Annotated in this window: 52 protein-coding genes (2 of these 52 only partly in view); 29 read left to right on the top strand and 23 right to left on the bottom strand. The window is 71.7% G+C overall.

Going from position 1 to position 57,671, the window contains the following annotated elements:
- Positions 1-1,233 carry the 3' portion of a serine/threonine protein kinase gene (locus D0T12_RS13320; protein WP_233526037.1) on the top strand. It extends 546 nt beyond the left edge of the window, so the window shows 1,233 of its 1,779 coding nt (coding positions 547-1,779); its start codon lies beyond the left edge, outside the window; it ends in the stop codon at positions 1,231-1,233.
- A 220-nt stretch (positions 1,234-1,453) separates the two neighbouring features.
- Here D0T12_RS13320 and D0T12_RS13315 read toward each other — a convergent pair whose 3' ends face one another.
- Complete coding sequence (locus D0T12_RS13315; RefSeq protein ID WP_407642083.1) at positions 1,454-1,708, bottom strand: DUF397 domain-containing protein; 255 nt, start codon at positions 1,706-1,708, stop codon at positions 1,454-1,456.
- The gene (locus tag D0T12_RS13310; RefSeq protein WP_407642086.1) at positions 1,705-2,526 is read right to left on the bottom strand and encodes a helix-turn-helix domain-containing protein; all 822 of its coding nucleotides are present in this window, start codon (positions 2,524-2,526) and stop codon (positions 1,705-1,707) included. The genes D0T12_RS13315 and D0T12_RS13310 overlap by 4 nt, the downstream gene beginning before the upstream one ends.
- A gap of 271 nt (positions 2,527-2,797) precedes the next feature.
- On the opposite strand from D0T12_RS13310, the gene D0T12_RS13305 reads away from it, so the two are divergent.
- The 6 genes from D0T12_RS13305 to D0T12_RS13280 all read left to right on the top strand — a co-directional run bounded on the left by D0T12_RS13305 (position 2,798) and on the right by D0T12_RS13280 (position 9,701).
- Positions 2,798-3,412, top strand: a complete 615-nt coding sequence (locus tag D0T12_RS13305; RefSeq protein WP_233526036.1) for an ATP-binding protein — start codon at positions 2,798-2,800, stop codon at positions 3,410-3,412.
- An 84-nt stretch (positions 3,413-3,496) separates the two neighbouring features.
- Complete coding sequence (locus D0T12_RS13300; protein ID WP_117399880.1) at positions 3,497-3,850, top strand: STAS domain-containing protein; 354 nt, start codon at positions 3,497-3,499, stop codon at positions 3,848-3,850.
- A gap of 236 nt (positions 3,851-4,086) precedes the next feature.
- The gene (locus D0T12_RS13295) at positions 4,087-5,343 is read left to right on the top strand and encodes a M16 family metallopeptidase (RefSeq protein ID WP_117399879.1); all 1,257 of its coding nucleotides are present in this window, start codon (positions 4,087-4,089) and stop codon (positions 5,341-5,343) included.
- A complete protein-coding gene (locus D0T12_RS13290) occupies positions 5,340-6,698 on the top strand; it encodes a M16 family metallopeptidase (RefSeq protein ID WP_117399878.1) in 1,359 nt (452 codons plus the stop codon). The genes D0T12_RS13295 and D0T12_RS13290 overlap by 4 nt, the downstream gene beginning before the upstream one ends.
- Positions 6,699-7,085: 387 nt before the next feature.
- Positions 7,086-8,702 carry a sporulation protein gene (locus tag D0T12_RS37155; RefSeq protein WP_117399877.1) on the top strand — a complete coding sequence of 539 codons (1,617 nt, stop codon included), beginning with the start codon at positions 7,086-7,088 and terminating at the stop codon, positions 8,700-8,702.
- A 117-nt stretch (positions 8,703-8,819) separates the two neighbouring features.
- Entirely contained in the window at positions 8,820-9,701 is an 882-nt protein-coding gene (locus D0T12_RS13280; RefSeq protein WP_117400409.1) for a hypothetical protein, read from the top strand.
- On the opposite strand, the gene D0T12_RS13275 is transcribed toward D0T12_RS13280, so the two are convergent.
- The 3 genes from D0T12_RS13275 to D0T12_RS13265 all read right to left on the bottom strand — a co-directional run bounded on the left by D0T12_RS13275 (position 9,702) and on the right by D0T12_RS13265 (position 15,779).
- Positions 9,702-10,637, bottom strand: a complete 936-nt coding sequence (locus D0T12_RS13275; protein WP_117399876.1) for a hypothetical protein — start codon at positions 10,635-10,637, stop codon at positions 9,702-9,704. It abuts the gene before it with no gap.
- Positions 10,638-12,322: 1,685 nt separating this feature from the next.
- Positions 12,323-13,195 carry a hypothetical protein gene (locus D0T12_RS13270; RefSeq protein WP_233526035.1) on the bottom strand — a complete coding sequence of 291 codons (873 nt, stop codon included), beginning with the start codon at positions 13,193-13,195 and terminating at the stop codon, positions 12,323-12,325.
- A 115-nt stretch (positions 13,196-13,310) separates the two neighbouring features.
- Positions 13,311-15,779, bottom strand: a complete 2,469-nt coding sequence (locus D0T12_RS13265) for an ATP-binding SpoIIE family protein phosphatase (RefSeq protein ID WP_117399875.1) — start codon at positions 15,777-15,779, stop codon at positions 13,311-13,313.
- A gap of 337 nt (positions 15,780-16,116) precedes the next feature.
- On the opposite strand from D0T12_RS13265, the gene D0T12_RS13260 reads away from it, so the two are divergent.
- From D0T12_RS13260 to D0T12_RS13230, 6 genes are all read left to right on the top strand, one after another.
- Positions 16,117-19,260 (top strand): M14 family metallopeptidase, encoded by a 3,144-nt coding sequence (locus D0T12_RS13260; RefSeq protein ID WP_117399874.1) that lies wholly within the window; start codon positions 16,117-16,119, stop codon positions 19,258-19,260.
- A gap of 414 nt (positions 19,261-19,674) precedes the next feature.
- Positions 19,675-20,274 (top strand): sigma-70 family RNA polymerase sigma factor, encoded by a 600-nt coding sequence (locus tag D0T12_RS13255; RefSeq protein ID WP_117399873.1) that lies wholly within the window; start codon positions 19,675-19,677, stop codon positions 20,272-20,274.
- Positions 20,275-20,546: 272 nt separating this feature from the next.
- On the top strand, positions 20,547-20,966 hold the full coding sequence (locus D0T12_RS13250) for a CBS domain-containing protein (RefSeq protein ID WP_117399872.1): 420 nt from the start codon (positions 20,547-20,549) through the stop codon (positions 20,964-20,966).
- A 26-nt stretch (positions 20,967-20,992) separates the two neighbouring features.
- Positions 20,993-21,838 carry an ANTAR domain-containing response regulator gene (locus D0T12_RS13240; protein ID WP_233526034.1) on the top strand — a complete coding sequence of 282 codons (846 nt, stop codon included), beginning with the start codon at positions 20,993-20,995 and terminating at the stop codon, positions 21,836-21,838.
- 139 nt (positions 21,839-21,977) lie between these two features.
- Complete coding sequence (locus D0T12_RS13235; RefSeq protein ID WP_117399871.1) at positions 21,978-23,972, top strand: SpoIIE family protein phosphatase; 1,995 nt, start codon at positions 21,978-21,980, stop codon at positions 23,970-23,972.
- A 33-nt stretch (positions 23,973-24,005) separates the two neighbouring features.
- Entirely contained in the window at positions 24,006-24,512 is a 507-nt protein-coding gene (locus tag D0T12_RS13230) for a DUF6328 family protein (protein WP_117399870.1), read from the top strand.
- Positions 24,513-24,610: 98 nt separating this feature from the next.
- Here D0T12_RS13230 and proS read toward each other — a convergent pair whose 3' ends face one another.
- A complete protein-coding gene (proS, locus tag D0T12_RS13225; RefSeq protein WP_233526033.1) occupies positions 24,611-26,059 on the bottom strand; it encodes a proline--tRNA ligase in 1,449 nt (482 codons plus the stop codon).
- A 76-nt stretch (positions 26,060-26,135) separates the two neighbouring features.
- Between proS and D0T12_RS13220 the strand changes: the two genes are divergently transcribed.
- Positions 26,136-27,830, top strand: a complete 1,695-nt coding sequence (locus tag D0T12_RS13220; protein WP_117399868.1) for a proline--tRNA ligase — start codon at positions 26,136-26,138, stop codon at positions 27,828-27,830.
- Here the strand turns inward: D0T12_RS13220 and D0T12_RS13215 are convergent.
- Positions 27,820-29,286, bottom strand: coding sequence for an MFS transporter (locus D0T12_RS13215; protein WP_233526032.1), 1,467 nt, complete (start codon positions 29,284-29,286; stop codon positions 27,820-27,822). The genes D0T12_RS13220 and D0T12_RS13215 overlap by 11 nt on opposite strands.
- Complete coding sequence (locus D0T12_RS13210; protein ID WP_117399866.1) at positions 29,283-30,047, bottom strand: SDR family oxidoreductase; 765 nt, start codon at positions 30,045-30,047, stop codon at positions 29,283-29,285. The genes D0T12_RS13215 and D0T12_RS13210 overlap by 4 nt, the downstream gene beginning before the upstream one ends.
- 95 nt (positions 30,048-30,142) lie before the next feature.
- On the opposite strand from D0T12_RS13210, the gene D0T12_RS13205 reads away from it, so the two are divergent.
- The 8 genes from D0T12_RS13205 to D0T12_RS13170 all read left to right on the top strand — a co-directional run bounded on the left by D0T12_RS13205 (position 30,143) and on the right by D0T12_RS13170 (position 37,799).
- Positions 30,143-30,856 carry a TetR/AcrR family transcriptional regulator gene (locus tag D0T12_RS13205; RefSeq protein WP_199487439.1) on the top strand — a complete coding sequence of 238 codons (714 nt, stop codon included), beginning with the start codon at positions 30,143-30,145 and terminating at the stop codon, positions 30,854-30,856.
- Positions 30,857-30,912: 56 nt separating this feature from the next.
- A complete protein-coding gene (locus D0T12_RS13200) occupies positions 30,913-32,556 on the top strand; it encodes an ABC-F family ATP-binding cassette domain-containing protein (RefSeq protein WP_117399865.1) in 1,644 nt (547 codons plus the stop codon).
- A 122-nt stretch (positions 32,557-32,678) separates the two neighbouring features.
- Complete coding sequence (locus D0T12_RS13195; protein ID WP_117399864.1) at positions 32,679-33,527, top strand: SAM-dependent methyltransferase; 849 nt, start codon at positions 32,679-32,681, stop codon at positions 33,525-33,527.
- A 74-nt stretch (positions 33,528-33,601) separates the two neighbouring features.
- The gene (locus tag D0T12_RS13190) at positions 33,602-34,786 is read left to right on the top strand and encodes a glycosyltransferase (protein WP_233526031.1); all 1,185 of its coding nucleotides are present in this window, start codon (positions 33,602-33,604) and stop codon (positions 34,784-34,786) included.
- Between the two features lie 10 nt (positions 34,787-34,796).
- Entirely contained in the window at positions 34,797-35,522 is a 726-nt protein-coding gene (locus D0T12_RS13185; protein ID WP_117399863.1) for a hypothetical protein, read from the top strand.
- On the top strand, positions 35,483-35,878 hold the full coding sequence (locus D0T12_RS13180) for a hypothetical protein (protein ID WP_233526030.1): 396 nt from the start codon (positions 35,483-35,485) through the stop codon (positions 35,876-35,878). Before D0T12_RS13185 ends, D0T12_RS13180 begins: the two co-directional genes overlap by 40 nt.
- Complete coding sequence (locus tag D0T12_RS13175) at positions 35,878-36,999, top strand: glycosyltransferase family 4 protein (RefSeq protein ID WP_117399862.1); 1,122 nt, start codon at positions 35,878-35,880, stop codon at positions 36,997-36,999. The genes D0T12_RS13180 and D0T12_RS13175 overlap by 1 nt, the downstream gene beginning before the upstream one ends.
- The gene (locus D0T12_RS13170) at positions 36,996-37,799 is read left to right on the top strand and encodes a hypothetical protein (protein WP_117399861.1); all 804 of its coding nucleotides are present in this window, start codon (positions 36,996-36,998) and stop codon (positions 37,797-37,799) included. The genes D0T12_RS13175 and D0T12_RS13170 overlap by 4 nt, the downstream gene beginning before the upstream one ends.
- On the opposite strand, the gene D0T12_RS13165 is transcribed toward D0T12_RS13170, so the two are convergent.
- The 4 genes from D0T12_RS13165 to D0T12_RS13145 form a co-directional block, all read right to left on the bottom strand.
- A complete protein-coding gene (locus D0T12_RS13165; protein WP_117399860.1) occupies positions 37,747-38,277 on the bottom strand; it encodes a YceI family protein in 531 nt (176 codons plus the stop codon). The two genes, D0T12_RS13170 and D0T12_RS13165, sit on opposite strands and share 53 nt — an antisense overlap.
- Positions 38,278-38,312: 35 nt before the next feature.
- A complete protein-coding gene (locus D0T12_RS13160) occupies positions 38,313-39,155 on the bottom strand; it encodes a VanW family protein (RefSeq protein WP_147339491.1) in 843 nt (280 codons plus the stop codon).
- 240 nt (positions 39,156-39,395) lie between these two features.
- A complete protein-coding gene (locus D0T12_RS13150; RefSeq protein WP_117399857.1) occupies positions 39,396-39,632 on the bottom strand; it encodes a DUF6158 family protein in 237 nt (78 codons plus the stop codon).
- A 33-nt stretch (positions 39,633-39,665) separates the two neighbouring features.
- Complete coding sequence (locus tag D0T12_RS13145) at positions 39,666-41,156, bottom strand: bifunctional phosphatase PAP2/diacylglycerol kinase family protein (protein ID WP_233526029.1); 1,491 nt, start codon at positions 41,154-41,156, stop codon at positions 39,666-39,668.
- Positions 41,157-41,458: 302 nt separating this feature from the next.
- Between D0T12_RS13145 and D0T12_RS13140 the strand changes: the two genes are divergently transcribed.
- The 3 genes from D0T12_RS13140 (at position 41,459) to D0T12_RS13130 (ending at position 43,738) form a co-directional block, all read left to right on the top strand.
- Positions 41,459-42,358, top strand: coding sequence for an ABC transporter permease (locus D0T12_RS13140; RefSeq protein WP_233526028.1), 900 nt, complete (start codon positions 41,459-41,461; stop codon positions 42,356-42,358).
- The gene (locus tag D0T12_RS13135; RefSeq protein WP_233526027.1) at positions 42,351-43,145 is read left to right on the top strand and encodes an ABC transporter ATP-binding protein; all 795 of its coding nucleotides are present in this window, start codon (positions 42,351-42,353) and stop codon (positions 43,143-43,145) included. Before D0T12_RS13140 ends, D0T12_RS13135 begins: the two co-directional genes overlap by 8 nt.
- 86 nt (positions 43,146-43,231) lie before the next feature.
- On the top strand, positions 43,232-43,738 hold the full coding sequence (locus D0T12_RS13130; RefSeq protein WP_117399855.1) for a YbhB/YbcL family Raf kinase inhibitor-like protein: 507 nt from the start codon (positions 43,232-43,234) through the stop codon (positions 43,736-43,738).
- Between the two features lies 1 nt (position 43,739).
- Here the strand turns inward: D0T12_RS13130 and D0T12_RS13125 are convergent, their stop codons facing one another.
- From D0T12_RS13125 to D0T12_RS13105, 5 genes are read right to left on the bottom strand one after another with little or no spacing between them, the layout of a single operon-like run.
- Complete coding sequence (locus tag D0T12_RS13125) at positions 43,740-44,528, bottom strand: ABC transporter ATP-binding protein (protein WP_117399854.1); 789 nt, start codon at positions 44,526-44,528, stop codon at positions 43,740-43,742.
- Positions 44,525-45,544: a FecCD family ABC transporter permease gene (locus D0T12_RS13120; protein WP_117399853.1), complete on the bottom strand. Its 1,020-nt coding sequence runs from the start codon at positions 45,542-45,544 to the stop codon at positions 44,525-44,527. Before D0T12_RS13120 ends, D0T12_RS13125 begins: the two co-directional genes overlap by 4 nt.
- A complete protein-coding gene (locus tag D0T12_RS13115) occupies positions 45,541-46,530 on the bottom strand; it encodes a FecCD family ABC transporter permease (RefSeq protein ID WP_233526026.1) in 990 nt (329 codons plus the stop codon). The genes D0T12_RS13120 and D0T12_RS13115 overlap by 4 nt, the downstream gene beginning before the upstream one ends.
- Complete coding sequence (locus tag D0T12_RS13110) at positions 46,520-47,329, bottom strand: siderophore-interacting protein (protein ID WP_233526025.1); 810 nt, start codon at positions 47,327-47,329, stop codon at positions 46,520-46,522. The genes D0T12_RS13115 and D0T12_RS13110 overlap by 11 nt, the downstream gene beginning before the upstream one ends.
- 2 nt (positions 47,330-47,331) lie before the next feature.
- Positions 47,332-48,339, bottom strand: coding sequence for an ABC transporter substrate-binding protein (locus D0T12_RS13105; RefSeq protein WP_233526024.1), 1,008 nt, complete (start codon positions 48,337-48,339; stop codon positions 47,332-47,334).
- Positions 48,340-48,399: 60 nt separating this feature from the next.
- Between D0T12_RS13105 and D0T12_RS13100 the strand changes: the two genes are divergently transcribed.
- Entirely contained in the window at positions 48,400-49,182 is a 783-nt protein-coding gene (locus D0T12_RS13100) for a helix-turn-helix transcriptional regulator (RefSeq protein ID WP_117399850.1), read from the top strand.
- Between the two features lie 75 nt (positions 49,183-49,257).
- On the opposite strand, the gene D0T12_RS13095 is transcribed toward D0T12_RS13100, so the two are convergent.
- A complete protein-coding gene (locus D0T12_RS13095; RefSeq protein ID WP_117399849.1) occupies positions 49,258-50,574 on the bottom strand; it encodes a KamA family radical SAM protein in 1,317 nt (438 codons plus the stop codon).
- Positions 50,575-50,985: 411 nt separating this feature from the next.
- Between D0T12_RS13095 and D0T12_RS13090 the strand changes: the two genes are divergently transcribed.
- From D0T12_RS13090 to argS, 3 genes are all read left to right on the top strand, one after another.
- Entirely contained in the window at positions 50,986-51,405 is a 420-nt protein-coding gene (locus D0T12_RS13090) for a hypothetical protein (RefSeq protein ID WP_117400400.1), read from the top strand.
- A gap of 111 nt (positions 51,406-51,516) precedes the next feature.
- Positions 51,517-52,626, top strand: coding sequence for a phosphate acyltransferase PlsX (plsX, locus tag D0T12_RS13085; RefSeq protein WP_233526023.1), 1,110 nt, complete (start codon positions 51,517-51,519; stop codon positions 52,624-52,626).
- A gap of 166 nt (positions 52,627-52,792) precedes the next feature.
- Positions 52,793-54,538 (top strand): arginine--tRNA ligase, encoded by a 1,746-nt coding sequence (gene argS / locus D0T12_RS13080; protein WP_117399848.1) that lies wholly within the window; start codon positions 52,793-52,795, stop codon positions 54,536-54,538.
- 35 nt (positions 54,539-54,573) lie between these two features.
- Here the strand turns inward: argS and D0T12_RS13075 are convergent, their stop codons facing one another.
- The 5 genes from D0T12_RS13075 to D0T12_RS13055 form a co-directional block, all read right to left on the bottom strand.
- The gene (locus D0T12_RS13075; protein ID WP_117399847.1) at positions 54,574-55,497 is read right to left on the bottom strand and encodes an LLM class flavin-dependent oxidoreductase; all 924 of its coding nucleotides are present in this window, start codon (positions 55,495-55,497) and stop codon (positions 54,574-54,576) included.
- Positions 55,494-55,739 carry a DUF2630 family protein gene (locus D0T12_RS13070; protein WP_117399846.1) on the bottom strand — a complete coding sequence of 82 codons (246 nt, stop codon included), beginning with the start codon at positions 55,737-55,739 and terminating at the stop codon, positions 55,494-55,496. The genes D0T12_RS13075 and D0T12_RS13070 overlap by 4 nt, the downstream gene beginning before the upstream one ends.
- Before the next feature lie 6 nt (positions 55,740-55,745).
- Positions 55,746-56,534 (bottom strand): hypothetical protein, encoded by a 789-nt coding sequence (locus D0T12_RS13065; RefSeq protein ID WP_117399845.1) that lies wholly within the window; start codon positions 56,532-56,534, stop codon positions 55,746-55,748.
- A gap of 82 nt (positions 56,535-56,616) precedes the next feature.
- Positions 56,617-57,471 (bottom strand): aldehyde dehydrogenase family protein, encoded by an 855-nt coding sequence (locus D0T12_RS13060; RefSeq protein WP_117399844.1) that lies wholly within the window; start codon positions 57,469-57,471, stop codon positions 56,617-56,619.
- A gap of 4 nt (positions 57,472-57,475) precedes the next feature.
- Positions 57,476-57,671: the final stretch of an aldehyde dehydrogenase family protein gene (locus tag D0T12_RS13055; protein ID WP_117399843.1), read on the bottom strand. Its footprint extends 1,235 nt past the window's final position; only the last 196 of its 1,431 coding nucleotides appear in the window; the start codon falls outside the window, past its right edge; the stop codon is at positions 57,476-57,478.

Below are 57,671 nucleotides of genomic sequence, written 5' to 3'. Positions count from 1 at the left end.
GCCGGCGAGACGCAGAACGTCGGCACGCCCGCCTACATGGCGCCCGAGCATTTCACCGGCGGCCAGGTCAGCACGGCGTCGGACATGTTCGCCTGGGGCTCGACCATGACCTTCGCCGCCACGGGACGTCCCGCCTTCGGCAACGACGAGATGGCCATGGTCATGCACCGGATCCTGACCGGTGAACCGGATCTCGGCGACCTGTCGGGGCCGATGCGCGACCTGGTCGCGGCGTGCCTGGCGAAGGATCCCGCGCTCCGTCCGACGGCGCGGGAGGCCCAGGAGCGTCTCGTCGGCGCGGCCAGCGGCATGTCCGCGTCCGCGACCCCCGTGTCCGCTCCGCCCGTGCAGCCGCTGCCCGCCTTCCCGGCGATGTCCCAGCACACCCCTCCGGCTTCGACGGGCCCGCGGGCCGATTCGGTCCTGCCGTCCGACCGCGTCACGGACCCCACGGGCCCCCGGCACAGGACGGCACCGCACCCCCATCCCTTCGCCGAGCAGCCGCCGCCCCAGGGACCCGGCGGGTACGCGCAGGGCACGCCGTCCCCTGGTCCTGGGAGGGGCGACGGGAGGCGCGGACGGCTCATCCCGGTCGCGGCGGCCGCGGCGGTGGCGGCCGTCATCGCGGGCGGTGCCGTCTGGGCGGCGACGAGCGCCGGTGCCGGCGACGGCAAGGACCAGCGGGCGGCGTCCGGCGACGACCAGGGGGCCCGGGGCGGCCCCGGGACCGTGGCGAGCCCCGGCGGCGAGGCCCGGAACCCGGCGGACACCAAGCCCGGACAACCGAACGGCACCCGGAGCCGGAACCCCGCGAACCCGAACTCGTCCAAGAAGCCGGGCACGCCACAGGACGGCGGCTCCACACCGTCGAGAGGCGGCGGAGGCGGCGGCACGGCCCCCAAGGAGCCGGCGAACAAGTACAGCCCGCAGCAGGTCTGCAACAGCGGCGGCCATGGGAGCGGCTACTACGTGCAACGTTCGCTGGGCGTTCCCGGCGGCACCGCCTATCTGCTCTACAACAGCTCCACCTACAACTGCGCGGTCACGATCAAGACGCTGAAGGTGGGCACGAAATCACCGGTGTCGACGTGGATCCAGAAGAAGGGCGGCAGCAAGATCGCCGACAGCGGTTCGTTCGCCTGGTACGCGGGGCCGGTGTACGTGCAGGCGCCCGGCACGTGCGTCCGGTTCGGCGGTAACGGCGGTACCGCGCCCTACGGCAATTGCGGCTAGACACAGAAGGCGCACGCGCGGCGCGTGCCCTGAAACGAGAAGGCCACCCTCATTGCGGGTGGCCCTTGTTCGTCGGCGGACGGGTCGACATTCGGTTCACCGGGTCGACCCGTCGCCGTTCGGCTGACCGTCGGGCCGCTCGCCGAGGTAAGAACCTCGTTCTCCTGTAGCACGCTCGGGCGGCGGCCGTTCGCCGGTCATCGGCTTTCGTTGGCGGTCTTCAGTTACTGGATGCGATGAGATGGTCGAAGTCGCCGTCCTTGGCTCCAAGGATGAGCGCCTCGATCTCAGGGCGGGTGTAGATCAGAGCGGGACCGTCGGGATGACGGGAGTTTCGCATCGCCACCTGCCCGTCGGGCAGTTCGGCGATCTCAACACAGTTCCCCTGGGAATTGCTTCGCCGGGACTTCAGCCACCGGGCCCCGTGAAGGTTGGCGGCCGGCATCCCGTTGTCGTAGTCGGTTCGGAGCATCATGTCTCTCTGAGAAAATCACCGAGAAGCTCGACGGTGCTCTCCGGGGTCGCACTGTCGACGCACAGACGTTCCATCGCCTGCAGATAGGTGTCGACGTCGTCGCGCCTGTCCAGGTACATCGCGCCGGTGAGGTTCTCGACGTAAACCACGTCCGGCAGGTCCTGCTCGGGAAAGCGCAGGATCGTGAACGCGCCTCCCTCGGCGGCGTGGCCCCCGAACTTGAACGGCATGATCTGGATGGTGACGTTCGGCAGTTTCGACATCTCGATGAGGTGTTCGAACTGTCCCCGCATCACCTCCGGGCCTCCGATGGGACGCTTCAGCGCCCCCTCGTCCACCACCGCCCACAGGCGCGGTGCTTCCGGGCCCGTGAGTCGTTCCTGCCGTCGCAGGCGAAGTTCCACGCGTTGTTCGATCTGTTGTGCCGTGGCTCCGGCGTTGCCCAGGCGGATCACCGCTCGCGCATACCCCTCCGACTGCAGCAGTCCCGGGACGAACTGCAGTTCATACGTGCGGATCATCGCCGCCGACTCCTCCAGACCGACATAGGTCTGGAACCAGTTCGGCAACACGTCGTTGTACCGGTGCCACCATCCGGGGGTGTTGGCCTCCCGCGCAAGCTGTAGCAGCGCCTCGCGTTCAGTCGCGTCGCTGACGCCGTACAGCGAGAGCAGGTCGTCCACGTCTCGTTCTTTGAAGCTGACTCGCCCCAGCTCCAGGCGGCTGATCTTCGACTCCGACGCGCGGATGACGTAGCCGGCGTCCTGACGGGTCACGCCCTTCTGCTCACGCAGACGGCGAAGTTGTGACCCGAGCAGGATCCGGCGAACCGTCGACCCGCTTCCCGGCGTCTCTGGAGTCACGCCCAACCTCCCGGCTATTCGGCGGACAGCGAACCTAGTGTGTCACTGGCGTCTGTGTCCTGCGGCTACCTCCGATCACTTCCGTGGCGTCCGCGCCTCCCCGCACCCTCCCGGCGCAGATGCACGTGCATTGGGCCTTGCATTCGCACGCTACGATGCGCAGGATAACGCACGAGACTTCCGAGCACGGCTGCACAACGAGATCACTCTGCGGGGTCCGGTTGGAATGACGTCACGCCATGCGCACGACGACACGCGGTGGGAGCTCGGCCCCGTAGCGGGGCCGGCCGACCCGTACGACCGCGCCGCGCCGTCGGCCCCCGTCCCGGAGGCCTCCGACCTGCCGCCACGCCTGGACGCGGCCGTCAGGGAGCTGACCGAGCTGCGGGGCGCCACGGTCTCCTACACCGTCGAACCGGACCCGGAATCGGTCACCGCCGCCCGTCACTTCGCGGTGTCCCGCCTGCTCGAATGGCGGCTGCCGAACCTGGTCGACGACGTGGGCCTCGTCGTGTCCGAACTCGTCACGAACGCCCTGCGCCACAGCGGGGGGACGAGCGGTCGGCCGGGCGACGCCGTACACCACGAGGGCGTGTACGGCGACCCGGCCGACCCACTCGGCTCCGCGCCGTCGGCGATCAGGCTGCGGCTCGGCCTCGACACCCACTGGCTGCTCTGCGGAATCTTGGACGCGAGCCGTGCCGCGCCCCGCCGAAGGGAACCGGACTACATCGCCGAAACCGGGCGCGGCCTGCATCTCGTGGAGTCGTTCAGCGCCCGATGGGGGTGGCGCACGCTGCCGCGAGGCAAGGTGGTGTGGGCACTGTTCCACACCGCCTGAACCGGGGCGTAACGGCGGGCCACACGGGTAACAAGAAGTTCCCCACCCGGGTCATGAGGAGATGACCGGCAGAGAGGAGCATCGGTGGAGTTCGCCGTCGAGCACCGTGTCGAAAAGGGCCTCACGATCGTGAAGATCAACGGTGAGATCGACGTCTTCACCAGTCCTCGCCTGCGGGAAGCCCTGCTCGACATCATCGACAACGGCGGCTCCCACCTGGTCATCGACCTCGGCGAGGTCACCTTCCTCGACTCCACCGGCCTCGGCGTGCTGGTCGGCGTCTACCACCGGCTCCGCGCACGCGACGGCTCCATGTCGTTCATGGGCGTCAACGACCGGGTGCGCCGCGTCTTCCATGTCACCCAGCTCACCAAGATCTTCGTCCTGTACCGGTCACTGGACGACGCCATCGCCGCCCACGAGTCCGCCACCTCGTGAACGCCGGCCGCGCGGCCTCCTGACGCCACCTCCGTCGCGGCGTCTCCACTCGTCCGACCGTGGCCGCTCCGGTCACGCCGTCGCAGCCGGTCGCCGAAGTCATCCACAGTTCACGCGGACGCGCCCACGGCCGCGCCCACCCGGTACGGTGAAACCGAGATCAAGCCCGCCGCCTGGGCATGTCCCGCCGAGCGCGCGGTGCTGCAGCCGACCCATCGAACGGACGGGAGCGCTCCGTGGCAGAACAGCCGCTGCATGAGCACACGCTCGGCAATGGCCTCCGGGTGGTGGTCTGCGAAGACCATGTCGTACCACTGGCCGCCGTGAACATCTGGTACGGGGTGGGCTCGCGGCACGAGCGGGCCGGCCGCACCGGCCTCGCCCACCTCTTCGAACACCTGATGTTCCAGGGCTCGGCGAACGTCGCGGAAGGCGAACACGCGGCGCTGCTGGAGAGCGCGGGCGCCGCGTTCAACGCCAGCACGTCCTTTGAACGCACCAATTACTACGAGACGGTCCCGGTCAGCCATCTGGAGCTGGCGCTGTGGCTGGAGGCCGACCGGATGGGCACGCTGCCCGCCGCGCTCACCCAGGCCAACCTCGACAACCAGCGCGACGTGGTGAAGAACGAACGGCGCCAGCGCTACGACAACCAGCCCTACGGGACGGCGTTCGAGCGGCTGTGCGCGCTGACGTTCCCCGAGCGGCACCCGTACGCGCACACCCCGATCGGCTCCATGGAAGACCTGGACGCCACGACGCTCGACGACTGCGCCGACTTCTTCGCCACCTGGTACGCGCCGGGCAACGCCGTCCTGTCCGTCGTCGGCGACGTCGACCCGGAGAAGACCATCGCGGCGGTGGAGCGCTACTTCGGCGGCATTCCCACGGGCCCGGAGAAGCCTCCCGCCCGGTCCGGTGAGCTCGGCCCGCTGACCGGGGTCCGCGAGGAGCTGCTGGACGAGGACGTCCCGTCCCCCGCCTACTTCGCGATGTTCACCCTGCCCACCGACGGCGGCGACGACGTGGAGGCCGCCGAGCTGGCGGTCGAGATCCTCGGCGGCGGCTCCGGCTCCCGCCTGTACGACCGGATGGTGCGGCGCGACGAGATCGCCACCGAGGTGTGGGCGGGCGTGACCCGGTTGGCGTCCGGCCCGTCCCTCGCGATCGTGGACGCCGTCGGGCCGGAACCGGACAAGATCGCCGCCGTGCTGGACGAGGAACTCGAACGGTTCGCCGCCGAGGGCCCGGACGCCGACGAGACCGCCCGCGCCACCGCACAGGCCGAGCGCGGCTTCCTGGAGCAGACCGAGACCGTCACGGGGCTCGCCAACGCCCTGTCGCAGAACGCCACGCAGTTCGACGACCCGGCCCGCGTCTTCACCGCCCCCGGCCGCGCCGCCGCGGTAACCGCGGACGCGATCAAGGAGATGGCGGGCCGGTGGCTCGGGCCGGGCGCCCGCACCGCCCTGACCTACGGAGGCGCCTCGTGAGCACCGGACTGAACCTCCAGCCCCGTCCCGTCCCGGGGCCCGTCCCCGCGTGGGCGTTCCCGGCCGCCACCGCGGGCCGTGTTCCCGCCGGTCCCGGCACGCTTCGCTGCGACCTGCCCGGACGGCGCCTGGCCGCCGTCCGGCTCGTCCTGCACGCGGGCGCGGGCCGGGAACCGAACGACCTCGACGGCGTCGCCACCCTCGCGGCGCGCGCACTGCTGGAGGGCACCGAGCCCGGCGGCGGCACCGCCCTGACCGCCGCGTTCGAACGGCTCGGCGCCAGCCTGTACGCGTCCGCCGACCTGACCGCGCTGCGGATCGCGCTGGACGTCCCGGTGACGCGGCTCAACGAGGCCCTCGACCTGTTCTCCTCCGTGGTCCGGCGCCCCGCGCTGGACGACGCCGACGTCCGCCGTCTCGTCCGCGAGCGCCTGGAGGAGATCGCGCAGGAGGACGCCGACCCCGGCACCCGAGCCATGCGCGAGGTGCGCGCCGTGATGTTCCCGGCGCGGGCCCGCGCGTCCCGTCCCACCGGCGGCTCCCGCGCCTCGGTCGACGCGCTCCAGGGCTCCGACGTCCGCGACTTCTACGCCTCCGTGGTGCCCGCCGAGGCCACCGCGGTCGTCGCGGGCGATCTTTCAGGGGCGGACGCCGACGCGGCGCTCACGGCCGCCCTGACGGGCTGGGCGGGCACCGGTGGGCTGCCCACCGCCGACCGGATCATGCCCGAGTCGGCCGCCAGGATCGTCGTCGTCGACCGTCCCGGTTCCGTGCAGACCTACCTCGCCTTCGGGCACGGCGTCCCCGACCGTTCCCACCACGACTGGCCGTCACTGACGGTCGCCTCGCACGTCCTCGGCGGCGGCCTCACGTCCAGGCTCAACGCGGTGCTGCGCGAGGAGAAGGGCTACACCTACGGAATGCGGGCGGGCCTGCTGCGCATGCGGCACTGCGGGGTGTTCATCGCCCAGGGCGCCGTCCACACCGAGGTCACCGCCGACGCCGTCACGGACGCTCTGACCGAACTGCGCGGCATCGTCTCCCGGGGCATCGACGCCGACGAGCACGGCGCGTCCGTCCGCGCCCTCGCCGACCGCGCCCCGGCCGAGTACGAGACGGCCCGCGCCGTCGCCGCCGAACTCGCCGACGTGTCCGCCAGCGGCCTCGGCGCCGACTACCCCAGCGCCTACCTGGCCGCCGTCCGCGCCTCCACCCCCGACGGCGTCGTCCACGCCTACCGCGAACACATCGACCCGGAGGCCCTGACCGTCATCGCCGTCGGCGACGCCGCCCAAATCCGCGAACCCTTGGAAAAACTCGGCTACGCCCCGGTGACCATAACCGCCAAGGAGTAACTTCCCCCGCACCCTAAGAACGCTGCGACCACCCACACCGTCGCACAACCGCGAAAACCATTAGGCACCCCACGCAGCTCAGCTGCACACTTCGAGACGCGGTGAGCAGCCGAAACGTCGTGCGGTACACCCGCCCCGGCGACTTGAGCGTCGCCGGGGCGGGGACGGAAGACGGGCGTAGGCGGGGGGCGTTGCGCTGGGTGGGCGGGTGGCGAGTTGGGATGTCCTCGGGTGAAATGGGTGCGGGATCCGCTCGCGGGGTGAACCAGTGGCATGGTGGAGTGAGTCCCATATGTATGGGCCGGAATCCGTGACCGGGTGTCGCGGAAAGCCGTGCGCACGACTGGTGCGAGGAACGTCCTCGCCGTCGGGAGAAGGGAACGGCCGGTGTCCTACGGACAGATGGCAGGCGGCGGGCCGTCCGTCGACACGATCCTGTCGGAGCCGAACTGCAAACCCGGCGGCGTCGTGGCGGGCAAGGTGCACCTGCGCGGCGGTGCCGGACCGGTGGAGATCCGCCATGTGACGCTCGCGCTCATGCCGCGCATGCAGAACGGCTACGGCGGTGAGACGGCCGGACCCGAGGTGTACCGGGGCGCCCTTACTCGGGGGTTCCGCTTGGACGCCGCGCAGCAGCGCGACCTGTCGTTCTCCATTCCGCTGCCGTACGAGCTGCCGTTCACGACCGTGCTCGGCCACGAACTGCCCGGCTTCACCATCGGCATGTGCACGGAGGTCGACGCCAAGGGGCAGCCCGACCCGGGCGACATCGACCCGATCTCCGTGGAGCCGCTGGAGTCGCAGCAGTGGGTGCTCGCCGCGATCGCCCGGCTCGGCTTCCAGATCACCAACGTCACGTTCGAGTCGTCCAAGCTGAGGGGCGTCTCCCAGCAGCTTCCGTTCCACCAGGAGATCCATCTCAACCCGCCGTCCGCGTACGCGGGGCGGATCGAGAAGGTCGGGCTGAGCTTCGTCGCCAGCCCGCGCAGCATGGCCTTCGTGCTCCGCGCCGAGGACCGCAAGACCCCGACGGACGAGTCGTTCGGCGTCTTCCAGGTGTCGCACGCGGAGGCCGCCGAGACCGACTGGAACGCCAAGATCAACCAGTGGCTTAAGGCGGCGGTCGCGCTGCCGCGCTCGTCCCGTTCCGGCTCGGCCGGCGGCGCCGCCCATGGGAGCCCGCTGCCGCCTCCGGGTGGCGGGTCGCCGTTCCCGCCGCCACCACCGGCGGCACGGCCCGCCGCGTCCTACGGCGGGCCCGGAGACTACGGTCACCCGGGAGGCGCGCACGTCCCGCCGCCCGCGCCCGCTCCGGGCCACGCGCCCGCGGCCATGCATTCCCCAGGCCACGCGCCGCCGCCCGGACCGGCCCGTCCACCGGGTCACCACCCAGGGCAGGCGTTTCCGCCGCCGCCTCCGGGCGGCCTCCCCGGCCACGCCCCCATGCCGGGTCATGGCGGCCCGCCGCTTCCCCCGCCGCCCGGTCACGCCCCACCTCCCCCTCACCACCCGCCCGGCCACGCGCCGCCCGGCGGCCCACCGCCGCCCCCGATGCCCGGGCAGGGAGGCGCCTACCCGCCGCCGCACGCCGCGCCACTCCCGGCGGGCCCCATGCCCTACCCGCCCGCGGCGCACGGGCACCCGGGGCAGCCGCCCGCGCACGTCCACCACCACGGTCCGCCCGGCCACCACGGGCACCGCGGGTACGGCGCCGCCGCCGGTGTGGTCGGTGGTGCCGCCGCGGCCGGGATCGCGGGCGGCATGGCGATCGGCGCGATGGGCGACGCGGCCGGATACGCGCAGAACGCGGCGGGTTACGTCGCGGGCCATCCCGTGGACGCGTTCGGCAACGCGATCGCCGGATACGCGGGCCAGGCCGCCGGCCAGATCGCCGGGAACGTCGCCGCCGACGTCGCCGGAGGGGTCGCGGGCGATGTGGCCGGGGAGATCGCGGGTGGCGCCGCGGAGATCCTCGGCGGCCTTCTGGGCGGCCTTTTCGGCTGACCGGCAACGCGCCCGATGGTTTCCGGTGGCGACACGCCACCGGATATTGCCGGGCCATTCGGACGAGATCCGCCGCGCTCTCGGTTAATCGGGCCGCGGATGGTTATCGTCGTGACCATGACCACCGTGATCCTGGTGCTGCTCTGCCTCGCGATCGCCGGACGCGAACTGTACCTGGCGTCCGACAAGCGGCTGCCCCGCGCCCAGGCGGAACTGCGTGAGCTGCGTGGCCAGGTGTCGGAGCTGGCGCGCCGCCACGACACGCTGAAGGCGGTGGTGGACGAGGCGACCGAACCCGCCGGCATCCCGATCCCGCCGCAGCACCCCGAGGACCCGCCCACCGATCTTCTCGACCGGCTCGACTCCATCACCGGCCGGGTGGAGCGGCTGGAGAAGCAGTTCGGCGACCTGTCCGGCGAAGTCGCGGGTCTCGACCTCGACCGCGAGGCGCAGCGCGCGCTGGCCCGCTCGCTGGACGCGGTGGAGCGGGACGTCGTGGAACTCCACCGGGAGATGCTCGACCGCCTGGACCGCGAGGAGGGCGTCGTCACCGGCGTCCTGCTCAGCGAGGAGGGCGAGGCGGAGACGCTGCTCGCCGGCGCCTACGAGCGCTGCGCCGCCGAGTACGGGCTCCGGGTCCGGGTCCGCGACCAGCGCGCCGCGCAGGCCACCGGCACCTACCGCGGAACGGTGTACCACCTCTCGGGTCGCCGCCCCGAGGCGCTCGCCGAAGACCTCCTCGCCCACGTCCGCGGCATGGACTCGCCGGACGATCCGACCGCCCTCAACGCGCTGCTCGCCGAGCTGGCGGCGTTGCGCGGCGGCGGCGTCGTCCAGTTCGGCCCGTTCACCGCCGCTGGAACGGCGGACGCGCTCGTCTGCGGCGTCGTCCCGGACGGTGACGCGCCGCCCGCGCCACCGCGGCAACTCGTGGACCTCATCCGCGCCCTTCCCACGGACCGGCAGAGCGACCTGTCCTGGCTGCGCCCCGACGAGTGATCAAGGCCGGACGAAGCGCGACAGGCCCTCCGTCCGGTCCACGCCGAACGCCAGCAGGCACCGCGGCACACGCGCCACGTCGACCTGGAGGCACAGCCCGAGCCCGAGGTCCGGGTCGACGACGACGACATGCCGCAACGCCCGCAGCGCCCTGCGCGCCCGAACCCGTGTCTCCGGACGCGCCGCCTCATGCAACGTGTCCGTGATCATCTGGCTCGCGTACCGCCACAGCGCCGCCGAGTCCAGCACCCGCACCCCCGCCGACCGCAGGTTCGCGACGATCACGACACCGGTGTCGTCGTCCTCGACGTCGTCCGGCACCGGCAGCACATGGTCACCCGCCAGGGCACGCGGCGCCCGCGGCCCGCCCACGGCCCGGTGGTACCGCAGCGGATCGAGCGTGTCGATGACGAACGCCCCCGCGTACGGCCTGGACGCCCGCGGCGGCGCCGTCCGCCCCGCCAGCGGCGCCCGGACGGCGCGCACACCGAGGTGGGCGCTGAGGTCGAACACCATGCCCGCGTCGTCCAGCCACAGCGGGACACCGAGCCTGACCGCGGCCCTCCGGTCGGCGGCGTCCACCATCCGCCACAGTTCATCGGTCCGGCGTGACAGCGTCGCCGCAAGGCCGAGCCCCGGGAACGCTCCGTCCAGCACCGCGAGCGTCGCCCGCCAGGTCGCACCGCCGACGAACTCGGCGACGAACGCGTCCGCCTGTGCCCGGCGCCGCCCCGGATCCACGATCGCCCGCGGACGCGGCAGCGGATCAGGCTCCGTCACCGAGGGCGGCGCGACCGCCAACCCCTTCCCGGGCAGGAACGGCTCGTCGACCCGCTCGTGACGTCCCCCGGTCCGCCCCCATGACGGCGGCGCCTCCGACGCCCCGGCACCCGCCTCCCGCGACGCGCTCCCCGCGTCGCGCAGCCCCCAGGACAACGGATCCTCCTCCGCCCCATGGGGCCTCCACCCCGACGACGCCCGTCCACCCGACCCTGAAGACCCCGAAGCCCCACCGGCCAACGGCTCAGCCGCCGATGACCCGCCCAATGATGAACGCCGCCCTCCCCCACCGGACGACGCCCCGGCCGCCCCATGCGGCACCCAACCCGACGATGCCCCACCGCCCGACGACGGTCGCGCGTCCGAAGCCAAGGACTCCGAAGCCTCACCGCTCGACGGCTCACCTGACCCGAACGACGCAGCCGCCGGCTGCTCCCCCGACGCTGAAGGCCGCGCTCCCTCGCCACCCGTCGATCCGGTCGCGCCACGCGGCGCCCACCCCAACGCCCCACCGGCGGATGAGTTCCGCACATTCGAAGCCGAAGCCCCCGTGCCCTCATCGGTCGGCGTTTCAGCAGGCGCCCGAGCCGCCGGTGACTCCCCCACCGGCACCGAAGGCTCGCCCGATACTGGACGCCGCCCTCCCCCACCGGTCGACGACTCGGCCGTCCCATGCGGCACCCAACTCGAAGCTGACCCACCACCCGCAGACGGACGCGTCTCCGAAGCCTCACCGCTTGACGGCCCAGTTACCCCGAACGGCGCAGCCGCCGGGCGTTCACCTGACGCTGGACGCCCTGCCTCGGCAGTCGGTGGTTCGGGCGGGCGGGGCGGCGCCCAACCCGACGGTGACTCACCCGCCGACGACGGGCGCGGGTCTGCGGACGCGGGCCGCCAAGCCTCACCGGTCGACGGCTCAGCTGACCCGAACGGCGGAGGCGCCGGTCGTCCTCCCGACTCTGGAGGCCGCGGTCCTTCGACGGGCGGCTCGGGCGGGCGGGGCGGCGCCCAACCCGACGGTGACCCACCCGCCGACGACGGGCGCGGGTCTGCGGACACAGGCCGCCAAGCCTCACCGCTTGACGACTCAGCTGACCCGAACGGCGGAGGCGCCGGTCGTCCTCCCGACTCTGGAGGCCGCGGTCCTTCGACGGGCGGCTCGGGCGGGCGGGGCGGCGCCCAACCCGACGGTGACCCACCCGCCGACGACGGGCGCGGGTCTGCGGACACAGGCCGCCAAGCCTCACCGCTTGACGACTCAGCTGACCCGAACGGCGGAGGCGCCGGTCGTCCTCCCGACTCTGGAGGCCGCGGTCCTTCGACGGGCGGCTCGGGCGGGCGGGGCGGCGTCCACCCCGACGGTGAGCCACCGGCCGAGGACGGGCGCACGTTGGGGGGCGCGGGTTGCGACGCCTCACCGGTCGACGGCTCAGGTGACCCGAACGGCGGCGGCGTCTGGCGTTCGCCCGATGTCGGGCGCCCTGTCTCGGCAGTTGGTGGTTCGGGTGGGCGGGGTGGCGCCCAACTTGACGGTGAGCCACCGGGCGATGGGGGGCGGGTGTGGGGGGTCCACGGTTGGGAGGCCAGGGGGTGGTCGGGCGGGGTCGGGTCGGACGGTGTGGGCGGTTGCGGTGGGGGCTGGACGGGTTGCCAGTCCGTGACGGTCGGTTCGGGTCTGGGGGTGGAGCTTCTGCCCGCCACGTGGACGTCCTCCGGGTAGGGGCCGGGAGGTGGCGTCGGGTCGGGGTCCGGGGTGCCGGGGTCCTCGGGGTCGGGGCTACGGTCACGCGGGCCGAATCTCACGTGTCGATCCTGCGCTCAGATCAAGATCATGGGCAAGGTCATCGGTGGCTTTGTGATGGGCCGAAGAGGGTGGCGCACAGGGATTCGAGGTCGTCCTCGGCCGGGAGGACGACGAGCGCGAGGTCCGGGGAGCGGTCGAGGCGGAGTCGGACGGCCACCTCGCGGGGGGACGGGTCGTCGGCACCCTCGGCCGCGGCGATGTCGCGGAGGCCCACGGACACGATCTCGGGGAGGTCGATGACGGACGGCTGGTCGACGCGCAGTTCGTCCAGCCAGAGTTCGAGGACGCGGAGCGCGAGGCCGTTGAGGAGGCGGCCCCACTCCACCACGAGGGCGGGTGGGACGTCCTCGGTCTGGAGTTCGGGGAGGCCGTATCGGGCGAGGCCCCTGGTGCTGAAGAAGAAGCCGCGTGGGCCGGACCTGTGCGGGAGGAGCATCCAATCGGTGAGCCGGACGGTGCCGTCCGGGCCGGGCAGGGAGCGTTCGAGGTGGCTTAAGACGAGGACCTGGGGGGTGAACACGTCGATGACCGGGGTGGCCAGGGCGGCCGCGACGGCGCCGGCGACCGCGCGGGCCGACCATTCGTGCGCGGGGGGATGGCCCGGACGGTAGGCGGCGCGGACGGCGAGGAGGTGGGCGGCGGTGTCGATGGCCGCCAGGTCGGAGGTGGCGGTGCCGTAGGCGGCGAGGAGGTCGCGGGGCAGCGGTGGGAAGTCCGCCGTCGGGCGCTGGTCCAGGGTGAGCATGGGGCTGTCGAGCATGGCGAGGACACGGTCGCGGAGCGGGGGGGCAGTGCGTCGGGCCACCTCGTCGCGGGCCAACTGGGCGGGGTCGGTGATGGGCTCGGGAAGCGCCACGGCGTAGGTGCCGTAGAGCGTTTCCGGAACGGGCAGCGTAAGTTTCTCACCCAACTGTTCCCCCGTGGGGCCTCGGCGCATGTCAACGATATCGATGAGACCGGACGGGCCCGGAGAAAACTAACTGGCGCGAATGGGACAATTGGCTCGCATGGCCGACATGCGGTCGCTATCCCGGCGGGCGCGGTCTGGGGAAGTCGTGTTCGAACCAGACGACCTTGCCCCGTTCGGCGCGGTGCGTTCCCCAGCGGGACGACAGGTGGCTGACCAGCTGGAGCCCGCGGCCGGACTCGTCGGTGGCGTCGGCGTGGCGGAGTCTCGGCAGGTCGGCGCCGTCGTCGTAGACCTCGCAGAGCAGGTTCAGGCCCTTGATCAGGCGGAGATCGATGGCGCCCGCGCCGTGGACGAGCGCGTTGGTGACGAGTTCGCTGACGAGCAGCTGGACGGTGTCGGTGAGCGTTTCGAGGTTCCACTCGGCGAGCTTCCCGGCGACCTGCGAGCGCACCCACGGAACGGTGCTCGGCTCCGGGTCGAGGGACCAGGTGCCGACGTCGTCCTTGGGGATCCCGTCGAAGCCGACCGCCACGATGGCGATGTCGTCGGCGGGCGTGGACGCGGCGAGGCCGTCGAGGAGGGAGTCGCAGGTCAGGTCGAGGTCGGTCGTCGCGTCGACGAGGCGTTCCCGCAGTTCGGCGAGGCCCTGTTCGATGTCGCGGTCGCGGCGTTCCAGCAGGCCGTCCGTGCACAGGACGAGCTGTGCCCCGTCCTCCACCTCGATCTCCATCGCCTCGAACGGCTCGCCGCCGACACCGATCGGCACACCGGACGGGAGCGGCAGGACGCGGCTGTCGCCGAGCGCCGACACCAGGACGGGCGGCACGTGCCCGGCGTTGGCGAGCGTGCAGCGCCGCTCGACCGGGTCGTACACCGCGTACAGGCAGGTGGCGAGGTAGCCCTCGCCGAGGCGGCGGGCGAGGCCGTCGAGCTGGCGCAGCAGCCGGGCGGGCCGCATGTCCTCGGCGGCGAGGGTCCGGACGGCGGTGCGCAGCTGGCCCATGATCGCGGCGGAGGTGAGGCCGTGGCCCATCACGTCGCCGACGACGATGCCGAGCCGGCAGCCGGGCAGGGGGATGGCGTCGAACCAGTCGCCGCCGACGTTGACGGCCTGCTCGGCGGGACGGTAGCGGTATCGGACGCGGGCGCCCGCGACGTCCGGCGGGTCGTCGGGCAGCATGCTGCGCTGGAGTTCCTCGGCGACCTGGACCTCGCGCCGGTACAGGCGGCCGTTGTCGATGCACAGCGCGGCGCGGCGGGCCAGCTCGTCCACCATGGCGAGGTCGAGGTCGCCGAACGCGGGCCGGTCGGGTTTGCGGAGCAGTTTCAACGTGCCGAGCACCCGTCCCCGCGCGATCAGCGGGACGACCAGCAGCGCCCGGCCGGTGAACAGCGGACGCAGGTCGCGGTCGCCCAGCAGGGCGGACAGCTCGGCGGCCCGTTTGGCCCCGACGCGCGGGATGTGGACGGGACGTCCCGTCCGCATGGCCTGGACGAACGGGTTGGCGGGCGGCAGCAGCAGGGGCTCGCCCGCGGGGACGGCGTCGTCCCAGCGTCCGGGCTCGTCGTTGTGGACGACCGCGACGCGGCGCATCTGCGTGGTCTCGTCGATCTGGGCGGCGGGCGGCGCCGAGTCGGTGGCGACGCATTCGAGCAGTTCGACGGCGGCGTAGTCGGCGAGGCGCGGCACGAGCACCTCGGCCAGGGTCCGGGCGGTCTGCAGGTGGTCGAGCGAGCTGCCGATCTGCTGTCCGGCCTCGCCGAGATAGGTCAGGGGTTCCCGCACGGCCATCGTCTCCAATCCCTTCTCAGGGCACGGACTCGGGTCGGGGGGCGGGCGCGTCGCGTCCGGGCGTGAACTTTGGGACGGCTGCGGACGTGACGTGGCGGAGCCGGGGTTCGGAACGGGCGTCGCACGTCCCGTGTAGGGGACGATCGGCAGCGGGACGGTCACCCCGAGCGAGACGGCGGGGCAGCCGAGGCCGAGCACCCGCGAGGCGAGCCATTCGGACATGGCGGCCCCGACGCCCGGCATCAGTTCGGCCAGGCGGGCGGCGAACGGCCCGGCGTAGGGAGCGGAGGCGGGCTCCACGGACGGTGTGGCCAGCACGGGTTCGACACGCAGGAGCCGCGCCCCGGACGCGCGCCGGGCGCACCCGTCGGGCGCTTCGACGGGCTGGTCGCCGATGGTGACGCCGGGACCGTCCGTGCGAAGCCTGCGCAGGTCGGCCGCCAGGGCGAGGACGCGGACGTCCCGGTTCCCGTCGCCCGGCGCGTTCCGGCCGCCGCACGGGGCGCCCGCCTCGATCGGGTACACCCACCAGGCGACCTCGACGGGCTCGCCGTTGTCGACGCGGGGAACGGTGCAGGCGCCGCACCACACATGTCCGAAGATCTCCGGCTCGAAGACGCCGCGGACCTCGGGCGGCAGCCGCAGCAGCAGACCGAGTGGGCGGCTCACGGCCTCGCGCCGTCCGACGCCGAACAGGTCGGTCGCGGTGTCGTCCCAGTGGGCGATCCGGCCGTCGTCGTCGAGGGTGATGGCCGCCATCCGGGCGACACCCAGCAGGTCGGCGATGACCACGCGGTCTCCCTCCTCCAGAGTGAGGGCAAAGGCGCTCCCGGCAACTCTTGGTAAAGGAGACGTTACCTCGTGTAAGCGGATCGTCGCTGGGAGTCCGCGGAACTCGTCCGGCCGGAGGTGGCCGCTCCGTCATGGACCGGGCGCGCGAGGGGCCAGGAGTGGCCAGGGCGGAAAGGCGGTTTCGGCGGTTCGCCTGCTCGTGACCGGCGCCGAGCCCCCGTGGCCGACCCCGGCAATGACCGAATGCGGCATAAGGCACTAAAGGCCCATTGACACCCTTCTTTCCTCGGCAGAAGATCACGCGACCCCCCGTTGTGATCGCCGTCAGGGAGGCGCCATGTCGCGCACGCTGTTCCGACATCGAAGACTCACCCCCCTCCTCGCCGCCGCCGCGCTCCTGCTCGGAACGCTGGCGGCGACTCCCGCCGAGGCGGCCCCGAGACCCCCGGGCGCGGGCGCCGCGGTCGACGTCTACGCGGCCGACCTCGACGCGGCCCAGGTGAAGCTGTTCAACGCCGCCGGTCTCGATCGCGAGGACGTCCGGTTCTCCAAGAGCAAGAAGAAGGGCGGCGTCCACGTCGAGGCCGTCATGAGCGCCGCCCAGGCCGCCGCGCTCAACCGGCACGGCCTCGGCCTCACCGTGAAGAAGGTCGGCGGCAAGGACGCCAGGCAGCGCGCCAAGGCGGCCGCGCCCAAGGTGTTCCGCCCCTACACCGGCCCCGGCAACCTCCGCGAGGAGCTGCTGAAGGTCGCGGCCGACCACTCGTCCATCGCGTCCGCCGTGGACATCGGCGAGACCGTCCAGGGCAAGCCGATCACCGCCGTCCGGGTCACCAAGGACGTGGCACGGCACAAGCGGACCGACAGGCCGGTCGTGGTCTACCAGGCCGCGCAGCACGCCCGCGAGTGGATCACGCCGGAGATGGTGCGCCGGCTGCTGCACCACTATGTCGAGGGCTACGGCGAGAACGCCGAGATCACCAAGATCATCGACTCGACCGAGCTGTGGTTCGTCCCGGTCGTGAACGTCGACGGCTACGACCTGACGTTCACGGAGGGGTTCCGGCTCTGGCGCAAGAACGTCCGCGACAACGACGGCGACGGCCAGATCACCGGCGCGGACGGCATCGACCTCAACCGCAACTTCCCCCACAAGTGGGGCTATGACAACGAGGGCTCCTCGCCGCAGCCCGCCAGCCAGACCTACCGCGGCAAGTCGCCGGCGTCCGAGCCCGAGACCCGGGCGCAGATGAACCTCTACAAGCGGCTCCGCCCGGCCTACCTGATCAACTACCACTCGGCCGCGGAGCTGCTGCTGCACGGGGTCGGCTGGCAGGCGCTGACCCGCAGCCCCGACGACGTGATCCACGACGCGCTGCTCGGCGACATCGACCACCCGGCCGTCCCCGGCTACACCCCGGAGCTCGGCGCGCAGCTGTACACCACCAACGGCGACACCGACGGGCAGGCCGACAACCACTACGGCGCCCTGTCGATCACGCCGGAGATGGCGACCTGCGTGACGGCCTCGCGGTCCGACCCGGACGACGAGTGGGAGCCCGAGAACTGCGGCAGCGTCTTCGAGTTCCCGGACGACGAGACGCTCGTCCAGAAGGAGTTCCAGAAGAACCTGGCGTTCGCCCTCGCGGTCGGCAAGTCCGCGCAGAACCCGGACGAGCCCGTCTCCCCCGTCGGCCGGACCACGCCCGACTTCGAGACCGACGCGTTCACCACGTCGTACGGCGGCTCGCAGGAGGTCGCCTCGGTGATCCGCAGGTCGTTGAGCCACAAGCAGCTGCACTACCGGATCAACGGCGGCCGCGAGCAGACCACCCGCGTGCACGAGTGGGACGGCGGCGAGCGGTACGGCGACGAGAACGACCTCTACTACGGCGAGTTCCGCGGCCAGGTCAGACGGCAGAAGCCCGGCGACAAGGTCGAGGTGTGGTTCAGCGGCAGGAAGGACGGCATCCGCGTCGTCGAGAGCAAGCACTTCACCTACACCGTCCGTGACCAGCAGAAGGCCGATGTCCTGATCATCGCGGACGAGGACTACACCGGAATCAATCCGAAGTACCCGGCCGGGACGAACAAGCCCCGCTACGCCCAGCAGTACGCCGACCTCGTCAAGTCCGCCAAGCACAAGCCGCTCGTCTGGGACATCGACAAGGACGGCGTCCCGCATGACCTCGGCGTTCTGGGCCACTTCGACGCGGCCGTCTGGTACCTGGGCGACAACCGTCTCACCCAGGACCCCGCCGACGACCCGGTGAAGACCTACCTCGGAGACCAGCCCGACTCGCAGGTGGCCGACCGCGCGAAGGACCTCGTCCTGTCGGTCCGCTCTTACCTGAACGAGGGCGGGAAGCTCCTGCACGCCGGTGAGACGACCGGATACTACGGCCCGGTCAGCCGTCTCAACGGCGGAGGCATCTTCTACGGCCTGAAGGGGCACCCCGAGAAGCCGTGCGTGGTCACCAGCAATTTCCGTGACGACTGCGAGCTGCTGTCGGACGACTTCTTCCAGTACTACCTAGGCGCCTATGACAGGCAACTCGTCGGCGCACCGACCGCGTTCACCGGTACCGACACCCCGTACAAGAACCTCACCTCGAAACTGACCGGGACCCCGTCCAACCCCCTGAACGAGGCGGGCGGATTCCAGGTCACCTCCACCGTCCTGCCCAAGGACGACTTCCCGCAGTTCAAGAGCTGGAAGGCGGGCGACTACACCGGCGCGGCCGCGCCCACCGAACCCATCGAGGGCCAGTGGTACGTGGCCGGGGCGCACGAGGACGCCAGCTATCGGCGACTGACCCGGACGGTCGACCTGTCCACGGTCACCGCCGCGCAGGCGCCGACCCTCCAGGCCCAGCTCTCCTACAGCACCGAGACGGGTTACGACAACATCATCGTCGAGGCGCACACCGCCGGGGCCGAGGACTGGACCACGCTGGCCGACAAGAACGGCCGGACGAGCACCAACGTCCCGACGGATTGCGAACAGGGTTACCTCCTGGCCATGCACCCGTTCCTCGGCCACTACCTGACCGGGGGCAATCCCTGCCGCAACACCGGGACGTCGGGCCAGTGGAACGCCATCACCGGCAACTCCAACGGCTGGGTTCCCGTCGCGTTCGACCTGTCCGCCTACGCGGGCAAGAAAGTCGAGGTGTCCATCTCCTACGTGAGCGACCCCGGATCCGGCGGAACGGGGCTGTTCATCGACGACACGAAGATCACCACGTCCGGCGGGCAGCCTGAGGCCGAAGGCTTCGAATCCGGTCTCGGCCCGTGGGCCGTCAAGGGCGCCCCGCCCGGAAGCCCCGGGAACACGACCGAGTTCGTCCGCGCGCAGGCACAGATCGACGCCGTCTCGGCGGTCGCGACCAGGGACACCGTCCTGCTCGGCTTCGGCGTCGAGCAGGCCGCGGACCAGCGCGCCCTGATCGCCAGGGCACTCGACCACCTGCTCGACTGACCCGACGACCCCGGAGAACGGACACCGGGAGCCCGGCCACGCCGGGCTCCCGGGCCCGGGTCCCCATACCGCAAGATCAGTTAACGGCGCAGCAGCATGTGATGAACGACACGTGGTCAGACGCAACCATTCACGCCCTCCCCCGCGTCTTACAAGGCAGGAAGACCACCGGTGGGTGGAATCTTTCTGATCGAGCACGGCCCGCGACGTCCCGCAGAACGGGGTCGCCCTGGCACAGCCGATCCGACGCACGAGCCTCGACCCGACCCTCGAACGAGGCCGCACGCGAACCCGCCGGGAACGGTGGCACGTATCACCTGACGGTGGGCGGCTCGTCCGCCCGGTCCGCGCGTGCCCCCGAACACGCGCCAGAAACCGGTACGGCCACGGGCCACTATCCACGGGGAGCGAACGATGACCGCTGTCACCATCCGCCGCGACGCCAAGAACCGCGACACCGAGAACAACGCGACCATCGAGAGCACGCGACGCTACGAGCGCGACGTGCTGCCGCTCGCCGACCCGCTGTACGTCAGCGCGGTCCGCATGACCCGCAACAGTGCGGACGCCGAGGACCTCGTCCAGGAGACCCTGGCCAAGGCGTACGTGAACTTCCACCAGTTCCAGGAAGGCACGAATCTCAAGGCCTGGCTGCACCGCATCCTCACCAACAACTTCATCAACACCTACCGCAAGAAGCAGCGCGAGCCCCAGCGGGCCGGTTCCGAGGAACTGGAGGAATGGCAGATCGCCCAGGCCGAGGCCAGCTCGTCCGGTTTCCGGTCCGCGGAGTCGGAGGCGCTCGACCGCATCCCCGACGCCGGGATCGCCGCGGCCCTGCGCGCCCTGCCCAAGGACTTCCGCGACGCCGTGTACCTCGCCGACGTCGAGGGGTACCCCTACAAGGAGATCGCCCAGATGATGGGCACGCCCATCGGCACGGTCATGTCCCGACTCCACCGCGGCCGCAAGCAGCTCCGCGAAGCCCTCTCCGACCACGTGCTCGCCGCCTGAGCCCCCGTCCTCTCTGAGGATCCGGAAAGACGCGATCCCGCAGGTGCCCCGTGCTTGCGGGATCGTCCTGTTCGGTGCATGAGGGGTTGTCCACCGGGTACCGAGAGCGAAACTCATCCGGTCATCCACCAACCCCAACCCATCGTCGTAACCACGCAGCAGCCCGACGCCCGCGATCGGCCACCTCGCCGGGCGTGACGAGGCGATGCCGGCGATCGCCCGCGTTTCTCGACGATGGAGGCCCGTCAGGGCCTAAAGAGGAGAGAAATGCCATGAACAGGGTCCGCGACGTGATGACGGCCAAGCCCCATACATTGCCGTTGGACGCGACGCTGTACGAGGCCGCCCAGGTCATGCGGGACCATGGCATCGGGGACGTGCTGGTCACCTATGCCGGACGGCTCTGCGGCCTGATCACCGATCGTGACATCGTGGTCCGAGCCGTCGCGGAGAGCCGTGACACTTCTCTCACTCCCCTCGGGGACGTGTGCACGGCCGAACTGACCACCCTGCGGCTCGACGACGACACCGTGACGGCGGCGCGGCTGATGGTCGAACAGGCCGTGCGGCGGCTTCCCGTCGTGGACGACGAGCAGCGTCCGGTCGGAATCGTGTCCATCGGTGACCTGGTCCTCGCCGACGGGGAGGACGGCCCGCTGAGCAAGATCAGCAAGGCGCCCCCGAACAACTAGCGCGGCGCACGCGTAGAGTCGTAAGGGTGACACCCACCGAAACGGTCCTGACGGACCAGCTCGCGTTGGAGATCGCCCGGCTCGGAATGGTCGGGGAGTCGTCCGACATCGGCACCCTGCACCGGGTGACGGAACTCGCCTCGCGCGCCGTTCCGGGGTGCGCGGGGGCGGCGAGCGTGCGCTGGGCGTTGCCGGACACGGCCGGAAACGATCCGGGGTCGGCGCTCGGGCTGCCGCCCGACCCGTCCCGGGAGATGCCGCGCGTTCCGGCGCAGACGCCCGCGCCGGAGGTGTTCCCGCCGGACGTCCCGGCGCCGGAGGAGACCCGTCCCGAGCCGCTGGCCGCCGCGGCCAGCCATCCCGACCTCGCCGAGGTGACCGACCGGCAGTTGTCCCGCGGCCACGGACCGATCTTCGACGTGGTGCTGGACCGCCGGACGCTGTCGTCGGACGACATCCTCGGGGAGACCCGCTGGCCGGAGGCGATGTCCGACATGCTCCGCCGCGGGGTGCGATGTTTCACCACGACCCCGCATCTGAACCCGCCCGTCCTGGTCACGCTCACCCTGTACGGGGTGACGCCGAAGGCGCTGGGGCACGACCGGCACGCGCTGGCGTCCCTGCTGATCGCGCAGGGCACCGCCGCGGTCAGCAACACCCAGCAGTACGACGACGTGCACCGCACCGCCATACAGTTGCAGGAGGCGGTGGAGGCACGGGCCATCGTCGACCAGGCGAAGGGCATCCTGATGCACGCGCTCGGATGCGACGCCGACGAGGCGTTCGCCGAGCTACGGCGCATCTCACAGACACGTCACGTGAAGCTCACCGCGCTCGCCCAGCGTATCGTCGGTCACCAGGGGCTTCCCTAGGCCAGATATCTAGGCGCATACGGGTGCGGCGCATAAGCTGCGCACTGCCGGACCGCGGAAGGCGGCCCGGTGATCTCCGGTCCCGGAAGGGCGGAGGCCGCCCTGGCTCCGCCATGTGGCTGGATGAGAGGGAGACCAGATGCACGATCGGCCCGACCAGCTCGAACCCGAGTCCCTGATGCGGGAGATCTCGGACCTCGAAGGGCGCATCGGTGAGCTGCGCCAGGCCGCGGGCGTGCCCGAACCCGACCTACGGGTCACGCTGGACGCGGCGCTGGTCGAGTTGGAGCTGGCGCTGACCGTGCTCCGGACGATGGGCGGCGAGCACATCGGCGAGCAGGGCGGGTCGGCGGCGGCGGAGAACGAGCGGCGGGTCCTGCGGACCGTCTTCCAGGACGCCCCGGTGCCCCTGTTCCTGCTGGACCGCAACACGAGCGTGCGGCGGGTCAACCGGCAGGCGGCGATGCTGCTCGGCACGTCGTCCGGATATGTGTCGGGTAAACAGTTCACTGCGTTCTGCGACATGGCGACCCGTGCGGCGGTGCGGTCGCAACTCGCCGCGGTGGTCCGGACGGGCCGCCGCCGCCGCGTCCAGGTCCGTTTCCTGGGCCGGGACCGTCCGGTGGACGCGGTGGTGACGTTCGCCCGCGTGTGGATCCGCGGCGAACCCGATCCGATGGTCATGGTGGCCGCCGGTTCTACGAACACCCCCACCGACGACACGTCCGCCCAGGACGGGCAGGACCCTGCGCGCTCCCCGCGGGCGAAGGTCGCGCAGACCAGGGGCGCACAGGGCGGGCCGCCCGACGACGAGGCCGTCGCGACGATCGTGCACCGGATGGACGTCCTCGCGACCGCCAGCGAGCTGCTGCTGGACGAGCCGGTCTTCAACGAGACGGTGGCGGTCCGGCGGTGCGCCCGGCTGCTGGCCGCCGAGCTGGCCGACTGGGCGTTCATCGACCTGACGGTGCCGAGCGGCGGCGGCCCGGCGGGGGCCGCGCCCACCGGCGCCCACGTGGCGGGCAAGATCCCGCTACGCCGGCAGGTCGTGATGGGCCCCGAGGACGAGCATTCCGTGGAGGCCGCGCGGACCCTGGAGGAGGTCGACCCGGTCGACGGGACGCTCCCGCACACCGTGTTCGTCACCCGGCAGAGCGCGCTGCGACCGCATGTGGAGAGCCTCGACGTCCTCGGCGTCTGCCCGGACGGCCAACCGGTCTGCGGCAAGATCGGCGCGACGTCGGTGCTGAGCGTCCCGATCGAGGACGGCGACCGCGCCATCGGGACGATCACGTTGGCGGCGAGCGGCGAGTACGGCCCGTTCGACCTCATGGACCTCGGCGTCGTCCAGCGCCTCGGCCGCTATCTGGCCCTGGTGATCAGGGCGGCGCGGCTCTACCGGCGCCGCGCGGAGGTCGCGGAGACGTTGCAGGCCGGGCTGCTGCCGCGGGTGCTGCCGACCATCGAGGGGGTGACCGTGGCCGCGAAGTACCTGACGGCGACGCACGGCTCGGAGGTCGGCGGCGACTTCTACGACGTGTTCCGCACCGAGAACGGCTGGGGGCTCATCCTCGGCGACGTGTGCGGCAAGGGCGAGGACGCGGCGGCGGTGACGGCGACGGCCCGGCACTGCGCGCGGCTGGCATCCCGGTGGCGATCGCGGCCCGGGGACGTGCTCGGCATCGTGAACGAGGCGCTGCTGGACGAGGACCGCTTCGTCACCGCCGTCATGGCCGGGTTGACGGTGGAGACGGAGAAGGTCATCGTGTCGCTCGGCACGGCGGGCCATCCCCCGGCGATCGTGGTCCGCGCGGACGGCGTGATCAGGACGGCGTCCCGTGGCGGTGTCCCGCTCGGCCTGTTCGAGGACTTCGAGCCGGGCCTCGACACGGTCGATCTCACCGCGGGCGACACGCTGATCCTGCATTCGGACGGCGTCCTTGAGGCGTGCGACATGATGCGGCAGGAGTTCGGGCAGGAACGCCTCCTGGAGACCCTCGCGGCGCACGCGGGCGACACCCCGCAGGGGATGCTCGCCGGGGTGGAGCGGGTGCTGCTGGAGTTCTGCGACGGCGACCTTCGCGACGACGTGTCGATGCTGGCGATGCGGGTGGAACCACCGTCCCTTACCTGATAGATGTCCGATTTGCAGGGTAGATCTTTTCCCATGACCGTGGATCCTGCGGACAAGCCCCGCAACGAGACCGAGCACGAACGTCTCGACCGACAGTTGATGGAACTCCTCCAGGGGTTCCGCGTCGCGGTCACCGGTGTGCAGGTTCTCTTCGCCTTCCTGCTCACCGTGCCGTTCTCCGCGAACTTCCACGAGGTCGACGGCCCGGGGGTGACGTTGTTCTACATCGCCCTGTTCGGTGCGGCGTTCGCCTCGATCTGCTTCATCGCGCCCGTGTTCCAGCACCGGATCCTGTTCCAGCTCGGGCAGAAGGCGCTGCTGATCCGCCGCGCGAACCGGTTCGGGATCCTCGGCGCGTTCGCGCTCAGCATCTCGATCACCGCGGCGACCACGCTGATCGTCGAGTCGCTGGAGGAGAAGGCGGCCCTGACGGTCGTCACGATCGCGGTCGTCCTGCTGCTGTCCGGATGGGCGTGGTTCGTCCAGCCCTATCTGACACGGCGAGCCGCGAACCGCAGACTACAGAACGACGACACCTGACCGGCACGGCCGGCGGCCGGTACCGGGTCAGGGGTCGCCTACCGCAGGGACCGGTTCGGTCGGACGGGTCGGTCGGACGGTGCGGTCGGACGGTTCGGTCAGTACGCGCGGCCGAAGATGACGCGCCTGCCGTAGGCGGACGGGCTCCCGCACTTCACGCACGTGCCCGTCTCGTCGGGCGCGTCGGCCGGGATGACCCGGGGCGTCGCGGCGGTCTCGGCCTTGACATCGTCCTCGCACGCGGTGGCGCCGCAGTGGAACGCGCGGGCCCACCCGGACGCGACCTGCGCGACGAACGCGTCCCAGCCGTCCACGACGGCGGTGTTCTCCTCGCGGAACGCCTCGGCCCTGGCCAGCAGGAACGACTGGAAGTCGGCGAGGATCCCGGGGAGCAGCTCGGGCAGCTTGTCCAGCGGGATCTGCTCCTTGCCCTGCCCCTCGACCGTCGGCAGCCGCCGGACGAGGGTGGCGACACCGCCGTCGATGTCCCGCTTGCCGAGTTCGACGCGGACCGGGACGCCGCGCATCTCCCATTCGTTGAACTTGAACCCCGGGGAGAGCTGCGGACGGTTGTCGTCCACGTGCACCCGGATGCCCATCGCCCTGATCGCCGCGCCCAGCCTGCGGGCCTCGGCCGCGGCCTGCTCGCCCTGCTCCTTGCGCCCGATCGGGACGATCACGACCTGGTACGGCGCGAGCCGCGGCGGCAGGACGAGGCCCTTGTCGTCGCCGTGCGTCATGACCACGGCGCCGAGCATCCGGGTCGTCATGCCCCAGGACGTGGTGTGCGCCGGCGTCAGCTTGCCCGCCTCGTCCTGGTACTGGATCTCGAAGGCCTTGGCGAAGTTGGTGCCGAGGTAGTGCGACGTCGCGGCCTGGAGGGCCCGGCCGTCCCGCATCATGGCTTCGAGCGTGTAGGTACGGACGGCACCGGCGAACCGCTCGCCCGGCGTCTTCTCCCCCGGCACGACCGGCATCGCCGCGAGTTCCCTGGCGACGCCCGCGTAGGCGTCCAGCGCCCACATCGTCTCGCGCATCGCGTCGTCCTCGTCGGCGTGCGCGGTGTGGCCCTCCTGCCAGAGGAACTCGGTCGTGCGCAGGAACAGCCGGGGCCGCATCTCCCACCGGACGACGTTCGCCCACTGGTTCAGCAGCAGCGGCAGGTCGCGGTGCGAGTCGATCCACTTGGCCATGTACTCGCCGATGATCGTCTCGGAGGTGGGCCGGACGACCAGCGGCTCGTCCAGCTCCTTGCCGCCCGCGTGCGTCACGACGGCCAGCTCCGGCGAGAAGCCCTCGACGTGCTCCGCCTCACGCTTGAGGTAGGACTCCGGGATCAGCGACGGGAAGGACACGTTGTCGTGCCCCGCGTCCTTGATCCGCCGGTCCAGGTCGGCCTGGAGCAGCTCCCACACCCGGTAGCCGTACGGTCGGATGACCATCGTGCCGCGCACCGGTCCGCGGTCGACGAGCTGCGCCTGCACGACCAGCTCGTTGTACCAGGCGGAGAAATCCTCACTCTGCGGCGTCACACCTTCTCGACTCACGGCCATAGGGTACCGACTGCCGCCAGAGGCCCTGACGCTTTTCGCCGCGCATCGGCGCCTTCGCTACTCTCGCGGGATGCGCTGGTCCCAGATGTTCGCGCCCACGCTCCGTGACGATCCGGCGGAGGCCGACGCGCCGAGCCACCGGCTGTTGCTGCGCGCGGGCTACATCCGGCAGCTCACCGCCGGGCACTACTCTCTGTTGCCGCTCGCCGTCCGCGTCCGGGCCAAGATCATCGCGATCGTCCGGGCGGAGATGGACGCGATCGGCGCGCAGGAGATGCTGCTGCCCGCCCTGCACCCGGCCGAGCCGTGGCAGCGGTCCGGCCGCTGGGACCTGATGGGCCGGGAGATGTTCCGCCTCCGGGACCGGCGCGGCGCCGACCATGCCCTCGGCATGACGCACGAGGAGATCTTCGCGACGGTCGCCGGGGAGCTGAACTCCTACCGGCAGCTTCCGCAGAGCTGGTACCAGTTCCAGACGAAGTTCCGGGACGAGCCGCGCCCCAAGGGCGGCCTCATGCGGACCCGCGAGTTCACCATGAAGGACGCCTACAGCTTCGACATCGACCGTCCCGGCCTTGACGCCTCGTTCGACGCCTACCACGGCGCCTACACGCGGATCTTCGACCGGCTCGGCATTCCGGCGCTGCCGTGCGAGGCGTCCAGCGGCACGATGGGCGGCTCCGGCTCCACCGAGTTCATGTGCCCGTCCGACGTCGGGGAGGACCATCTCGTCCACTGCGCCGCCTGCGGCTACGCGGCCAACATCGAACGCGCGACGTCCGTCCTGCCCGCCGTCTCCGACGAGCCCGGCCTCCCGACCCCCGAGCGTTTCGACACCCCGGGCGTCCGCACCATCGAGGACCTGCTGGCCTACGACGCGCCCGCCGACCGCCAGATCAAGACCCTCGTCTACATCTTGGACGGGACGCTGACGCTCGTCCTTCTCCGCGGCGACCACCCCCTCAACGAGCAGAAGCTCGTGGACGCGACGGGCGCGACCGCGTTGCGCGCCGCCGACCCGGCCGAGATCCGGGACGCCCTCGGCGCGCTACCGGGCAGCCTCGGCGCGGTCGGCGTGTCGCTCCCGGTGATCGCGGACGAGGCGCTGCGCGGCCGCCGGGCCATGTTCACCGGCGCGAACACCGACGACGTCCACCTGCGCGGCGTCGACGTCGACCGCGACATCGACGTCGGCCTGTGGGCGGACCTGCGGGAGGTCGCGGCGGGCGAGCGCTGCGTCCGCTGCGGGGAGCCCCTGGAGATCCAGCGGGCCATCGAGGTCGGCCACATCTTCAAGCTCGGCGACCGCTACGCCCGCGCGCTCGGCGCCGAGGTCCTCGCGGCGGACGGCCGCCGCGTCCCGGTGATCATGGGCAGTTACGGCATCGGCGTCGAACGCGCGATGGCCGCGATCGTCGAGAACCACCACGACGACCGCGGCATCGTCTGGCCCCTGTCCGTCGCCCCGTTCCAGGTCGTCGTGGTGGCCGCGCAGTCGGACGACTCCGAGGTCGCCCAGGCCGCCGAGGACGTCTACACGGCCCTCACGTCCACCGGCGTCGAGACGGTCATCGACGACCGTTCCGAACGAGCGGGCGTGAAGTTCCGCGACGCCGAACTGACCGGCATCCCGTTCCGTGTCACCGTGGGCCGCCGGGGCCTCGCCGACGGCACCGCCGAGGTCACCACGCGTGCCACCGGCGACACCGTCAAGGTTCCTCTGGCGTCCGTTTCCTCGCACGTCCGCTCGCTTCTCACGGGCTGAGCCCGCCGGACCGCGAGCCGCCACGACCGCCGGTGACCGGGGCCGCGACCGGATCGCCGGTGGCGGTCCGGGCGGGCCGGGCCGGGCGTGCGCGTGGGAGGACGAACGCCAGGAGGCCCCCCGCGATGGAGGCGGCGCCGCCGACCCACATCGCCGTGCGGAGACCGTCCGCGACCGCGGGGAGTTCGGGCGAGCCGCCGAGACCCGCCGTGGCGACGGCCACCAGGACGGCGAGTCCCGCCGCGCCGCCGAGTTGCTGCGCGGTGGTGGCGACGGCGGAGGCGATCCCGGCCTCGGTGGGGCGGACGCCCGAGGCGGCGCACACGAACATCGCCGGGAACGTGACGCCTCCGCCGACGCCCCAGATCACCACGCCCGGCAGGAGCGCCCAGTAGGAGGCTCCGGTCGACATGGTCACCGCGAGCACCACCATGCCCGTGCCGTTGACGGCCATCCCCGCGAACAGCGTCATGCGAGGACCCCAGCGGACGAGCAGCGCCCCGGCCAGCCGCAGCGACGCGGCCATGGAGATGAGCGTCAGCGGGACGAAGGCGAGCCCGGCCTCCAGCGCCCGGTACCCGAGCACGTTCTGCATGTAGGTGGTGAACAGGAAGTACGCGCCGCCCAGGGCGCTCTGGAAGACCAGGATCACGCCGATCGCCACCATCAGCGCACGGTTGGCGAACAGCCGCGGCGGCGCCAACGGGTCCGTCGTCCTCGCCTCGACCAGGCCGAACACCGCGAGCAGCAGCGCACCGGCGGCCAGGGCCCCGAGGCCGCGCGGGGACCACCAGCCGGCTTCCGGGCCGCTGACCAGGCCGAACACCAGCAGCGCCGATCCGACGGTGGCCAGGACCGCGCCGGGAGCGTCGAACCCGCCGCGCGTGGACGCGTGTCGAGCGTCCGGCGGCAGGAGCGCCGGGGCGAGCGCGGCGGCGGCCAGCGCCAGCGGGACCAGGACGAACAGCACCGAGGCCCAACCCCACGCCTGGGTGAGCAGGCCGCCGAGCAGTGCCCCGGCGGCGAGTCCGCCGCTGCCCGCCGCGCCCCACACGGCCATGGCGCGGGTCCGTGGCGGGCCCTCCTGGAACCGCGTGTTGATCAGCATCAGGGTGGCCGGTGACAGCAGCGCGCCGCCCAGCCCCTGCGCCGCCCGCGCGGCGATGAGGACGCCGGGCTCGGTGGCGAAACCGCCGACCAGACAGGCCAGCCCGAAGATCACTGAGCCGAGGACGAACACGCGCCGCCCGCCCAGCCGGTCGGCGAGCCGTCCGCCCAGCAGCAGGAAACCGCCGTAGGCGACCGCGTACGCGCTGACGACCCACTGGAGGGACCGCGCGGAGAAGCCCAGCGCGTCCCCGATGTCGGGCAGCGCCACGTAGACGATGTTGTAGTCGACCGCGACGACGAACTGGGCGAACGCCAGCAGCGCCAGCATGGGGCCGGTGCGTCTCACGACGCGACCTTCAGCGCGCCGCCGTCCAGCAGGTGATCGCTTCCGGCGACGCTGCGGGCGCGGTCGGAGGCCAGGAACGCGACCAGGTCGGCGACCTCCTCGGGCTCGATCACCCGCCCGGTCGTCATCCCGGCCGAGGCGGGGATTCCGGTGAGCAGCACGGCGGCGTCGGTGCCGTAGGCGGTGGCGAGGGCGTCCCAGAACGCGGTGCGCACCGGCCCCGGCGACACGGTGGTCGTGCGTACGCCCCGCGGTCCGAACTCCTCGTCCAGCGCCTTGCCCAGGGCGGTCAACGCGGCCTTCGGAACGCTGTAGTCGACCGTCCCGGCACCGGGCGCGCGGGCCACCACGGACGAGATGTTGATGACGGTGCCCCGCCGCCGGAGGAGGCTCGGCATCGCGGCGCGGGTGACGCGCACCGCGCTGAAGAAGTTCCGGTCGAACGCGTTCCGCCACATCGCGTCGTCCGCGCTCAGGAAGCCGCCGACGGCGAAGGTGTCACCGCCGCCGACGTTGTTGACCAGCACGTCGACGTCTCCGAGTTCCGCGACCGCCCGCTCGACGAGGAGCGTGGCGCCCTCGTCGGTGGTCAGGTCCGCCTCGACGACGAGGGCGCCGGTCTCCTTCAACTCGGGCGTGACGGTACGGGCGGCACCGGTGACGCGGACGCCCTCGGCGGTGAGCGCGCGCACGATCGCGAGCCCGATCCCGCGACTGGCACCGGTGACCACGGCGGCGCGACCCGACAGACCCAGATCCATGAAAATCCCCTTCATGAAGATTACGCCGTCCAAAAACTGAACGCCGTGTAGTAACTGCATGGGGATTAGATCCTGAACGCTGTAGGCTGTCAAGCGTGAGTGAGCAGACGCCGCGCCGCCGCGCCCGGCTGCGGGCCGAGACCATCGCCGAGATCCGCGGGATCGCGTTGAAGCTGATGGCCGAGGGCGGTCCCGGCGCGATCTCGCTGCGCGCCATCGCCCGCGAGATGGGCATGACCGCGGGCGCCATCTACGGCTATTTCCCGACCCGCGACGACCTGGTCACCATGCTGATCCAGGAGGTGCACACCTCACTGGTCGACGCCGTGGAGCGGGCCCGCGACAACGTCCCGGCCGACGATCCCGGCCGCCGGATCATGGCCTGGGGGCTGGCCTTCCGCGAGTGGGCGCTCGCGAACCCCCAGGGCTTCCGGCTGATCTACGGCGATCCGGTGCCCGGTTACCGGCCGCCCGAGGGTGGCGCCGCGCCCGAGGCCGAGCAACGCACCTGCATGGGGTTGACCGGCCTGGTCGCCGCCGCCTGGCCGCGGACCGAACGGCTCCGTCCCGCCGACGCCTACGACTGGGACGACTTCGACTCCGCCCTGGTCACGAAGGTCCGCGCGGAGTTTCCCGGCCTGCCCCCGGGGGCCGTCGGTGAGGCGCTGCGCATGTGGGGCCGCCTGCACGGTCTGCTCTCCCTGGAGATCTACGGCCATCTCAGCGGCCAGACCCCCAATCCCGCCAAGATCTACCGCGCCGAGATCGGCAACCTGGTGCACTCCCTCGGTCTCCCCGTCCCGGAGTAGTCCCCCGACCGAAATTCGATTGACGCGGTGGTCGGCCGTTTCCGAGACTCGGCGCCATGGGACACGTCGAGGTCGGTCACGTGCGTCATGTTCTGCCGGACGGCCGCGTCCTGCTGGACGACGTGTCGTTCCGCGTCGGGGAAGGCGCGGTCGCCGCGCTCATCGGCCCGAACGGCGCGGGGAAGACGACGCTTCTACGGTTGATCGCCGGGGACATCGCCCCGCAGGACGGCACGGTCGCGCACAGCGGCGGGCTCGGCGTGATGCGACAGTTCATCGGGGGGATGCGGGACGACTCGTCCGTCCATGACCTGCTGCTTTCCGTCGCGCCGCCCCGGGTCCGCGAGGCGGCGGCCGCGGTCGAGGCGGCCGAACTGGCGATGATGGAACGCGACGACGAACCGACCCAGCTCCGCTACGCCACGGCCCTGTCCGGGTGGGGCGACGCGGGCGGCTACGAGATCGAGGTCCTCTGGGACGCGTGCTGCGTCGCGGCCCGCGGGATCTCCTACGACTCCTGCCGGTGGCGCGAGGTGCGCACGCTGTCCGGCGGCGAACAGAAACGCCTGGCCCTGGAGGCGCTGCTACGCGGCCCCGACCAGGTCCTTCTTCTGGACGAGCCCGACAACTACCTCGACGTGCCGGGGAAGCGATGGCTTGAGGAGAAGCTGCGGGAGACGTCCAAGACGGTCCTTCTCGTGTCCCACGACCGTGAACTCCTCGACCGTTCCGCCGACCGCATCGTCACCGTCGAGGCGTCCCGCGTCTGGATCCACGGCGGCCGTTTCTCCACCTACGCCGCCGCCCGCCGCGACCGCAACGAACGCCTGGAGGAACTGCGCCGCCGCTGGGACGAGGAACACGCGAGGCTCAAGGAGTTCGTCAACAACCTCAAGGTCAAGGCGACCACGAACGACTCCTTCGCGTCCCGCTACCGCGCTGCGCAGACCCGCCTGCGCAAGTTCGAGGAGGCGGGCCCGCCGGAGATCCCGCCCCGCGACCAGAGTCTGAAGATGCGCCTGCGCGGCGGCCGTACCGGCAAACGCTCGGTGATCTGCGAGAACCTCGAACTGACCGGCCTGATGAAGCCGTTCGACACCGAGATCTGGTACGGCGAACGCGTCGCCGTCCTGGGCTCCAACGGTTCGGGCAAGTCGCATTTCCTGCGGCTTCTCGCCACCATCGCCGAGACGCTTCCGCGCGGCGCGACCCCGGCGGCGCCCGTCGCCCACACCGGCACGGCACGTCTCGGGGCGCGCGTCGTCCCCGGCCTCTTCGCGCAGACCCACGCCCGGCCGGACCTGGCCGGACGTACCCCGTGCGAGATCGTCATGACCGAGCACGCCCGGCTCCGCGACAACGCGATGAACGACCTGGCCCGTTACGAACTCCAGCACTGCGCGGAACAGCGCTTCGAGACCCTTTCCGGGGGTCAGCAGGCCCGTCTCCAGATCCTTCTCCTGGAACTCGGCGGCGCCACGCTCCTCCTCCTGGACGAGCCCACCGACAACCTCGACCTGGCCAGCGCCGAGGCCCTCCAGGAGGGCCTGGAGTCCTACGAGGGCACCGTCCTGGCGGTGACGCACGACCGCTGGTTCGCCCGCTCCTTCGACCGCTTCCTGGTCTTCGGCGCCGACGGGTCCGTCTACGAGTCCCCGGAACCGGTCTGGGACGAGGCCCGGGTGTCCCGTCCTCGATGAGGACGCGGGGCACGTCGCCTCCGGAACGGTCCGGAACGCGCGGGCGGAATTCGGCGACGGTTCACGCGCCGGTCGGCGAAACGTAAGATCCTTCTCAGCGGTCAAGACCAGAGGAGCCGACCATGCCCCCATCCGGTGCCACCCCCGGCGGCTCATCCGCGCACCCCGCCCCCCGCCTGCCCGAGGACGTCCAGGCACGCTTCCGGACCGACATCCCCTCCCCCGCGCGGACGTGGAACTACTGGCTGGGCGGCAAGGACAACTACGAGGTCGACCGGGCGGTCGGCGACGCCACCGCGGCACTGCATCCCGAGATCTTCCAGGAGGCCAGGGAGGGTCGCCGGTTTCTGAGCCGCACCGTGAAGTACCTGGCGACCGAGGAGAACATCCGCAACTTCCTCGACATCGGCGCCGGGCTGCCCACCGAGTCCAACACCCATCAGGTCGCCCAGCAGGTCGCGCCCGACTCACGGGTCGTGTACGTCGACAACGATCCGATGGTGCTCGTGCACGCGCGGGCCCTGATGCGCGGAACCACGCCGGAGGGCGTCACCGGCTACCTCGACGCCGACTTCCACGAGCCGCGGCGGATCCTCGAGGAGGCCGCGAACGTCCTGAACTTCAACCGGCCCATCGCGGTGATGTTCATGGGCGTCCTGGGGTTCTGTCCGGACTACGAGACGGCCAGGCAGATCGTGGCCGACACGATGGCGGGCGTGCCGTCGGGCAGCTTCCTCGTCGTGTGGGACTCCTCCGACACGTCCGAGCAGGCCAGGCGCAGCACCGAGAAGTACGCCGAGTCCGGAGCGCAGCCGTACACCCTGCGCAGTCCCGAGCAGATCGAGGGGTATTTCGACGGTCTGGAGATGCTGGAGCCGGGCGTCGTCTCGGTCTCCCACTGGCGGCCGGACCCCTCCACGGGCGAACCCCCTCACGTCCACGGCTACGGCGGGATGGCCCGCAAGTCCTGACGCGGGCGCCTTGTACGGGTTCGACCTCGCGTGATGCCCCGCCGTGTTTCGCCGGAGACGGATAAAGTGCCCGGGTGCGGGTGGTTCACGGGGGCGGCGCGGGGCACAGGGCCGCCTATGTCGCTTTCGATCGGTTTCCGTCCAGCAAGGGCTCGGCGGTGCACATCGCGCAGATGGCCGACGAGCTGTTCACCCGGTTCGGGGGCGGGCTGCTCGCCGTGATCGGCGGCGCCGACCTGCCCCGGTACCAGCGGGAGGGGACGCGGGAGGTCGCCCGCTTCGACACGCCGGTGCCGAACCTTATCGACCGGGCCGAGGCGTTCTCCCGGTGGGTCGCGGGCCATCTGGAGCCGCACCGCGACACCCTGGAGGTCTGCCACGTCCGGGATCCGTGGAGCGCTCTACCGGCCGTCGCGGACGGCCGCCGCCACCGCGTGCTGTACGAGGTCAACGGGCTCCCGTCGATCGAGATGGCGCACACCTGGCCGTGGGCCGCGCCCGGGACGCTCGCCAAGATCCGGGACCTGGAGCGGTTCTGTCTGGAGCGCAGCGACGCGGTCGTGGTGCCCTCGGCGGTGATCGGTGCGGCCGTCCGGCGGTTCGGCGTCCCGGAGACGAAGATCCACCTCGTGCCGAACGGCGCGGAGGTCCCCGGACCGGCGGAGCGTCCCGTGGACGCGCCGGAACGCTACATCGTGTACGTCGGCGCCTTGCAGCCCTGGCAGGGCCTGGACGTGCTGATGCGCGCGTTCGCGCGGCTCGCCGACCTCGACGGTCTGCGGCTCGTGGTGTGCGCGTCTGTCCCCGAGCGGCGGGCGAAGCCGGTGCGGCGGCTGGCCGAGCGGCTCGGAATCGCCGACCGGGTCGACTGGCGGTTCACGCTGCCGCACTCCGAGGTGGCGGCGTGGCTCGCGCACGCGGAGGTGTCCGTGGCGCCGCTCACCGGCTGCGCCCGCAACCTCGACCAGGGCTGCGCCCCGCTGAAGGTCATCGAGTCGATGGCGGCGGGCGTGCCGGTGGTGGCGTCCGATCTTCCGGCGGTGCGGGAACTGATGGCGGACGGCGTGCACGGACGGCTCGTCCCGGCCGACCGTCCCGCCGAACTGGCCAGGGCCGTCCGGATCCTGCTGGAGTACCCGGACGAGGCCGCCGCGATGGGACGACGCGGCCGCGAACGCGTCGAGCGGGGCCTCACCTGGGCGCGGTCACGGGCCCTGCTGGCCGAGGTCTACCGTACGATCGCGCCGTCGGATCGATAGGTGGTTCGCGATGTTCTGGCGTAAGCAGAAGGCCGCCATCGAGCGGTTCCACCCGCTGCACCGGGCGCTGATCCTGGACCGCGCCTGCGCGGTGTCGCTGCGGCGGGACGACTGGGAGCCGGTGATCCAGAGCCTCGCGCGGCACGGCGCCGAGGTACGGAGACGCCGATGGCGGTTGCCGAAGCGGGTCCCGGGCGTCCTGGTGCCGATGCTGCGGATCCTCGCCGCCGACATGCCGCCCGACGGGGTGCTGTCGGTCGCCGCGGACATGCGGGGTTCCGGCGTCCCGGAGAAGAAGGGGCCGGAGCAGCACGTGCCCACCCGGCCGCCGATCTCGGCGATGCGGCAGTGGTACGTGGTCGACCCGTGGCTGCGGATGCGGGCGGAGCTGCGCGACGGCAGCGTCGTCGAGCTCGACGTGACCGACCGGATCCGGAATCGCCGGTACCGCAAGAACGCACGCGGAAAGGTCAAGCTCAAGAGCAAGTCGAAGACGGTACAGATCGTGCGGGTCACCCGGCGGTTGGCGAAGGACGCGGTCGTCCGGCCGCCCGCCGCGCCGCCGCCCCGCTGGATCAGGGTGCGGGTCAAGCGGGGCGCCCGGATGGTGATCCGCGCCAACGGCAAGTTCCCCGGACCGCTGGAGGACCAGGCCATGATCGACCGGATCCTGCACGTGTCGACGGAGCCGTTCCGGTGGACGCCGCCGGGCACGGCGGCGAGGAGGGCCCGGTGACGGTGACCCGCTGCCATGTGACCACCGGGTTCTTCGTGCTCGGCCGCTGCGGGCAGGCGGCCGCCGCGTCGTGCGCGCGGTGCGTCCGTCCCGTCTGCGCCGCGCACGCCGGACCGGGCGGGCTGTGCCCCGAGTGCGCGGCCGCGCAGGGCTACGGGACGCACGACCCGCACGAGCCGTCGTGGACGGCCGGATACCGCCGCCACTACTACCAGAGCAGCTCCCACGCCTACGCCGACGCGACCTGGTACGCGTCGTTCGACGAGTACGACCGTGGGGCGTTCGACCCGGGCGACGACTACGCGCACGGCGGCGACTGGGGGCCGGACGACGACACGGGATTCGTGGACAGTTGATGCGCCGCGTCCTGTGGATCACCGAGCACTATCCGCCGAGCCGGGGCGGCATGTCCCAGTCGTGCGACCGGATCGTCCGGGGGCTGCGCGGCGCGGGGGTCGAGGTCGACGTGGCGCACCTGACGCGCCGTGCCCAGCCGTGGGGCGTCACGCGCGAGCACGGCGGGCGGCTCGTCACGGCGCCGCTCGGCGACGACACCGAGAACGCGCTGCGGCGGCTGTGGACGACCCTCACCGCCGAGGACCTCACCGGCTACGACCACGTCGTCGCGTTCGGCGGCGTGTACGCGCTGCTCGCCGCGCCCGTCCTGTCCGCGCTGCTGGACGCTCCGCTGGTCACGCTGCTGCGCGGCAACGACATCGACGTCGGCGTGTTCTCGATGCGGCGGCGCGGCGTGCTGGCGGACGCGCTGCGCGCCTCGGCCCGCGTGTGCGTCGTCGCCCGCTCGCACATTCCGCTGGTGACCGCGCTCGCGCCGGGCGCGGCGGTGACGTTCGTCGCGAACAGCGTCGACACCGCGCACTGGCGGATCCTGCCGTCCGAGCGGAAACGGGGTCTGGCGTGGCGGGACGAGCACGTCCGTGAAGGGCGTCGCACGATCGGGCTCATCGGGCAGCTCAAGGTCAAGAAGGGCGTCGGGTTCTTCCTGGACGCGCTGGCCGCGTCCGGGCACGCCGAGACGTTCCATCTGCTGCTGGTCGGCGAGGTCGAGGAGTCCGTGACGGAGTGGCTCGGCGCCCGCGAGGACTCCGTGCCGCACTCGTTCCTGCCGTTCCTCGACCGCTACGAGCTTCCCGCCGTGTACGCGAGCTGCGACCTGGTCGCCCTGCCGTCGTTCTACGACGGGATGCCGAACGTGGCGCTGGAGGCGGCGGCGCTCGGCGTGCCGCTGATCGCCTCGGACGGAGGCGGGCTCGCGGACGTCGCCGACGACGAGATCGGCTTCGTGTTCCGGGCGGGCGACGCGCACGCCTGCCGCGCGGCGATCGACCGGGCCGCGCGGGCGGACGACGCGGAACTCGCGCGGCTCGGCACCGACGCGGCGGAGCGGATCCGGCGCGACTTCACCCCGGCCGCGGAGACCGCCGGGTACCTCGCCGTCCTCGACGCGGTCCGTTGATCGCCTGCTACGCGGCCGGGGACGGGCTCGGGCATCTGACGCGCCTGCGCTCCGTCCTGCACACGCTGCGCCGGGACGGTCCCGTCACCGTGGCGACGACCTCCCCGTTCGCGGCCGATCCGCGCGTCACGGGCGGCTGGCGCGTCGTGCCGTCCCTCGACGGCGTGGACGCCGACGAGGTGATCGTCGACGCCTTCCCCGCCGGACTGAGGGGCGAGCTGACGAGCGTCCCGCCGGGAGCGCGGGTCACCCATCTGGCGCGGTCGCTGCGCTGGGAGGCCTACCGGCCGCTGCTTCCCGCCGACCCGCCGCGTTTCGACCGCACGTTCGTCCTCGAACCCCTGGACCCCGCGCACCACGCCTACCTGGGCGCGGTTTCCGATGAGGTCGTCCCGCTGACGCTCGTCGATCCACCGGTGGAGCCGCTCGACGTGGACGGCTGGCTCATCGTCCACAGCGGGCCCGACGCGGAGACGCTCGAACTCGTCGCCTACGCGCGGGACATGGCGTCCGTCGAGGGCGTCCGGCCCCCGATGACGCTGGTGTCGCCGCGGAGGCCGGACGGCCTGCCACCGGGAGTCGCGCACCTGGACGCCTACCCGGCCTGCCCGCCGGGCCCGAACGTCGAACGCATCGTCACCGCGGCCGGGTTCAACGCCGTCCGCCAGTACGCTCAGTGGCGAGACATGCACCATATGTTGCCGTTTCCGCGCAGCCTCGACGACCAGTTCGCCCGCGCGTCCCGCGCTAGGCGGGAAGCGTCACCTCGAACTCCACCTCGACGTCGTCGGCGAGCCTGAGGGCCCCGAAGAACGCCGAATACGGCTTGATGCCCCATCGGCTCTGCGTCACGGTGGCGGAGCCGCGCACCACGTCGCCCTCCAGGGCGGCCGTCACCCGGACCGGTTTCACCCGGCCCATGATGGTCAGGTCGCCCTCGATGGCGTCCGTGCCGACGCTCGTCGACGTGAACGTGATCTCCGGGTCTCGCCGGGTCTCCAGGACCTTGCCCAGGGCCTTCTTGATCTCCGCGCGGTCCTGGTCGGTCAGCGGCTTGACGCCGCCGGTGCCCGAGCGGACCTCCAGCCCGTCCAGCGGGACGACCACCTCGACCGACGAGGCGTCCAGCGGTTCGCGGGCCTCGACCGTCGCCGACCAGCGTGTGGCCTCGATGATCAGGTCATGGCCCGCCCGCCGTCCGAGCCCGCTGCGGCCCGTCTTGACCAGCAGGCGGCCGTTGTCCGGTCCCAGCTCGTACGTTCCTTCTCGAACTGCCATCTGTTCACCATGACACGCGTCCCACCAAGAACGCGTCACTCCAGGCAGGTCACCCTGGGCTGTGGACGGTACTCGGTGTGGAACTTCTCCCGGCGGACCTGGCGACCGTCGCTCAGCAGCGTCCGCCACACGTCGATCTCGAATCCGTTGCGTCCCCGGGTGGGCACGCAGTCCCACCCGCGTCCGGAACCCGTGCTGAACGGCGTGAATCCGTACCGCTCGGACGACCTGGACAGAACCCGGTATCGGCGTTCGCCCCACAGGTTCACCGTCAGCGACGACGCGGTGAGCACGGCCTCGATGCGCACGGGACGGTTCGTGTCGTTCCGCCAGGTGAAGTCCAGGCCGGGGTACGACACGGCCGCCTCTCGCCCTTCCGGGTACTCCGGCATGTACATCGAGTGCGCACGAGCCTTCCGGATGTCCAGACCCGCACGGAAGACCGCGTTGAACAGCGTCGACGACACCTGGCACACGCCGCCGCCCACATCGTTCACCAGCCGCGACCCCATGATGGCGGGCGCGGGCACGTAGCCCCGGCTCTCGGTGCGCGGGCCGACGACATCGTTGAACGAGAAGGTCGTGCCCGGAGCGACGACGTGGCCGTCCAGGATCTCGGTGGCGAGCGCGATGTTGCGCACCCGGGGTTCACCGGGCTCGAACCAGGTCGTGTAACCGCTCATCGGCTTCGCGCGTGTTCCCCGGTCGGGGACCGCCTTCACCGGTAAGGCGTCGTCGCGCGGCACCTGCTCACGGGCGGCCTGCGTCGCGGACGCGCCGGACCCCCGCGCGAGCCCCAGGTAAGCACCCAGCAGAAGCCCGGTCGTCGCCAGCGCGCCCGCGACGAACGGCCACCACTGCCGGACGCAGTCGCGCAACTCCGGCTGCCGCGCATGGCACCGTCCTTTCCCGCCACCGGCTCTCTCGTCATGGGCCCTCGCGCCACCGGGCCTCCTCCGGCCGGGTCTCCCCCCGCCGGTCCGGGTCCGCCTCACGGAACTCCACACCCCCCGCGGGTCCCCTGGGCGGGGATCCCGCAACGAACCCTCCCCCGGCCTGACCCGCCACGCCCGGGTCTTTGCGCGAACAACACCCGGACAACAGCGAATCCAGGCCCGTCAGCGGGCCCGGGCGCCCTCACGCAGCCGCTCGGGGTCGATCTCGCGGCCCGGCCACCTCCGGAGATACTCGGCCTCCAACTGGTTCATCCGGCGCGTGTGCTCCCCGTACGCCTGGTCGGCGGCGTGCCTGAGGGCGTCCATCCGCGTCGCGTACAACTGCGCGAGCTCACGGAACAGGTCGTCGTCGGTGAGGTCGCCGGGGTCGACCCCCAGTTCGGTGTCATCGGTCGTCATGTACTGCCTCCTCCTCCGCGGGCGCCTCGTCCCCTACCCGGAGCCGACCGGCGTGAACACCGCGAGGGCGCGGGCGTGCTTGCCGAACCGCACCGGCCCCGGCGACGGCGACACCTCACCGTCCCGGGCGATCCGGAGCCCGCCCGACCGGGACGCCACCTCCAGCCCGGAGGCCCGCCACGCGCGGAATCCGGGGGTGATGTGCAGATGCCCGGCCATGACGGCGGCGGTCGCGCGGACGCGGGGGACGCGGCGCCCGGTCGCGACCATCCGGATGTCGAGCCGCCCGTCGTCGAGCCGCTCGCGCCAGGTGGGGGCGGCGCCGCGCGAGCCGTACACGCAGTTCCCGACGAACGCCAGCCACACGCGGCGGTCCCGGCCGTCCACGGTCACCTCGACCGGTTCGGAGTGCCGCAGCGTGCGGACGGCGGCGATCGCGAGCGCCGGCCACTTCCCGAGCCGCTTCTCCAGCCGGGCTCGCCGGTCGACCAGTTCGGCGTAGGCGCCGAAGCTCGCCGTGTTGAGGAACAGCTGCTCCTCCTCGCCCGCCGCCGCACCGTTGGCGGGTGTGATATATGCCACGTCCACGCGGCCGAGGCGCCCGTCCCGGTACGCGGCGACCGCCTGCGCCGCCGACTCCACGCCGAGCGCGCGGGCGAAATGGTCGAACGTCCCGCTGGGGACGACGAGCAGCGGCACATCGTGCCTCAGCGCGGCGCGCGCACCCGCGTTCACCGTGCCGTCCCCGCCGATGACCGCGAGCACCGAGGCCCGTTCCGCGGCCTGGCCGAACACCTTGTCGACGTCCTCGTCCGGGCCGAGCCGGACGATCTCCGCCGCGGGCAACTCCCGCCGGACCAGCTCGACCGCCAATTCCGGACGGCCCGGCAGGATCGCCGCGGTCGCGCCTCCGACACCGCCCGCTTCGGGGTTGACGACGACGACCAGCCCGTCGCCGTCCTCGCTGACCAGGTCCTTCGCGTCCTCGCTCCGGGTCACGCGGGCCACCGGGGGGCGAGCGGGCCACACCACGCGCGTGCCGAGCGCGGCCAGCGCGCCGATCCCGACGCCGGCCAGCACGTCGCCCGGGTAGTGCGCGCCGGTGTAGACGCGGGCGAACGCGACCGCCGCCGCCGTCGCCGCGACCGGCACGGCCACCGGACGCGGCGCCTCCAGCGCGACGCCGGTCGCGAACGCGGCCGCCGACGCCGAGTGCCCGGACGGGAACGCGTGCGACGTCGGCAGCTTCCACCGGATCCGGATCGGCGGCACCAGGTCGACGACCGGTCGCTTGCGGCGGAACGCCTGCTTGCCGAGCAGGTTCACCGCCGGGCTCGCCACCGCGATCGCGATGGAGCCGCGAAGCGCGGCCCGCCGCAGCCGGGCCCGTCCGGTGGCGCCCAGCACACCCGCGGTCGTGAACCACAGGACGCCGTGGTCGGCGAACCTCGACAGCCTCGGCAGGACGTACTCCAGCCCGCGCAGCCGTGCCGCCGCCACCTGGTCGAACGCCCACCGGTCCACCCGTCCGAGCCTGCGCAGCAGACCGCGACGGGGCTCCGGTGACCTCCGGTGACGGCGTGGTGGGACGGACCGTCTCGGCGCGGCACCACCCGCTTGGGGCCGCCGTGAATGGTTGACGCGCATGCCCCGGGTATCCCCAGGGACGCCGACATGATTCCGCAAAGATCTCAAATCAGGGGTCACATGAGGGTGTACGTCACTCCGGACTCGGCGACTGCAATAGGCTTCGCGGCATGAGTCACCCGGAACGGCTCGGTTCCCCGGGTGGTGAGTCGGTCGGAACGATCGCGGAGCCTCCTCACGTGAACGAGAAGCTGGCCGACTACGCCGCCCGCCACGGGCTGAGGCAGAGCGCCGCGCGCCCCCCGCTCGGCAAGTACCTCCAGAGCGTGTGGGCACGCCGGAACTTCATCTGGGCGTTCGCGTCCGCGAAGAACATCTCGCTGTACAGCGACTCGCGGCTCGGCCAGGTCTGGCAGGTCCTCACGCCGTTGCTGAACGCGGCGGTCTACTACCTGATCTTCGGGTTGCTGCTCGGCCTCAGCCGCGGGCTGCCGGACTTCATCCCGTTCCTGGTGACCGGCGTCTTCCTGTTCGGTTTCACGCAGCGGTCGGTCACCTCGGGCGCCAAGTCCGTCGGCGACAACCTGTCGCTGATCAGGGCGCTGCACTTCCCGCGGGCCACGCTGCCGCTCGCGATCGCCGTCGTCGAGCTCCAGCAGTTGCTGCTGTCGCTGGGCGTCCTGTTCGCGATCGTGTTCGCCTACGGCGAGCCGCTCAGCCTGTACCTGCTGTTGTTCGTGCCCGTGGTGATGCTCCAGCTCATGTTCAACGTGGGCATCAGCATGGTCATGGCCCGGATCGGCGCGTTCAACCGCGACATCACGCAGCTGCTGCCGTTCGTCATGCGCACGTGGCTCTACGCGTCCGGCGTGATCTTCAGCCTGCCGTCGTTGATGGAGAAGGGCTCCAAGCTCTCCCAGTACCCCCTCCTCGGCGAACTGCTCCAGCTCAACCCCGCGTACGTGTACCTGGAGCTGAGCAGGCACGTGCTGCTCAGCGACTACCGCGAGTACATCGAGCGCAAGTACCCCATGGACGTGGGACAGTTGTGGCTGACCGCCGGGATCTGGTCCGTGGTGATGCTCGTCGGCGGGTTCCTGTACTTCTACAAAGCCGAGGAGCGGTACGGCCGTGGCTGAGACGAAGGTGCGCGGGAACAACGTGGAGATCGACCCGAGCCGGGAGCCGATCGTCGTCGTGGACGATCTGCACATCGTCTACCGGGTGTACGGCGCGGGCGGCAAGGGCAATGCGGCCTCGGCCTTCGCGCGGGTGGTGCGCCGCCAGCACCGTCCGTCGATGACGGAGGTCCACGCGATCAAGGGCCTGTCGTTCGTCGTCTACCGGGGCGAGGCCGTCGGCATCATCGGCACCAACGGCTCCGGCAAGTCGACGCTGCTGAAGGCCATCGCCGGGCTGCTGCCCCCGCACAGCGGCGGCGTCTACACCGACGGGCAGCCGTCCCTGCTCGGCGTGAACGCGGCCCTGATGAAGGACCTCACCGGCGAGCGCAACATCGTCCTCGGCTGCCTCGCGATGGGCATGTCCCCTGCGGACACCAAGTCCCGGTACCAGCAGATCGTCGACTTCGCCGGGCTCAAGGAAGGCTTCATCCAGTACCCGATGCGGACGTACTCGTCCGGCATGGGCGCCCGGCTCCGGTTCGCGATCGCGGCGGCCAAGACCCATGACGTACTGCTGATCGACGAGGCCCTCGCCACCGGTGACGCCAAGTTCCGGACCAAGAGCAAGCGCCGGATCGACGAGCTGCGCAAGGAGGCGGGCGCGGTGTTCCTCGTCGCCCACCAACTCGACACGATCAAGGAGATGTGCGACCGCGTCATCTGGATCGACGACGGCCGGATGCACATGGACGGCGACCCCGAGGAGGTCGTCGCCGCCTACGTCGAGGCGACGGGGAAGTGACCGAAGCCGCCGTGCCCTGAGGCGCCCCTGATAAAGATGAGGGGACACGCGCACGTTTCTCATCGAGTCTCCTTGAGGAGGGCACCATGGCCGGTAGGCCGCCGCTTCCGCACGACTTTCTGCCCGAGGTCCCGTCGTTCACCGTGACGAGCGACGACGTCACCGATGGTGAGCGTCTCGCGGACGGGCAGGTGTACGACGGCGGCAACGAGTCCCCCCACCTGCGCTGGTCGGGCTTCCCCGCCGGGACGAAGAGCTTCGCGGTGACGTGCTTCGACCCGGACGCGCCGACCGGCAGCGGCTTCTGGCACTGGTCGCTGTTCGACATCCCGGCGGACGTGACGGAGCTGCCCACCGGCGCCGGATCCGAGGACGCCAAGGTCGGCGTGCACGCCCGCAACGACTTCGGCACGAAGGCGTTCGGCGGGGCCGCCCCGCCGCCCGGCGACCCGCACCGCTACGTGTTCACCGTCCACGCGCTGGACGTGGAGTCGCTCGGCGTCGGGCCCGACACGCCCCCGGCCGCCGTGGGCTTCAACATCACCGCCCACACCCTCGCCCGCGCCACGATCATCGGGACCTACGGGACCTGAGCTATCCCGCGTACTCCCCGGTCGGGACGATCATCGGGGTGCCGGTGACCGGGTCGGGCGTGATCACGCAGGACAGGTCGAACACCTCCTTGATCAGGGCGGCGTCGACGATGTCGGCGGGCGCGCCCGCCGCGACGACCCGGCCGTCGCGCATGGCGACGATGTGGTCGGCGAACCGGCACGCCTGGTTGACGTCGTGCAGCACCGCGATGATCGTCCGGCCGTCGTCGCGCAGCCGGGCCAGCAGCGCGAGAAGCTGGTACTGGTGCGTGATGTCGAGGAACGTGGTGGGCTCGTCCAGCAGCAGGTAGGGCGTCTCCTGGGCCAGCACCATCGCGATCCACACCCGCTGCCGCTGTCCGCCGGAGAGGTTCTCCATGCGCCGCTCCGCCAGGTCGGTGACGCCCGCGGCGGTCATCGCGGCGGTGACGGCGCGCTCGTCGTCCGCCGACCAGGTCGACAGCAGCGTCTGGTGCGGGTAGCGGCCGCGGGCGACGAGCTGCCGGACGACCATGTTCTCCGGCGCGACGAGGCCCTGCGGCAGGAACGCCATCTCCCGGGCGATGGTCTTCGGACGGTAGTCCCGCACGTCCCGTCCGTCGAAGGCGATATGCCCGGACGACGGCGCGAGCAGCCGGGCGAACGAGCGCAGCAACGTCGACTTGCCGCACGCGTTGGCACCGACGATGGCGGTGAACGCGCCGTCCGGGACGTCGAGGTCCAGGTCCGCCGACACGACCCGGTCGCCGTAGCGGAGGGTGGCGTCCCGGGCGGTGAGCCGTCCCTTCATCCCCGTTCGACCTCCTTGAAGAGCAGCAGGCAGAGGTAACCTCCGCCGAGCACCGTCGTCACGGCGCCGACCGGGAGCTGGACGGGCGACAGGACGGTCTGGGCGATGAGGTCGGCGGCGAGCAGCAGCGCCGCGCCGGTCAGCGCGGCGGGCAGCGGCGGCACCCCGGCGGCGCCCGCGATCCGGCGGCCGATCTGCGGGGCGACGAGCCCGACGAACACGATCGGCCCGGCGGCGGCGGTGACGCCCGCGGTCAGCCCCACCCCGGCCAGCACCGCGAGAAGCCGGAACCGGCCGAGGCCGAGCCCGGACGCGGCGGCGACGTCGTCGCCGAGCGCCGCCTGCCGCATGCCCTGGGACAGCGCGGCCAGCAGCACCGCGAGCGCGCCGATGACGATGAGCGGGAACCGCAGGCCCGCCCATTCGACGCCGTTGAGGGTGCCCGCCTGCCAGCCGGTCGCGGCGATGGCGACGTCCAGGTCGGCGCGCAGCACGATCCAGGAGTTCGTCGCGGTCAGCATGGCGTTCACGGCGATCCCGACGACGACGAGCCGCAGCCCGCTGACCCCGGACCGCAGCGCCAGCGCGCAGACGGCGGCGGCGGTGGCGAGCCCGCCCGCCAGCGCGCCGGTGGCCAGGCCCGCCGCGGTCCCGCCGAACAGGGTGATCGCGATGAGGACGCCGGTGTAGGAGCCCGCGTCGAGGCCGATGACGTCGGGGCTGCCGAGCGCGTTGCGGGTGAGGTTCTGGAACACCGAGCCCGCCGCGCCGAGCGCGGCGCCGAACACGATCGCGGCGGTGACGCGCGGCAGCCGCCACTCCCGGACGATGACCGCCGAGTCGCCGCGGCCGAGCAGCCCTTGCAGGACGTCGCCCGGCGCGTCCCAGGAGTCGCCCCGGCACAGCGCGGCCAGCGCGAGCCCCGCGATGGCGGCGACGAGGACGCAGGAGGCGACCAGCGCCCGCCGCTCCACCAGCGCCGACACCGGGCCCGCACGGACGACCAGCGCGCTCACAGGGCCACCGCCCCGTGCCGCCGGACGATCCAGATGAGCGCCGGTCCGCCGAGGAACGCGGTGACGACGGCGACGGGCAGTTCGCCGGTGGGGAGCAGGACGCGGGAGCCGATGTCGGCGGCGACGAGCAGCACCGCCCCGAGCACCATCGTGTACGCCATCAGCCACGCGACCGACCCGGCCGCGGGCCGCCGCGCCAGATGCGGGACGAGCAGCCCCACGAAGATGATCGGCCCCGCCACGGCGGTGGCCGCGCCGGTCAGCAGCGTGATCAACACGAGCACGGCGATCCGGACGCGCCGGACGCGGGCGCCGAGCGCGTGCGCGACGCTGTCGCCGAGCATCAGCCCGCCGAGCGGCCGCGTCACGAGCACGGCCCCGGCCAGCGCGACGACGATCACCGCGAGCGGCAGCGCCAGCGGCGTCTGCTCGCGGCCCGCCAGCGACCCGACGTGCCAGTACCGGTACTCGTCGAGCGCGTCGGGGAACAGCAGGCGCAGCGCGAGCGTCAGCCCGGCCAGGACGGCGGTGAGCGCGAAGCCCGCCAGCACGAGCCGCAGCGGGAACGTCCGGCCGACCGTGTACACCGCGACGGAGGCGAGCGCGGCCCCGCCAACCGCGAGCGCCATCCGGGACGGCTGCGACCCGGTCACCCCGAGCACCGTGCCGAGGGTGATCGCGAAGGCGGCGCCCGCGGTGACGCCGAGGACGCCCGGCTCGGCGAGCGGGTTGCGGGTCATGGTCTGGATCAGGGTCCCGGCCGTCGCCAGGGCCGCGCCGGCGCAGCAGGCGAGGACCGTCCGCGGCCCCCGGATGTCGCGGACGATCGACTCCGCCTCCGCCCCGGCGCCCCCGGCGAACACCCGCCAGATCTCCTCCGGCGGGACGGCCTGGGCGCCGACGGACACGCTCGCGACCGCGAGCACCGCCAGCGCCAGCACGGTCACCGCGAGGAACGCGACCCGCCGGGTCAGGTCAATCCTCAAGCCCGGCCACTCCGCGTTTCCAGTAGCCGGTGAACAACGCGTCGGCGCGGCCCCTGCTCCAGGCGCGCAGCGGTTTGATCGCGTCGGCCTCGCCCGCGGCGAACAGGAACGTCCGGCCGTCAGGACGCGGCAGCGCGCGGACCGTGTCGGCGAGCGCGGAGCGGCCGTCGCGCCGCGTGAGCCACACGACCTCGACCCCGTCGCGGACGGCGAGCGGGTAGGCGTGGTCGGCCGCGTCGTCGGTCTCGATCACCGCGTGGGCGCGGACGCCGGGCGGGGCCTCCTCCAGCCATCGCGCGAACGCGGGCAGCGCGGTGGCGTCGACCGCGAACACGTAGTGGTCGTGGTTGTGCGGGAACGCCTTGGCGCCGGGCGGCCCGGCGATCGTGACCTCCGCGCCGACCGGGACGCCGTCCGCCCAGGTGGAGGCCAGCCCACCGGGATGCAGGACGAAGTCGAGGTCGAGTTCGAGGGCCTTCTCGTCGTAGCGCCGGACCGTGTACTTGCGCGTCGGCGGCAGCGGGTGCGGCCAGTCGAGTTCCAGGTCGTCGCCCGGAACGGGGGCACGAAGCGTTCCATCCGCGTCCGGGAACACGATCTTGATGTGGTCGTCGCACTGGTAGCTGTGGAATCCGGCGAGGCCGGGGCCGCCGAGCGTGAGCCGCAGCAGGTTCGGGGTCAGCCGCTCCCGGCGGGCGACGGTGGCCGTCCGGACCTCGATCGGGTAGCCGATGCGCGCGACGCCCGTCCCGGAACGATGGTGTTCGGCGACCCGCCCGCGCGGGTCGCTGCGGTCCATCTTCATGACTTCAGGAGCGGCGCGAGGGCCTGGTCGAGGGCGTCGAGCGTCTTCAGCGCGGACGGGTAGGTCGCCGCCTGCGTGTACCGGATCCCGTAGGCGCGGCCCGCCTTCACCGCGGGCAGGCGCTTCCACAGGTCGGAGTCGAGGACGTACTTCACGGCCGGGCCGACCGTGCCGTCCGGTTCGAGGGTGTAGGTGATGACGTCGGCCTCCCCCAGGCTCTCGGAGAGCTTCTCGATCGACGGGTACTCGGAGACGTTGGTCCCGCCGCCGCGCTTCTCCTTGACCTCGCCGTAGTAGGGGACGCCGATGTCCCCGGCGACGTTCGTGCCCCACGATCGGGCGTACTCGCGCATGAACGTTCCGGACGCCACCTTGCCATAGCCGCCGACGTGCCCGAACTTCAGGCCCGCCAGGGCGCCCTTGTACTTGGCCGCGATCGTCGCGGCCTTCCGCTCGTACTCGGCCTTGGCCTTGCCGTAACCCTCGACGCTTCCCACGGCCTCGGCCTGGCGGCGGGAGAGGTCACGCCAGTCGGACGGTGACGCGGGTCCGAGGACGACGACGGGCGCGACGGACTCCAGGCGCTTCATGTTGAGGTCGCCGAGGACGGGCTTCGGCACCCCGATGACGATGAGGTCGGGGTCGGCCTTGGCGACGGCCTCGTAGTTGGTCTCGGCGGCCGACTCACCGGCCACCTTGTCCAGTTTCTCGTAGGTGGCGCGGTCCTCGGCGCTCATCATCGGGATACCGCGCTTCCAGGTGGAGATCCCGACCAGCGGGGCGCCGAGCTCGATGAGCACCGGCACCGCGTAGCCGGTCGCGACGACCCGCTTCGGCTCGGCCGGAATCTTGATCTTTCCGTTGTCGGCGGCGAAGACCCGCGTTCCGCCGGAGCCGGACTCCGTCGAGGAGTTCCCGGAACCACAGGCGGACGCCAGCACGAGCGCGGCGGCGCACACGGCGGCGAGTCCCCTGGTGGTGGCGCTGGTCATGGCAAAAGGCATGGCTACTAAGGTAAGCCTTACTTAACCTTGGTGATATCGCTGGGAGGACACCCTGTGTCGATGACGCGCCATCCGGTGGACGATCCGGAGATCTGCGAGGAGTTCGGTTACGGCCTCGGCGATCCCGGGGGGATCCTCGTGCTCCGGTACCGGTCGGCGGTCGCGCTCGCGTTCGGTGAGAGCCGCCAGGACTTCCTGCATCAGTTGTACTGGTCCCCGGACGGGCCGCTCGCGACACTGCACGGGCCGTCCGTCCGGTTCGTCGGCGCCGGGGAGGGGTTCTGGGCTCGGCGCGCGGTGAGCCACGAGGTGCGCGCGGGCGACCGGCAGACCGTCTACCGGATCTGCCTGCGGGAGCAGCCGCCCGCGCTGGACGGCCTCCGCGCCGGGCCGGTGCCGGTCGACGACGAGGCCGCGCGGCTCATCACGCTGATCGCCCGGCGCGGCTGCGACGAGGCGACCGCGCTCACCGCCCGCCGACGCATCCTGGCGGGGATCGGCGCGCCGGACGGTTCGGGGCCGCACGCCGCGGGGACCGGCGGCGGCACAGGGTTCGCGCTGGCCGTGGCACGCAGCCTCTCCCATGACCCCGCCGATCCGACGCGGCTCGACGAGTGGGCCGTCCGGCTCCGCGTCAGCGTCAAGACGTTGCAGCGTGACTTCGTCCGAGAATTCGGCATGCCCTACACGCGGTGGCGGACCCTGCTGCGGCTGCGCGCCGCCCGGGTGCTGCTGGACTTTCACCCGGTGGGCACGGTCGCCCACGAGGTCGGGTACGCGAGTCCGTCCGCGTTCATCCACGCGTTCCGGAAGGAGTACGGTCACACGCCCGGCCACCGGTAGCGGGCCGTTTCGATCGCGGCGCGTCCCGTGGGGCGTGTCCGCTCGTGGGGGCGGCGGACACGCCGACGGCGAGTGCTACTTCTGCCAGGGGAATCGATCGGCGAAGGCCGGTTCGAGATCGTCCAGCCAGACCGCGTCCGGGTCGAACTTCGCGAAGAACGGCTTGCCGACCAGGTCGGAGTCACGGCACTGGATGAAGTGAAGGGCGAAGGCCTTCTCGCCGTGCAGGTCCACGACGCCGTCGACGCAGACCTTCCCCGGGGTGGCGGACATGGACGGCCCCCGGACGGTGCGCGACAGCCCGGAGACGTTGCGGTAGGCGTCCCGGAAGATCTCGTACGCGCGGACGAGCGGCACGGCGAAGTAGTCCTGCGGTCCGGTGTCGCGCTCGACGAACAGGTAGTACGGCACCAGGCCCATCCGGGTCTGGACGCGCCACATGGTCTCCCAGGTCACGGCGTCGTCGTTGATCGTCCGAATGACCGGGGACTGGGTGCGGATCACCGCGCCGGTGTCGCGGATCCGGCGGCACGCCTCGGTGACCATGAGCGGTTCGAGCTCGCGCGGGTGCGTGAAGTGGGCCATGAACGCCAGGTTCTTGCCCGACTCGACGACCTGCTCGAACAGGCGCAGCATGTCGTCGGCGTCCGGGTCGGTGACGAACTTCTGCGGCCAGTACGCGAGTGACTTCGTCCCGATCCGGATGGATTCGAGCTGTTCGAGGTCGAGCAGCGGCTCGATGTAGCGGCGCAGCACCGGCTCGCCCATGATCATGGCGTCGCCACCGGTGAACAGCACACTGGTGACCTCGGGGTGCGTGACGAGGTAGTCCCGCAGGGCGGTGACGTCGTCCCCGGCCATCTTGAGGTCGGCCTCGCCGACGAACTGGGCCCAGCGGAAGCAGTACGTACAGTACGCGTGACAGGTCTGCCCCTGTTTGGGGAAGTAGAGAACGGTCTCGTCGTACTTGTGCTGCATTCCCGGGATCTTGCCGTCGCCGAAGCTCGGGACGTTCAGCTCCATCTGACCGGCGGGATGCGGGTTCAGCTTCATCCGTACGGCGTGCGCGGCGGCCTCGATCTCCGCCTTGGGGGCCTCGCGGCGCAGGAGGTCGGACAGGTGCGCGACGTCCTCGGCCGGAAGCATGTCCTCCTGCGGGAAGACCAGCCGGTACATCGGATCGTCGGGCGCGACCGACCAGTCGATGAGCTCGTCGACGACGTAGGCGTTCGTCCGGAACGGCAGAACCGTCGCCACCGCCCGGGTGGCGAGCCGCTGCGCGGGCGACAGCCCCGCGCGAGCGGTGAGCTCGTCCAGGTGCTTCGCCGTGAAGGCGCGGAACTTGCGACCGGTGGATCGCACCGCGGGTGCCGCGTCGTTCACCAGTGTCACGTGTTGGTTCTCCTTGCTGTCAGCGGGAGGCGCACCCTGAGGTGCGTCATCACGGACCGTGATCGATTTCCTCAGAACACCCCCATTCAACCCGTTAAGACGGGTTCATGCCGAATTGATGCCCGCCACCCGGTGACCGCAAAGCAGGTCACGGCAATCCCGCCGAATCGCCTGGACATCATCGTTGGCGTCACATCACCAGTACAACGACAACGGCACGCGGGCTGCTGCGTCAGGAGACTCTCCAGAGCCGGACTCCGGAAGAACTCTCGCTCCGTCCCGCCATGGCCGGGACGCACGTCGCACGGGCAAGAATCCGCATACGGGACGGAAAAAGCCGTCACTCGTCGCATGTAAACAACTACTGACGGTGACGTTTCTGTTGTGGATATACGTCGCAAGGTCGTGGAGATGAGCCGCAAGGCCACCGGCACGAAGCGCGGAAAGGCCCTGGTCCTGGGTTCCGCGGGGTTGCTCGTGCTCGTGCTGGTGGGCGGCGGGGTCGCGTTCCTGTTGACCGGCCGCGAGGAGCTCCAGTACAAGACGCAGTCCGCGCTGCGGGCGGCGCTGCCGGTGACGGCGGCGGCCGAGCTGCGCGAACACGGCGTGAGCCTGGCGTCGCCGCTGAAGTGCGAGGACCTGCCCGGCTGGACGAAGACGAAGATGCGCGTGTCCTGCACCGGCACGACCTCCGACAAGAAGACCGTCGAGGTCCTCGGCAGCGGCGAGCAGGAGACGCGCAAGAGCTACTACACGATTCTCGTGGACGGCCGACCGGTCGTGGAGAACAAGCCGTGCCTCGGGGCGGATTGCCGGGCGAAGGACGGGTAGTCGTCATGGCGGACGGAGGAACGTCCTACGATGCGGTGAGCTGCGTGATCGCGGCGCACCGCGTTCGACCTCCTTCCCTCCCCTGTTCCCCGGCACCCCTCTGGAGCGGCCATGACCGGCACCGGCGCGATCCGTCCGCTGCCGATCGCGGTCGACACGATGGGCGGCGACCACGCCCCTGAGGAGATCATCGCGGGCGCGGTGGAGGCGTCCCGCGAGCACGGCGTCGGGCTCGTCCTGGTCGGGCAGGCCGCGCGGATCCGCCAGGAGTTGGAGCGCTACGACGCCGTCGGCAAGATCCCGATCGTGCACGCGGACGAGGCCCTGGACATGGACGAGGGCGCGCTGGCCAGCTGGCGCAAGCCCCGCTCGTCCATCGCGATCGCCTGCCATCTGATCAAGCAGGGGCGGGCGTCGGCGCTGGTGTCGGCGGGCAGCACCGCCGGGGTCGTGGCGACGTCGCGGCTGCGGTTGAAGGGCCAGCAGGGCGTGATGCGGCCCGCGATCGCGGTGACGTTGCCGACCCGACCGCGTCCGACGATCCTGCTGGACGCGGGCGCCACCGCGGACGTCAAGCCCGAGGGTCTGGTCCAGTTCGCGGCGCTCGGCACCGCGTACGGGCAGATCCTGCTGGGGCTCGACCGTCCCACGGTCGGCCTCCTCAACATCGGCGCCGAGCCGGGCAAGGGGAACAAGGCGACGAAACGGGCCCATGAGCTGCTGTCCGGCGGCGGCAACCACGGCATCGAGTTCGCGGGCAACATCGAGGGCCACGACCTGCTGAGCGGCCGCGTCGACGTCGTCGTCACCGACGGCTTCAGCGGCAACATCGCGCTGAAGACCATGGAGGGCACGATCCGGACCGCGTTCGGCGAGGTCCGGGAGACGATGACCACCGGCACCGCCGCGCGGATGGGCGCCCTGCTCCAGCGCCGCCGGATGCGGGACCTGCGGGACCGCTTCGACCCCGACACCTACGGCGGCGGCGTCCTGCTCGGCCTGAACGGCACGATCGTGATCGCGCACGGCGCCTCCCGCGCCCGCGCGATCACCTCGGCGTGTGAACTGGCGCACCGGCTCGCCGCCGGGCGGATCGTGGAACGGATCCGCGAACAGGTCGCGCTGACCCGCACGTCCCGGTTCGGCCGCAGAACGCACGGCGAACGCGACAGCACCGATGAACCACTCGGAGACCTCGGGCCCGTTCAGAAACAGCCTTAGCCACCGCGCGAGCGCGTTACCTGGTCGAGGTGGCGACGCCGAAGGCGAGCCTCCTCGACCAGATCGCGAAGCGATGCAGCGCTCGCACGATTACGGGCAGGGCTGCGAGCCGCCAGGCGAGTAGCCCTGCCCGGAATTAAACAGACACAGCCGATAGCCTTGGGGGATGTCCGACCCGCAACTCGTACTCGCCGCCCGGGTCCAGGCCGCGCTGGCCGCCGCCTTCGGACCGTCGTACGCGGACGCCGACCCGGTCATCCGGCCGTCGTCGTTCGCCGACCTTCAGGCCAACGTGGCGTTGCCGCTGGCCAAGAAGCTGGGCCGCAAGCCACGAGAGGTGGCCGAGGAGATCGTCGCGAACCTCGACACCGGCGGTGTCGTGTCCGACGTGCAGGTCAGTGGGCCCGGCTTCATCAACCTGACGCTCAGCGACACGTGGATCGCGGCGGAGGCGCAGCGGGCCCTGGAGGACGAGCGGCTCGCCGTCCCCCAGGTCGACAAGCCGCAGAAGGTCGTCGTGGAGTACTCCTCGCCGAACGTGGCGAAGGAGATGCACGTCGGGCATCTGCGGACCACGATCGTCGGGGACGCCATCGCCCGCGTCCTGGCGTTCCTCGGGCACGACGTCGTCCGCGACAACCATGTCGGCGACTGGGGCACCCCGTTCGGGATGCTGATCGAGCACCTGCTCGACCTCGGTGAGGACGCCGCCGCGCGGGGCGACGCGTCCGTCCGCGACCTGACCGCGTTCTACCAGGCCGCACGGCTGAAGTTCGACGGCGACGAGGAGTTCGCCGACCGGTCGCGCAGGCGGGTCGTGGCGCTCCAGGCGGGCGACGCGGAGACGCTGCGGCTGTGGAACATCCTCGTGGACGTGTCCAAGCAGTACTTCAACGACGTCTACGGGCGGCTCGGCATCACGCTCACCGACGACGACATCAAGGGCGAGAGCTTCTACAACGACCTGCTGGGCCCGACCGTCCGGGAACTGGAGGACAAGGGCATCGCGGTGGTCAGCGAGGGGGCGCTGTGCGCGTTCCCGCCCGGGTTCACCGGACGCGAGGGCGAGCCCCTCCCCGTGATCATCCGCAAGAGCGACGGCGGCTACAACTACTCCACGACCGACCTCGCGACGATCCGGTACCGGGTCGACACCGAGCATGTCGACCGGATGATCTACGTGGTCGGCACGACGCAGGCGCTGCACTTCCAGATGGTGTTCGCCGTCGCCCGGATGGCCGGTTGGCTGGACGACGACGTCCGGGCCGAGCACGCCCAGATCGGCAACGTCCTCGGCACCGACGGCAGGCTGCTGCGGACCCGGGCGGGCGGGACCGTCAAACTGTCCGAACTGCTGGACGAGGCCGTCGAGCGGGCCGGGGTGGTGTTCGACGAGATCCAGCACGACGAGCCGTTCGACGACGCGACCCGCGCGGAGATCGTCCGGGACGTCGGCATGGGCGCGGTGAAGTACGCCGACCTGTCGGTGGCCCGTGACAGCGAGTACATCTTCGATCTCGACCGGATGATCTCGTTCAACGGCAAGACGGGCCCGTACCTCCAGTACGCCACGGCGCGGATCAGGTCGATCTTCCGGAAGGGCGGCCTGGACCCGCGGGACGCGACCGGCCCGATCGTTGTCGGCCATCCCGCGGAGCGGGCGCTCGCCCTCGAACTCCTCGGGTTCGGCGCGGTCCTCCAGCAGGCCGGGGACACCGCCGAGCCGCACCGGCTGGCGAGCTACGTCTACGCGGTCGCGGACGCCTACACGACCTTCTACGAGAACTGCCCGGTGCTGAAGGCCCCCGACGAGGAGACGAAGGCGTCCCGCCTGGCCCTGTGCGCGGCGACACTGCGCACACTCGTCACCGGCCTCGACCTCCTCGGCGTCCCCACCCCCGAGCGCATGTGATCCACGTCCCGCCCACGGTCACCGGGTAGACAGGGTCACTGGGTGGACACGGTCCCCTGTGGGGACATGTCGCCTTGGGCGGGCGTGCGTTCGCGGGTGATGTGTTCGCGGACGGCAGGGACGATCTCCAGCGCGAACTCGGGCAGTTGCTCGGGGGCGCCGCCGAACAGGAACGTGTCGACGCGGTGGCCGATCGCCAGTTCGGCCAGTTCGTAGACCCACTGGCGCGGCGGACCGTGGAGGAAGCCGCGGGTCTCCCGCCCGTCGATCGTTCCTTCGCAGACGTAGACGCGGCGGATCTCGCCGGGGTCGCGGCCCGCCTCGGCGGCGGCGGCGTCGAGACGCCGCTGCCCGTCGGCGAGCCGGTTCGGCGGGACGAGCGACGACGGCGCGATCCAGCCGTCGGCGACGCGTCCGGCCAGGGCGAGGCCGCGGGGCCCGGTGACACCGAGCCAGATGCCGATCGGGTGTGCCGGGGCCGGGCCCGCCTGCAACGCCGTGAACCGGTGGTGCTCGCCCTGGAACCGGAGCCCGTTCTGGTCGCTCCAGTGCATCCGGATGATCTGCACGGCCTCCGCCAGGGCGCTCAGCGCCGCGGTCCCGTCGCCGGGTCGTGTCCCCCCGTACGCCTCGACGCCCTCCAGGGACAGTCCCGCGCCGAGGCCGAGCTCGACGCGGCCGCCGCTGAGCCGGTCCATCGTCGCGATCGCCTTCGCCAGGACGGCGGGCGGGCGCAGCGGCAGGCACGCCACCGCGGGCAGCACCCGGATCCTGGAGGTGGCGGTCAGCGCCGCGGCCAGGACCGTGACGGCGTCGGCGGTGCCGCGCCGGTACGGCTGGTCGCGGACGCCGAGGAAGTCGAGGCCGAAGCGGTCGGCGTTCCGCGCGATGTCGAGCAGCGGGGTCGACGCGTCAGGTTCGAGGGAGACCCCGAACCGCAGCGTTCCGCGGCCCGTCATTGGAGATAGCCTTCGACCTCGTCGGGCGGCCTGACGTCCTCGTCGCCGGGATCCTCACCGGCCTCCAGCCGGGCCCGGCGGCGGCGCAGCAGGTCCCAGCACTGGTCGAGTGCGACCTCCAGCCGTTCCAGCCGCCGGTGCTCCTCCTCGCGGCCGAGTTCGCGGCGCTGGTAGCGCTCCCGGAGCCGCTGCTCCTCGCCGACGTACTCGCTGATGCGCTCCAGGATGTCCTTCTCGTCCATGGCCTTTCAGCGCTCGCGCCCGGCGGTGAGCCCGCTGAGGAACCCGCCGTCGGTCCGGGTCGAGTGCTGGAGTGAACCGGGCTTCGGGTCGACCATGGGCGAGGCGGGCGACGCGGGCGACGCGGTCGCCGTCCGGGACGTCCCGGATCTGGCGGACCCCTTCGCCGTGCCGGACCTGGCCTTCGTGGTCGTCCGGGTCGACGACGAGGTGGACTTGCGGGCCGCGGACGTCCGCGGCTTCGCCGTGGTCGTCTTCTTGGCCGTGGTCGACTTCTTCGCCGTGCCGGACGTCTTGGACCCGGCCGTCCGCCGCGACGTCGTCGTCGACTTCGTTCGGCTGGACGCGGCCGACGTCGACTTTCGCGCCGTACCCGACTTGGACGCCGTGCCCGACCGGGACGACGTGCTCTTCTTCGCCGCCGTGCTCCGGCTTCCGGTGCTCTTGGCGGTGGTGGTGATGACCTTGGCGGCCGCGTCCATCGCCTTGGCGGCGTCGGACATGGCCTTGGTCGCGCTGGTCATCGCCTTGGTCATGGCCGTCATGGCCTTGGCCGACGAGGACGCCTTGGTCGCGACCGACTTCATCTGCGTCGCGGCGGTCTTGGCCTGGCTCGCGGCCTTGGTCACCCGGGTCGCGGCGGTCGAGGACGTCCGGCTGGACGCCGCGCTCGTCCTGCGCGCCGTGCTGCTCTTGGCGGCCGGCTTCTTGGCCGCCGTGCTCTTGGACGAGCCCCTCGTCGTCTTCGACGTGCTCTTCGGACTGCTCTTCGTACGTGACGCCGTCTTGGTAGGCACTGATCTCCCCCCCGTGATGATCAGATACGGGGAGATCTATTCCACACTTTGTGACGCTCTACACACGGCGCGTCATTTCCTCTCAGACGCCCATGGGATGCCAGACGGTCTTGGTCTCCAGGAACGCCGTCATCCGGGCGGTTCCGGGGTCGGCCGTCCAGCCGGTCTCGGCGCCGCGAAAAACGCGCTTGAGGTTCCCGGCGGCGTCGCTCTCCAGGGCACGGACGTCCTCGGCGGCGGCTCCGGTGAGGTCGAGGGCGTTGACGTCCATGTGGGAGGCGAGCCACGGCGCGATCTCGGCGCGGCGCCCGGTGAGGACGTTGACGACCCCGCCGGGAAGGTCGGACGTGGCAAGCACCTCGGCCAGCGTGATGGACGGCAGCGGCGCCGGTTCGGACGCGACGACCACGCACGTGTTCCCGGACACGATCACCGGGGCGACCACGGAGACGAGCCCGAGCAGCGGCGAGTCGGGCGCGAGGACGGCGACGACGCCGGTGGGTTCGGGTGCGGAGAAGTTGAAGTACGGCCCCGACACCGGGTTCGCGGCGCCCGTCACGGCGGCGAGCTTGTCGGCCCACCCGGCGTACCAGACCCACCGGTCGACGGCCGCGTCGACCTCGTCCGCGGCGTCGCCCTTGGACGCCCCGGCGCGGCGGAGTTCGCCGACGAACTGGTCGCGGCGGCCCTCCAGCATCTCGGCGATCCGGTACAGGATCTGCCCACGGTTGTAGGGGGTCCGTCCGGACCAGCCGGGGAACGCCTTGCGGGTGGCGGCGACGGCGTCGCGGGCGTCCTTGCGGGACGCCTGCGAGGCGTTGGCCGTGAACCGCCCTTTCGCGTCGGTGACCACGTACGACCTGCCGGATTCCGATCGGGGGAACGCGCCGCCGATGAACAGTTTGTAGGTCTTGCGAACGGCCAGCCGTTCGGGCATCCGGTCAGACACTGAGGTAGCCCTCCAGTCCGTGGCGTCCGCCCTCGCGGCCGAACCCCGATTCCTTGTAGCCGCCGAACGGGGCCGCCGGGTCGAACTTGTTGAACGTGTTGGCCCACACGACTCCGGCGCGCAGCCGCTGCGCCGTCCACAGGATCTGGGCGCCCTTCTCGGTCCAGATTCCGGCCGACAGCCCGTAC

Source organism: Actinomadura spongiicola, from assembly GCF_003432485.1.
GTDB classification, from domain to species: domain Bacteria; phylum Actinomycetota; class Actinomycetes; order Streptosporangiales; family Streptosporangiaceae; genus Spirillospora; species Spirillospora spongiicola.
This window is presented reverse-complemented; position numbering and strand designations above follow the sequence as displayed.

Coding starts and splice junctions, on each gene's coding strand:
- D0T12_RS13315 (WP_407642083.1), bottom strand. CDS start 1,708: ATGATGCTCCGAACCGACTACGACAACGGGATGCCGGCCGCCAACCTT.
- D0T12_RS13305 (WP_233526036.1), top strand. CDS start 2,798: ATGACGTCACGCCATGCGCACGACGACACGCGGTGGGAGCTCGGCCCC.
- D0T12_RS13280 (WP_117400409.1), top strand. CDS start 8,820: ATGACCACCGTGATCCTGGTGCTGCTCTGCCTCGCGATCGCCGGACGC.
- D0T12_RS13260 (WP_117399874.1), top strand. CDS start 16,117: ATGTCGCGCACGCTGTTCCGACATCGAAGACTCACCCCCCTCCTCGCC.
- D0T12_RS13255 (WP_117399873.1), top strand. CDS start 19,675: ATGACCGCTGTCACCATCCGCCGCGACGCCAAGAACCGCGACACCGAG.
- D0T12_RS13250 (WP_117399872.1), top strand. CDS start 20,547: ATGAACAGGGTCCGCGACGTGATGACGGCCAAGCCCCATACATTGCCG.
- D0T12_RS13235 (WP_117399871.1), top strand. CDS start 21,978: ATGCACGATCGGCCCGACCAGCTCGAACCCGAGTCCCTGATGCGGGAG.
- D0T12_RS13230 (WP_117399870.1), top strand. CDS start 24,006: ATGACCGTGGATCCTGCGGACAAGCCCCGCAACGAGACCGAGCACGAA.
- D0T12_RS13220 (WP_117399868.1), top strand. CDS start 26,136: ATGCGCTGGTCCCAGATGTTCGCGCCCACGCTCCGTGACGATCCGGCG.
- D0T12_RS13210 (WP_117399866.1), bottom strand. CDS start 30,047: ATGGATCTGGGTCTGTCGGGTCGCGCCGCCGTGGTCACCGGTGCCAGT.
- D0T12_RS13200 (WP_117399865.1), top strand. CDS start 30,913: ATGGGACACGTCGAGGTCGGTCACGTGCGTCATGTTCTGCCGGACGGC.
- D0T12_RS13195 (WP_117399864.1), top strand. CDS start 32,679: ATGCCCCCATCCGGTGCCACCCCCGGCGGCTCATCCGCGCACCCCGCC.
- D0T12_RS13185 (WP_117399863.1), top strand. CDS start 34,797: ATGTTCTGGCGTAAGCAGAAGGCCGCCATCGAGCGGTTCCACCCGCTG.
- D0T12_RS13175 (WP_117399862.1), top strand. CDS start 35,878: ATGCGCCGCGTCCTGTGGATCACCGAGCACTATCCGCCGAGCCGGGGC.
- D0T12_RS13165 (WP_117399860.1), bottom strand. CDS start 38,277: ATGGCAGTTCGAGAAGGAACGTACGAGCTGGGACCGGACAACGGCCGC.
- D0T12_RS13150 (WP_117399857.1), bottom strand. CDS start 39,632: ATGACGACCGATGACACCGAACTGGGGGTCGACCCCGGCGACCTCACC.
- D0T12_RS13130 (WP_117399855.1), top strand. CDS start 43,232: ATGGCCGGTAGGCCGCCGCTTCCGCACGACTTTCTGCCCGAGGTCCCG.
- D0T12_RS13125 (WP_117399854.1), bottom strand. CDS start 44,528: ATGAAGGGACGGCTCACCGCCCGGGACGCCACCCTCCGCTACGGCGAC.
- D0T12_RS13110 (WP_233526025.1), bottom strand. CDS start 47,329: ATGGACCGCAGCGACCCGCGCGGGCGGGTCGCCGAACACCATCGTTCC.
- D0T12_RS13105 (WP_233526024.1), bottom strand. CDS start 48,339: ATGCCTTTTGCCATGACCAGCGCCACCACCAGGGGACTCGCCGCCGTG.
- D0T12_RS13100 (WP_117399850.1), top strand. CDS start 48,400: ATGACGCGCCATCCGGTGGACGATCCGGAGATCTGCGAGGAGTTCGGT.
- D0T12_RS13090 (WP_117400400.1), top strand. CDS start 50,986: ATGAGCCGCAAGGCCACCGGCACGAAGCGCGGAAAGGCCCTGGTCCTG.
- plsX (WP_233526023.1), top strand. CDS start 51,517: ATGACCGGCACCGGCGCGATCCGTCCGCTGCCGATCGCGGTCGACACG.
- argS (WP_117399848.1), top strand. CDS start 52,793: ATGTCCGACCCGCAACTCGTACTCGCCGCCCGGGTCCAGGCCGCGCTG.
- D0T12_RS13075 (WP_117399847.1), bottom strand. CDS start 55,497: ATGACGGGCCGCGGAACGCTGCGGTTCGGGGTCTCCCTCGAACCTGAC.
- D0T12_RS13070 (WP_117399846.1), bottom strand. CDS start 55,739: ATGGACGAGAAGGACATCCTGGAGCGCATCAGCGAGTACGTCGGCGAG.
- D0T12_RS13060 (WP_117399844.1), bottom strand. CDS start 57,471: ATGCCCGAACGGCTGGCCGTTCGCAAGACCTACAAACTGTTCATCGGC.